Origin of the sequence: Priestia sp. FSL W8-0524, from assembly GCF_038005965.1 — a bacterium.
GTDB lineage: Bacteria > Bacillota > Bacilli > Bacillales > Bacillaceae_H > Priestia > Priestia zanthoxyli.
On record NZ_JBBOUG010000001.1, the window covers coordinates 4565001 to 4621035 of the forward strand.

General features: G+C 38.2%; 66 protein-coding genes, 1 rRNA gene and 1 riboswitch (2 of these 68 only partly in view). Of the genes, 28 read left to right on the forward strand and 39 right to left on the reverse strand.

Going from position 1 to position 56035, the window contains the following annotated elements; genetic code table 11:
* Positions 1-615 (reverse strand): 16S ribosomal RNA (locus NST66_RS23880); it reaches 937 nt to the left of the window's first position.
* A gap of 353 nt (positions 616-968) precedes the next feature.
* Here NST66_RS23880 and NST66_RS23885 point away from each other — a divergent pair.
* The 3 genes from NST66_RS23885 to NST66_RS23895 all read left to right on the forward strand — a co-directional run bounded on the left by NST66_RS23885 (position 969) and on the right by NST66_RS23895 (position 3790).
* Positions 969-1163: a hypothetical protein gene (locus NST66_RS23885; RefSeq protein ID WP_033580480.1), complete on the forward strand. Its 195-nt coding sequence runs from the start codon at positions 969-971 to the stop codon at positions 1161-1163.
* A 243-nt stretch (positions 1164-1406) separates the two neighbouring features.
* Complete coding sequence (locus NST66_RS23890; RefSeq protein ID WP_033580479.1) at positions 1407-2993, forward strand: AMP-binding protein; 1587 nt, start codon at positions 1407-1409, stop codon at positions 2991-2993.
* Positions 2994-3112: 119 nt separating this feature from the next.
* Positions 3113-3790 (forward strand): MgtC/SapB family protein, encoded by a 678-nt coding sequence (locus tag NST66_RS23895; RefSeq protein WP_013059577.1) that lies wholly within the window; start codon positions 3113-3115, stop codon positions 3788-3790.
* Positions 3791-3817: 27 nt separating this feature from the next.
* Here the strand turns inward: NST66_RS23895 and NST66_RS23900 are convergent, their stop codons facing one another.
* The 7 genes from NST66_RS23900 to NST66_RS23930 form a co-directional block, all read right to left on the reverse strand.
* Positions 3818-4426 (reverse strand): NAD(P)-binding protein, encoded by a 609-nt coding sequence (locus NST66_RS23900; protein ID WP_028412598.1) that lies wholly within the window; start codon positions 4424-4426, stop codon positions 3818-3820.
* Complete coding sequence (locus tag NST66_RS23905) at positions 4407-5174, reverse strand: sirohydrochlorin chelatase (protein ID WP_033580478.1); 768 nt, start codon at positions 5172-5174, stop codon at positions 4407-4409. The genes NST66_RS23900 and NST66_RS23905 overlap by 20 nt, the downstream gene beginning before the upstream one ends.
* 13 nt (positions 5175-5187) lie before the next feature.
* Positions 5188-5967, reverse strand: a complete 780-nt coding sequence (gene cobA / locus NST66_RS23910) for a uroporphyrinogen-III C-methyltransferase (protein ID WP_033580477.1) — start codon at positions 5965-5967, stop codon at positions 5188-5190.
* Positions 5968-6058: 91 nt separating this feature from the next.
* Entirely contained in the window at positions 6059-6658 is a 600-nt protein-coding gene (cysC, locus tag NST66_RS23915) for an adenylyl-sulfate kinase (protein ID WP_028412601.1), read from the reverse strand.
* A 12-nt stretch (positions 6659-6670) separates the two neighbouring features.
* Positions 6671-7822, reverse strand: coding sequence for a sulfate adenylyltransferase (sat, locus tag NST66_RS23920; RefSeq protein WP_014457931.1), 1152 nt, complete (start codon positions 7820-7822; stop codon positions 6671-6673).
* Positions 7823-7874: 52 nt separating this feature from the next.
* A complete protein-coding gene (locus tag NST66_RS23925; protein WP_080754495.1) occupies positions 7875-8954 on the reverse strand; it encodes an inorganic phosphate transporter in 1080 nt (359 codons plus the stop codon).
* Between the two features lie 19 nt (positions 8955-8973).
* Entirely contained in the window at positions 8974-9687 is a 714-nt protein-coding gene (locus NST66_RS23930; protein ID WP_028412604.1) for a phosphoadenylyl-sulfate reductase, read from the reverse strand.
* Positions 9688-9941: 254 nt separating this feature from the next.
* Positions 9942-10044, reverse strand: a riboswitch (SAM riboswitch).
* Between the two features lie 312 nt (positions 10045-10356).
* Between NST66_RS23930 and cdaS the strand changes: the two genes are divergently transcribed.
* From cdaS to NST66_RS23945, 3 genes are all read left to right on the forward strand, one after another.
* Entirely contained in the window at positions 10357-10983 is a 627-nt protein-coding gene (gene cdaS, locus NST66_RS23935; protein WP_028412605.1) for a sporulation-specific diadenylate cyclase CdaS, read from the forward strand.
* A gap of 97 nt (positions 10984-11080) precedes the next feature.
* Positions 11081-11464 (forward strand): VOC family protein, encoded by a 384-nt coding sequence (locus NST66_RS23940; protein ID WP_033580475.1) that lies wholly within the window; start codon positions 11081-11083, stop codon positions 11462-11464.
* 67 nt (positions 11465-11531) lie between these two features.
* Positions 11532-12320 carry a potassium channel family protein gene (locus NST66_RS23945; protein WP_033580474.1) on the forward strand — a complete coding sequence of 263 codons (789 nt, stop codon included), beginning with the start codon at positions 11532-11534 and terminating at the stop codon, positions 12318-12320.
* Positions 12321-12329: 9 nt separating this feature from the next.
* Here NST66_RS23945 and NST66_RS23950 read toward each other — a convergent pair whose 3' ends face one another.
* Together NST66_RS23950 and NST66_RS23955 are read right to left on the reverse strand one after the other, a co-directional pair.
* Positions 12330-12734 (reverse strand): YugN-like family protein, encoded by a 405-nt coding sequence (locus tag NST66_RS23950; protein WP_340843715.1) that lies wholly within the window; start codon positions 12732-12734, stop codon positions 12330-12332.
* A 100-nt stretch (positions 12735-12834) separates the two neighbouring features.
* Positions 12835-14184 (reverse strand): glucose-6-phosphate isomerase, encoded by a 1350-nt coding sequence (locus NST66_RS23955; protein ID WP_013059589.1) that lies wholly within the window; start codon positions 14182-14184, stop codon positions 12835-12837.
* A 708-nt stretch (positions 14185-14892) separates the two neighbouring features.
* Between NST66_RS23955 and NST66_RS23960 the strand changes: the two genes are divergently transcribed.
* From NST66_RS23960 to mnhG, 7 genes are read left to right on the forward strand one after another with little or no spacing between them, the layout of a single operon-like run.
* Positions 14893-17298, forward strand: coding sequence for a Na+/H+ antiporter subunit A (locus NST66_RS23960; protein WP_251440644.1), 2406 nt, complete (start codon positions 14893-14895; stop codon positions 17296-17298).
* A complete protein-coding gene (locus NST66_RS23965) occupies positions 17295-17717 on the forward strand; it encodes a Na(+)/H(+) antiporter subunit B (protein WP_013085301.1) in 423 nt (140 codons plus the stop codon). Before NST66_RS23960 ends, NST66_RS23965 begins: the two co-directional genes overlap by 4 nt.
* Positions 17717-18058 (forward strand): Na(+)/H(+) antiporter subunit C, encoded by a 342-nt coding sequence (locus NST66_RS23970; protein WP_033580470.1) that lies wholly within the window; start codon positions 17717-17719, stop codon positions 18056-18058. The genes NST66_RS23965 and NST66_RS23970 overlap by 1 nt, the downstream gene beginning before the upstream one ends.
* Entirely contained in the window at positions 18048-19532 is a 1485-nt protein-coding gene (locus NST66_RS23975; protein ID WP_034264157.1) for a Na+/H+ antiporter subunit D, read from the forward strand. Before NST66_RS23970 ends, NST66_RS23975 begins: the two co-directional genes overlap by 11 nt.
* Positions 19533-19538: 6 nt before the next feature.
* The gene (locus tag NST66_RS23980) at positions 19539-20015 is read left to right on the forward strand and encodes a Na+/H+ antiporter subunit E (RefSeq protein WP_013059594.1); all 477 of its coding nucleotides are present in this window, start codon (positions 19539-19541) and stop codon (positions 20013-20015) included.
* The gene (locus NST66_RS23985; protein WP_013059595.1) at positions 20016-20300 is read left to right on the forward strand and encodes a Na(+)/H(+) antiporter subunit F1; all 285 of its coding nucleotides are present in this window, start codon (positions 20016-20018) and stop codon (positions 20298-20300) included. It begins immediately after the preceding gene.
* Positions 20284-20646 carry a monovalent cation/H(+) antiporter subunit G gene (mnhG, locus tag NST66_RS23990; RefSeq protein ID WP_013085304.1) on the forward strand — a complete coding sequence of 121 codons (363 nt, stop codon included), beginning with the start codon at positions 20284-20286 and terminating at the stop codon, positions 20644-20646. Before NST66_RS23985 ends, mnhG begins: the two co-directional genes overlap by 17 nt.
* Positions 20647-20690: 44 nt before the next feature.
* Here mnhG and NST66_RS23995 read toward each other — a convergent pair whose 3' ends face one another.
* Positions 20691-21854 (reverse strand): iron-containing alcohol dehydrogenase, encoded by a 1164-nt coding sequence (locus tag NST66_RS23995; protein ID WP_013085305.1) that lies wholly within the window; start codon positions 21852-21854, stop codon positions 20691-20693.
* 220 nt (positions 21855-22074) lie between these two features.
* Here NST66_RS23995 and NST66_RS24000 point away from each other — a divergent pair, with 220 nt between their 5' ends.
* Complete coding sequence (locus NST66_RS24000) at positions 22075-22305, forward strand: DUF378 domain-containing protein (protein WP_013059598.1); 231 nt, start codon at positions 22075-22077, stop codon at positions 22303-22305.
* A gap of 43 nt (positions 22306-22348) precedes the next feature.
* Here NST66_RS24000 and yugI read toward each other — a convergent pair whose 3' ends face one another.
* The 3 genes from yugI to NST66_RS24015 form a co-directional block, all read right to left on the reverse strand.
* Entirely contained in the window at positions 22349-22750 is a 402-nt protein-coding gene (yugI, locus tag NST66_RS24005; RefSeq protein WP_013059599.1) for a S1 domain-containing post-transcriptional regulator GSP13, read from the reverse strand.
* Positions 22751-22957: 207 nt separating this feature from the next.
* A complete protein-coding gene (locus NST66_RS24010) occupies positions 22958-24118 on the reverse strand; it encodes an aminotransferase (protein WP_013059600.1) in 1161 nt (386 codons plus the stop codon).
* The gene (locus NST66_RS24015) at positions 24118-24618 is read right to left on the reverse strand and encodes an Lrp/AsnC family transcriptional regulator (RefSeq protein WP_013059601.1); all 501 of its coding nucleotides are present in this window, start codon (positions 24616-24618) and stop codon (positions 24118-24120) included. Before NST66_RS24015 ends, NST66_RS24010 begins: the two co-directional genes overlap by 1 nt.
* A gap of 158 nt (positions 24619-24776) precedes the next feature.
* Here NST66_RS24015 and NST66_RS24020 point away from each other — a divergent pair, with 158 nt between their 5' ends.
* Both NST66_RS24020 and NST66_RS24025 read left to right on the forward strand, forming a co-directional pair.
* A complete protein-coding gene (locus NST66_RS24020) occupies positions 24777-25625 on the forward strand; it encodes an alpha/beta fold hydrolase (RefSeq protein WP_049166269.1) in 849 nt (282 codons plus the stop codon).
* A gap of 169 nt (positions 25626-25794) precedes the next feature.
* Entirely contained in the window at positions 25795-26967 is a 1173-nt protein-coding gene (locus NST66_RS24025) for a MalY/PatB family protein (RefSeq protein WP_033580467.1), read from the forward strand.
* 35 nt (positions 26968-27002) lie between these two features.
* On the opposite strand, the gene NST66_RS24030 is transcribed toward NST66_RS24025, so the two are convergent.
* Complete coding sequence (locus tag NST66_RS24030; RefSeq protein ID WP_033580466.1) at positions 27003-27527, reverse strand: superoxide dismutase family protein; 525 nt, start codon at positions 27525-27527, stop codon at positions 27003-27005.
* Between the two features lie 103 nt (positions 27528-27630).
* Positions 27631-27828 (reverse strand): hypothetical protein, encoded by a 198-nt coding sequence (locus NST66_RS24035; protein WP_033580465.1) that lies wholly within the window; start codon positions 27826-27828, stop codon positions 27631-27633.
* 85 nt (positions 27829-27913) lie between these two features.
* Here NST66_RS24035 and NST66_RS24040 point away from each other — a divergent pair, with 85 nt between their 5' ends.
* A complete protein-coding gene (locus NST66_RS24040; protein WP_033580464.1) occupies positions 27914-28294 on the forward strand; it encodes a kinase-associated lipoprotein B in 381 nt (126 codons plus the stop codon).
* Positions 28295-28330: 36 nt separating this feature from the next.
* Here the strand turns inward: NST66_RS24040 and kapD are convergent, their stop codons facing one another.
* Positions 28331-28945: a 3'-5' exonuclease KapD gene (kapD, locus tag NST66_RS24045; RefSeq protein WP_013085312.1), complete on the reverse strand. Its 615-nt coding sequence runs from the start codon at positions 28943-28945 to the stop codon at positions 28331-28333.
* Positions 28946-29290: 345 nt separating this feature from the next.
* Positions 29291-29674 carry a hotdog fold thioesterase gene (locus NST66_RS24050; RefSeq protein WP_033580463.1) on the reverse strand — a complete coding sequence of 128 codons (384 nt, stop codon included), beginning with the start codon at positions 29672-29674 and terminating at the stop codon, positions 29291-29293.
* A 106-nt stretch (positions 29675-29780) separates the two neighbouring features.
* Here NST66_RS24050 and NST66_RS24055 point away from each other — a divergent pair, with 106 nt between their 5' ends.
* The 3 genes from NST66_RS24055 (at position 29781) to NST66_RS24065 (ending at position 31170) form a co-directional block, all read left to right on the forward strand.
* Complete coding sequence (locus tag NST66_RS24055; RefSeq protein WP_033580462.1) at positions 29781-30149, forward strand: hypothetical protein; 369 nt, start codon at positions 29781-29783, stop codon at positions 30147-30149.
* A gap of 176 nt (positions 30150-30325) precedes the next feature.
* Complete coding sequence (locus tag NST66_RS24060) at positions 30326-30862, forward strand: HD domain-containing protein (protein WP_013059610.1); 537 nt, start codon at positions 30326-30328, stop codon at positions 30860-30862.
* A gap of 116 nt (positions 30863-30978) precedes the next feature.
* Positions 30979-31170: a hypothetical protein gene (locus NST66_RS24065; RefSeq protein ID WP_033580461.1), complete on the forward strand. Its 192-nt coding sequence runs from the start codon at positions 30979-30981 to the stop codon at positions 31168-31170.
* Between the two features lie 54 nt (positions 31171-31224).
* Here NST66_RS24065 and NST66_RS24070 read toward each other — a convergent pair whose 3' ends face one another.
* Both NST66_RS24070 and NST66_RS24075 read right to left on the reverse strand, forming a co-directional pair.
* Positions 31225-32544, reverse strand: a complete 1320-nt coding sequence (locus tag NST66_RS24070) for a Na+/H+ antiporter family protein (RefSeq protein ID WP_033580460.1) — start codon at positions 32542-32544, stop codon at positions 31225-31227.
* A 268-nt stretch (positions 32545-32812) separates the two neighbouring features.
* Positions 32813-34306: a leucyl aminopeptidase gene (locus tag NST66_RS24075; RefSeq protein WP_033580459.1), complete on the reverse strand. Its 1494-nt coding sequence runs from the start codon at positions 34304-34306 to the stop codon at positions 32813-32815.
* Between the two features lie 245 nt (positions 34307-34551).
* On the opposite strand from NST66_RS24075, the gene NST66_RS24080 reads away from it, so the two are divergent.
* Positions 34552-35028 (forward strand): divergent PAP2 family protein, encoded by a 477-nt coding sequence (locus tag NST66_RS24080; protein WP_013085319.1) that lies wholly within the window; start codon positions 34552-34554, stop codon positions 35026-35028.
* Positions 35029-35070: 42 nt separating this feature from the next.
* Here NST66_RS24080 and NST66_RS24085 read toward each other — a convergent pair whose 3' ends face one another.
* The 3 genes from NST66_RS24085 to NST66_RS24095 all read right to left on the reverse strand — a co-directional run bounded on the left by NST66_RS24085 (position 35071) and on the right by NST66_RS24095 (position 37461).
* Positions 35071-35718, reverse strand: a complete 648-nt coding sequence (locus NST66_RS24085) for a 3D domain-containing protein (RefSeq protein WP_033580458.1) — start codon at positions 35716-35718, stop codon at positions 35071-35073.
* A gap of 81 nt (positions 35719-35799) precedes the next feature.
* On the reverse strand, positions 35800-36123 hold the full coding sequence (locus NST66_RS24090) for a YuiB family protein (protein ID WP_033580457.1): 324 nt from the start codon (positions 36121-36123) through the stop codon (positions 35800-35802).
* Positions 36124-36246: 123 nt separating this feature from the next.
* Positions 36247-37461, reverse strand: coding sequence for an NAD(P)/FAD-dependent oxidoreductase (locus NST66_RS24095; protein WP_033580456.1), 1215 nt, complete (start codon positions 37459-37461; stop codon positions 36247-36249).
* A 493-nt stretch (positions 37462-37954) separates the two neighbouring features.
* Between NST66_RS24095 and NST66_RS24100 the strand changes: the two genes are divergently transcribed.
* Positions 37955-38947: an NAD(P)/FAD-dependent oxidoreductase gene (locus NST66_RS24100; RefSeq protein ID WP_013059618.1), complete on the forward strand. Its 993-nt coding sequence runs from the start codon at positions 37955-37957 to the stop codon at positions 38945-38947.
* 27 nt (positions 38948-38974) lie between these two features.
* Here NST66_RS24100 and NST66_RS24105 read toward each other — a convergent pair whose 3' ends face one another.
* The 4 genes from NST66_RS24105 to NST66_RS24120 all read right to left on the reverse strand — a co-directional run bounded on the left by NST66_RS24105 (position 38975) and on the right by NST66_RS24120 (position 41479).
* A complete protein-coding gene (locus NST66_RS24105) occupies positions 38975-39493 on the reverse strand; it encodes a hypothetical protein (protein ID WP_033580455.1) in 519 nt (172 codons plus the stop codon).
* Positions 39494-39642: 149 nt separating this feature from the next.
* Positions 39643-40008, reverse strand: a complete 366-nt coding sequence (locus tag NST66_RS24110; RefSeq protein ID WP_025752687.1) for a HesB/IscA family protein — start codon at positions 40006-40008, stop codon at positions 39643-39645.
* Positions 40009-40082: 74 nt separating this feature from the next.
* Positions 40083-40937 carry a diaminopimelate epimerase gene (gene dapF / locus NST66_RS24115; RefSeq protein WP_033580483.1) on the reverse strand — a complete coding sequence of 285 codons (855 nt, stop codon included), beginning with the start codon at positions 40935-40937 and terminating at the stop codon, positions 40083-40085.
* A 302-nt stretch (positions 40938-41239) separates the two neighbouring features.
* Complete coding sequence (locus tag NST66_RS24120) at positions 41240-41479, reverse strand: YuzB family protein (RefSeq protein ID WP_033580454.1); 240 nt, start codon at positions 41477-41479, stop codon at positions 41240-41242.
* Between the two features lie 381 nt (positions 41480-41860).
* On the opposite strand from NST66_RS24120, the gene NST66_RS24125 reads away from it, so the two are divergent.
* Positions 41861-42925 carry an NAD(P)/FAD-dependent oxidoreductase gene (locus NST66_RS24125; protein ID WP_028412619.1) on the forward strand — a complete coding sequence of 355 codons (1065 nt, stop codon included), beginning with the start codon at positions 41861-41863 and terminating at the stop codon, positions 42923-42925.
* A gap of 43 nt (positions 42926-42968) precedes the next feature.
* On the opposite strand, the gene NST66_RS24130 is transcribed toward NST66_RS24125, so the two are convergent.
* Positions 42969-43295, reverse strand: coding sequence for a YuzD family protein (locus NST66_RS24130; RefSeq protein ID WP_033580453.1), 327 nt, complete (start codon positions 43293-43295; stop codon positions 42969-42971).
* 193 nt (positions 43296-43488) lie between these two features.
* On the opposite strand from NST66_RS24130, the gene NST66_RS24135 reads away from it, so the two are divergent.
* Positions 43489-43719 (forward strand): NifU family protein, encoded by a 231-nt coding sequence (locus tag NST66_RS24135; RefSeq protein ID WP_013059625.1) that lies wholly within the window; start codon positions 43489-43491, stop codon positions 43717-43719.
* Between the two features lie 89 nt (positions 43720-43808).
* On the opposite strand, the gene thrB is transcribed toward NST66_RS24135, so the two are convergent.
* The 5 genes from thrB to yutH all read right to left on the reverse strand — a co-directional run bounded on the left by thrB (position 43809) and on the right by yutH (position 49429).
* Positions 43809-44723, reverse strand: a complete 915-nt coding sequence (gene thrB / locus NST66_RS24140; protein ID WP_033580452.1) for a homoserine kinase — start codon at positions 44721-44723, stop codon at positions 43809-43811.
* Positions 44717-45778: a threonine synthase gene (gene thrC, locus NST66_RS24145; protein ID WP_025752680.1), complete on the reverse strand. Its 1062-nt coding sequence runs from the start codon at positions 45776-45778 to the stop codon at positions 44717-44719. Before thrC ends, thrB begins: the two co-directional genes overlap by 7 nt.
* A complete protein-coding gene (locus NST66_RS24150) occupies positions 45778-47079 on the reverse strand; it encodes a homoserine dehydrogenase (protein WP_013059628.1) in 1302 nt (433 codons plus the stop codon). The genes thrC and NST66_RS24150 overlap by 1 nt, the downstream gene beginning before the upstream one ends.
* Before the next feature lie 241 nt (positions 47080-47320).
* Positions 47321-48310 carry a 2-hydroxyacid dehydrogenase gene (locus tag NST66_RS24155; RefSeq protein ID WP_033580451.1) on the reverse strand — a complete coding sequence of 330 codons (990 nt, stop codon included), beginning with the start codon at positions 48308-48310 and terminating at the stop codon, positions 47321-47323.
* Between the two features lie 117 nt (positions 48311-48427).
* The gene (gene yutH / locus NST66_RS24160) at positions 48428-49429 is read right to left on the reverse strand and encodes a spore coat putative kinase YutH (RefSeq protein ID WP_340843716.1); all 1002 of its coding nucleotides are present in this window, start codon (positions 49427-49429) and stop codon (positions 48428-48430) included.
* A gap of 176 nt (positions 49430-49605) precedes the next feature.
* Here yutH and NST66_RS24165 point away from each other — a divergent pair, with 176 nt between their 5' ends.
* Positions 49606-50106, forward strand: a complete 501-nt coding sequence (locus NST66_RS24165) for a phosphatidylglycerophosphatase A family protein (protein WP_013059631.1) — start codon at positions 49606-49608, stop codon at positions 50104-50106.
* A 37-nt stretch (positions 50107-50143) separates the two neighbouring features.
* Here the strand turns inward: NST66_RS24165 and NST66_RS24170 are convergent, their stop codons facing one another.
* Positions 50144-50914 carry a TIGR01457 family HAD-type hydrolase gene (locus NST66_RS24170; protein WP_013059632.1) on the reverse strand — a complete coding sequence of 257 codons (771 nt, stop codon included), beginning with the start codon at positions 50912-50914 and terminating at the stop codon, positions 50144-50146.
* A gap of 74 nt (positions 50915-50988) precedes the next feature.
* Positions 50989-51426: a DUF86 domain-containing protein gene (locus tag NST66_RS24175; protein ID WP_013085332.1), complete on the reverse strand. Its 438-nt coding sequence runs from the start codon at positions 51424-51426 to the stop codon at positions 50989-50991.
* A 162-nt stretch (positions 51427-51588) separates the two neighbouring features.
* On the opposite strand from NST66_RS24175, the gene NST66_RS24180 reads away from it, so the two are divergent.
* Complete coding sequence (locus NST66_RS24180; protein WP_033580450.1) at positions 51589-51855, forward strand: DUF3055 domain-containing protein; 267 nt, start codon at positions 51589-51591, stop codon at positions 51853-51855.
* A 48-nt stretch (positions 51856-51903) separates the two neighbouring features.
* On the opposite strand, the gene NST66_RS24185 is transcribed toward NST66_RS24180, so the two are convergent.
* Positions 51904-52179: a YutD family protein gene (locus NST66_RS24185; RefSeq protein WP_013059635.1), complete on the reverse strand. Its 276-nt coding sequence runs from the start codon at positions 52177-52179 to the stop codon at positions 51904-51906.
* Between the two features lie 196 nt (positions 52180-52375).
* Here NST66_RS24185 and NST66_RS24190 point away from each other — a divergent pair, with 196 nt between their 5' ends.
* The gene (locus NST66_RS24190) at positions 52376-53017 is read left to right on the forward strand and encodes a YhcN/YlaJ family sporulation lipoprotein (RefSeq protein ID WP_033580449.1); all 642 of its coding nucleotides are present in this window, start codon (positions 52376-52378) and stop codon (positions 53015-53017) included.
* 120 nt (positions 53018-53137) lie between these two features.
* Here the strand turns inward: NST66_RS24190 and lipA are convergent, their stop codons facing one another.
* Complete coding sequence (lipA, locus tag NST66_RS24195) at positions 53138-54037, reverse strand: lipoyl synthase (RefSeq protein WP_013059637.1); 900 nt, start codon at positions 54035-54037, stop codon at positions 53138-53140.
* A gap of 316 nt (positions 54038-54353) precedes the next feature.
* On the opposite strand from lipA, the gene NST66_RS24200 reads away from it, so the two are divergent.
* Positions 54354-55355, forward strand: coding sequence for a M23 family metallopeptidase (locus NST66_RS24200; protein ID WP_028412626.1), 1002 nt, complete (start codon positions 54354-54356; stop codon positions 55353-55355).
* A gap of 30 nt (positions 55356-55385) precedes the next feature.
* On the opposite strand, the gene NST66_RS24205 is transcribed toward NST66_RS24200, so the two are convergent.
* Both NST66_RS24205 and NST66_RS24210 read right to left on the reverse strand, forming a co-directional pair.
* The gene (locus NST66_RS24205; protein WP_141483520.1) at positions 55386-55502 is read right to left on the reverse strand and encodes a methionine/alanine import family NSS transporter small subunit; all 117 of its coding nucleotides are present in this window, start codon (positions 55500-55502) and stop codon (positions 55386-55388) included.
* On the reverse strand, positions 55502-56035 hold the 3' portion of the coding sequence (locus tag NST66_RS24210) for a sodium-dependent transporter (RefSeq protein WP_028412627.1). Its footprint extends 981 nt past the window's final position; only the last 534 of its 1515 coding nucleotides appear in the window; the start codon falls outside the window, past its right edge; it ends in the stop codon at positions 55502-55504. Before NST66_RS24210 ends, NST66_RS24205 begins: the two co-directional genes overlap by 1 nt.

The window sequence follows — 56035 nt, forward strand, 5'->3', positions numbered from 1 at the left end:
TCACATCAGACTTAAGAAACCGCCTGCGCGCGCTTTACGCCCAATAATTCCGGATAACGCTTGCCACCTACGTATTACCGCGGCTGCTGGCACGTAGTTAGCCGTGGCTTTCTGGTTAGGTACCGTCAAGGTACAAGCAGTTACTCTTGTACTTGTTCTTCCCTAACAACAGAGTTTTACGACCCGAAAGCCTTCATCACTCACGCGGCGTTGCTCCGTCAGACTTTCGTCCATTGCGGAAGATTCCCTACTGCTGCCTCCCGTAGGAGTCTGGGCCGTGTCTCAGTCCCAGTGTGGCCGATCACCCTCTCAGGTCGGCTATGCATCGTTGCCTTGGTGAGCCGTTACCTCACCAACTAGCTAATGCACCGCGGGCCCATCTGTAAGTGATAGCCGAAACCATCTTTCAATCATCTCCCATGAAGGAGAAGATCCTATCCGGTATTAGCTTCGGTTTCCCGAAGTTATCCCAGTCTTACAGGCAGGTTGCCCACGTGTTACTCACCCGTCCGCCGCTAACGTCATAGAAGCAAGCTTCTAATCAGTTCGCTCGACTTGCATGTATTAGGCACGCCGCCAGCGTTCATCCTGAGCCAGGATCAAACTCTCCGAAGAAATGTTTGACTTGCTCATTTTAAAAAATAAAAATTAACGTTGACGTTTGTCGCTTTGTTCAGTTTTCAAAGTTCAACCGCCGCTCTTAAGCGACTTTACCATCATAACAAGTTGCAATCTAGTTGTCAACAAGTTTTTTATTTGTTTATCACTTCGATGTTTGCTTTAGCAGTTCATCTTAGCGACATTTAATAATATACCATGCCTTCTTTTATTGTGCAATAGTTTTTCGATATATTTTTAAAAACTATTTTCTTGTACACGAAACGTTAGCCAATTAATAGATACTAGCATATCTAGACCTAAGCTAGCATAATGTCTATTAAATCATTATCCGCCAAGGAGGCGTTCACTTGGATACCTTAATTGCAGCTGCACTCTATTTGTCCTTTTGTATGTCTATTCTCTTAATTTCACTTGCTTATTGGGAATCAATTCAAATGTCTAATAAAGAAGGCAAAGTCAACGGCCTTTCATTTATTTCACTTTCAACATTCAGCATAATTTTTTGTTTGTTTACTTCATATTTTTATACCATTCTTTATTAACATGATGTTACGTTGTCTTCTTATAATAAGGAGACATTTCTTTATTTTATTACAATATTCGCATTCGGTATACTTACTTATTGAAATCAATACGATAAACTCAGCTCCCCCCTTCTTCATACGTGCGATGGACAGTGAAGGAATTTGTCGAATGATTTTTTGGAACACTTTCTTTAAATTTGATAAACTACTTTTAGAAAACGCTTTCATATATACTTTAACATTATTCAAGGAGGAAACCAAATGAAACCATTGCTTGAAGTAACGGTTGGAGAACTTTTAAAAGAAAGTACAAAAAAGTTTGGGCATCAAGAAGCGGTTATCTACTCTGAACAAAATATTCGCTATACGTACGCAGAGTTTTATCAAGAAACCTCTCGAGTTGCAAAGGCACTTCTAGCCACCGGTCTCAAAAAAGGCGATCATATCGCTATCTGGGCTACAAATGTGCCGGAATGGTTACTTCTGCAATTCGCAGCAGCTAGAATAGGCGCTGTTTTGGTTACCCTTAATACAAGCTACCAATCCTCTGAATTAGAGTATGTATTGAGGCATTCTGATACAGCAGCGCTATTTTTCATTGATGAATTTAAAAGCACTTCTTATACGTCTATTATCACCGGTATTGAACATAATCTTCCCAATCTAAAACATCTTATAAACTTAAGTGAATCAAGCGAACATACTTCTTGGAACGAGTTCTTAATGAGTAGCTCAATGGTATCGGATGAGGTGCTCGATAAGTATGAGCAATCCCTACATATCCATGAAGTTATCAATATGCAATATACTTCCGGAACAACGGGTTTTCCAAAAGGAGTTATGCTAAGTCACCATAATATAGTAAATAACGGCTTTTTAGTTGCTCAGTCTATGAAACTGACTAACGAAGACCGCTTATGCATCCCAGTTCCTTTCTTTCATTGTTTTGGATGTGTACTGGGCGTTCTAGCATGCGTATCCGTAGGTGCTACTATGCTACCGATTATTGAATTTCAGCCTTCCTCTGTTTTACGCACCGTAGAGAAAGAAAAATGTACAGCGCTTCACGGTGTACCAACTATGTTTATTGCGGAATTAAATGCACTTGAGTTTAATCAATATGACTTATCTACTCTTCGCACAGGAATCATGGCTGGTTCTAATTGTCCAGCAGAAGTAATGAAACGAGTCATAAATGACATGGGTATCAGCGAAATTACCATCGCCTATGGTCAAACCGAAACATCTCCTGTAATCACCCAAACAACCCCAACTGATTCTATCGAGCGGCGAGTACAAACGGTTGGCAAAGTACATGATCATGTACAGATTCAAATTATTAATCCAATTACAGGTAAACAAGCTTCTTTTGGAGAACAAGGAGAACTTTGTGCAAAAGGATATTTAACAATGAAAGGATATTACAAAATGCCGGAAGAAACAGAAAAAACAATTGTAGAGGGCTGGCTACATACAGGAGATTTAGCTACCATCGATAAAGATGGCTATGTAAAAATTACAGGACGTCTAAAAGATATGATTATTAGAGGTGGAGAAAACATTTACCCAAGAGAAATTGAAGAGTTTTTATATAGATTACCCGAGGTAGAAGATGTGCAAATTGTCGGTATTCCTGATCCAAAGTATGGAGAACGAGTTGCTGCATGCATTAAACTCAAGCAAGATTCTTTTCTTACCGCTCAAGAAATCAAAGACTTTTGCAAAGGTAAGCTTGCTCATTTCAAAATTCCCGAACATATTTATTTTATAGACGACTTTCCCATGACGGCATCCGGCAAGATTCAAAAATATAAATTAAAAGAAACGATCGTAGCGCTTTATAAATAATCAGATTTTTTCGAATTTCACCTGTCATTATGAAGAAAAGTTTACTATACTGATACATATCTGTTTTTCTTCTTTCATACAGATATAAACAACAATGTCTATTGAAATAGGTGAAAATAATGGAAAATGAAATGTTGCTCAAATTAGGTATTTCTGCTGTACTTGGTCTTATTATTGGAATTGAAAGGGAACTAAAACGAAAGCCTGTTGGTTTAAAAACATCTCTCGTAATTTCCATTATTAGCTGTTTACTCACGATTGTTTCGATTGAGTCTTCTCAAATTTTTAATAAAGGTGATCATATCACAATGGACCCGCTTCGTCTGGCTGCTCAAATTGTTTCTGGAATTGGTTTTTTAGGAGCGGGTGTTATTTTACGAAAAGAAAATGACAGCATCTCTGGGCTTACAACAGCCGCTATTATCTGGGGGGCAGCAGGTATAGGTATTGCTGTAGGTGCAGGGTTTTATCCCGAAGCTATTACCGGAGTTGTACTGCTCATCATCAGCGTTGAACTTCTCCCTTTCCTTATTACTATTCTAGGGCCTAGGCAACTGCGCGAGAAAGAGCTTATTCTTCAACTTAAGCTGGCTGATAAGCACAATATTTTTGATACAACTAACAGCATTAGAGAAAAGAATATTACAATAAAAAATATTCGAATCAAAGATTTAGACACCAATGAATTATATATACGTATGAAAGTGTCAGTTAATAATCAGCGTCCTACTACAGAAGTGTATTACGAGATTCAAAAAATCAGCGGTATTCGTAGCATTGAAGTTGAAAATGTATAAATGAAAAACGGCCAATTGGCCGTTTTTTTATTTATATTTTTCAATCTGTTGTAAAAATTCCCTCTGTTTTACTAGAGACAGCCGGTATTGATCATCGATAATTTCTGTTAACAACTCATGTTTACGGCTCTTTGACACATTCAATCTGTGGATAAGAACTCTGCATTCGTACAAAAACTGTGTATACTGTGTGTAACTCTCATCATAATTCGAAGATAATTCTTCTTTTATTCGTTTTGTCAACAAAGGACTAGCGCCATCTGTGGATATTGCTAGCGATAATCTCCCTCTAGAAAACTGTGCAGGAATTTGAATATTTCCATCGGAAAAACTGCTGGCCATATTAACCAACTGATCATTTTTAATATGCTGCTTAACGAACTTATTCACAGCTTTATCATTTGTAGCTACAACAATAAAAAAAACATTAAGTAAGTCTTCTTCTCCTACTTTTTTTCTTTTTACACACAGCTGATTCTTAGCTTCCCACTCATTTATTTCAGCTGAAACAGTTGGAGCAACCACTGTAATGGCTGCTCCTTCTTGTAAAAAACCTTTAATTCTACGAGTTGCGATTGTTCCGCCTCCAACTACTAAGACCGAACGATCCTTTAAATCAAGCATAACGGTATACATCGTATTGATTTCCTCTACTCGATAATAACGTTTTTACTTGATGACTTAAAATGTGTGCAAGTCCATCATGATAACCTAGGTAGTTTGCTAAGATAAACTGCTGGTCATCTGTTGATAACTGCTCCAACTCTTCCTTAATTTCGTTCATTAAAATACCGGTAAACAAAAGGTACGGGAGAACGAATACTTGCTTATACGAAGTTTGTTTAGCAAGGTGCAGGCCTTCTTTTAAATTAGGGGCAGCGGCAGCTAAATAGCATGTGCTCACTTCTTTAAAAGCTCCTTTACCTTTTAGCAGTTGAGCTATTTCGTTAAAATCTTTTTTTACAGCAGGATCACTGCTTCCTCTGCCGACCAGCAATACCATCGAATCTTCATGCTTATCCACATTGGTTTCATTGATTCTCTCTACTAAGATATCAACAATTCGTTCGTCTACGCCGAACGGTTCTCCGTACAGTACTTCTACTTGTGGATAGCGTTCATATACTTTGTGTATTTCTTCAGGTATATCATGTTTTGCATGGGCAGCTGTTAATAACAGCAGCGGCACAATGGCAATACGAGTAGCACCTTGTTCAATACACGCTTCAAATCCTTGTTCAATAGTAGGGTAAGCTAGCTCTAGGAAACAAACTTCTTGAATCGGTACATCTAGATTTTTTTTACATCTTTCAATAAAAGCAACTGCCTGATCAGCGCCTTCTTTTACGCGGCTGCCATGGCAAACATATAAAACTGCATCCATATAATCAACCTCTTTAGTAAGCTTCTTGTGCATACGAATAGTAATGCTGTCCAGTCTTCTCAAACCAATTCAATCGGTCATGAAAATTTACAACTTCACCAACGATAATCATACTGGGATTTTCAATTTGTTCTTCTTTAACAATATCAACAATTGTACCAAGAGTTCCAGTTACAGTGCGCTGGTCCGCACATGTGCCCCAGTGAATCAATGCAATTGGCGTAGCTGAGGTTTTTCCATGTTCCATTAACTGTTGGCAAATGTACGGTAAGTTCCTCACTCCCATATAAATGGCAAGAGTATCTACACCTTTGGCTAGGCTATCCCATTTGATTGCATCATGCTCGCTGTCTTTACGGTGTCCTGCTACAAAAGCAAAGCTTGCGCTGTATTCCCGGTGAGTGACAGGGATTCCTGCATAAGCAGCAGCTGCGATACCTGATGTAATTCCTGGAACAATTTCAAATGAAATGCCCTGTTGCACGAGAGCTTCTGCTTCTTCCCCTCCGCGTCCGAAAACAAATGGATCTCCGCCTTTTAAGCGCGTTACAATTTTCCCCTTTTTAGCGAATTTCACTAAAAAGTTATTGATTGTTTCTTGCTTGAGGGTATGGTAGTTTGGAAGCTTTCCGCAGTAAATAATATCAGCATCACTTTTAGCATACTCCAGCAGGTCCTTATTCACTAAACGATCATATAAGATAACATCTGCTTGCTGAATTGCTTTCAACCCTTTTAATGTAATTAAATCTGGATCTCCTGGTCCTGCACCGACTAGATATACTTTCCCCATGAATGCCTTTCACCCTTCCATCATTTCCACGTCTCCGCAGCGCTCCCAAATTTTAATTTGAATTAGAACAGCGGACAAAGTCCGCTGTCATTTAGATGAATTTTCGGTTAGATAAATATTCAATAACAGTTTGTACACATTCTTCTACAGACTGTGTGCTTGTATTAATTGTTACTTCAGGATTAGCAGGTGACTCATAGGGAGAATCAATTCCTGTAAAATCACGGATTTCTCCGCTTCTTGCTTTTTTGTAAAGGCCTTTTGGATCTCTTTTTTCACATTCTTCTAACGGACACTCTACGTATACTTCCAAAAATTCATTCCCCTCTAAGATCTCACGCACTTGAGCGCGATCTTCTTGGAATGGAGAGATAAATGCTGTTAGTACCACTTGACCGCTGTCTACGAACAGCTTAGAAACCTCACCGATACGGCGAATATTTTCTGTACGATCTTCAGCAGAAAACCCTAAATTCTTGTTTAAGCCAAAACGAACATTGTCACCATCTAATACATAATTGCGAATATTTTTATCAAAAAGCGCTTTTGCCACTGCGTTTGCTACGGTAGATTTACCTGAACCCGAAAGGCCCGTAAACCATAATACAAAACTGTGATGATTATTTTGCTCGCGTCTTTCCTGTTTTGTAATTCCAGCATCATGCCACGTAATGTTTGTTGATTTACTCACTTCAACCGCTCCTTATTTTGAAGATACTTTTTGTTTTGCTAATCCCTTAATTAACACTTCAATTACTTCTTTACGGCTGAATGTGCTTGGTGGCACTTCTCCGTTACGAAGCATTTCACGTACCTTGGTACCAGATAGAATCATATGATCTTCCTTGCTGTGAGGGCATGTTTTCGTTGATGCCATCGCTTCACACTTCTTGCAGTAGAAGCTGTGTTCAAAAAATAAAGGTGTAATTCCTAATTCATCTGCCGTAAAGTTACTGAAGATTTTTTGTGCATCATATGTTCCGTAGTAGTCACCAACACCAGCGTGGTCACGGCCTACAATGAAATGCGTGCATCCAAAGTTTTTTCGAACCATTGCATGGAAAATAGCTTCTCTAGGTCCAGCATAGCGCATTGCAGCAGGGAAAACTGCCAAAGCTACACGATCGCTAGGATAATAGTTCTCTAAAAGTACTTCATAACTTTCCATACGGATATCTGCTGGGATATCATCTGACTTTGTTTCTCCTACAAGTGGATTTAAAAACAGGCCGTCTACAATTTCTAATGCTGTTTTTTGAATATACTCATGCGCACGGTGAACAGGGTTACGAGTTTGGAATCCAACAACCGTTTTCCAACCGCGCTCTTCAAATGCTGCTCTTGTTTCAGTTGGATCTAGGTAATACTTTTCAAAACGCGTTTTAGGTGTACGTTCTACAAGTACGATTGGACCTGCTACATATACATTTGGGCGTTCCATCATTTTCTTCACACCAGGGTGGGCAAGTTCTGCTGTGCGGTACACATTTTCCGCTTCTTTTTCTTTATTTGGCGTATATACTTCAGAAACTTCTAAAACACCATATGTCACACCGCTTTGAACTAGTTTTACTTTGTCGCCAATGTTTAATTCTTTAGCCTGCTCTTCTGTTACGGGAAGAGTAATAGGAATACTCCATACAGTTCCATCTGCTAGACGCATATTTTCAACAACTGATTGATAATCTTTTTCTCCTAAAAACCCCGTAATTGGGCTATAAGCACCAATTCCAATTAGTTCTAAATCGCTTAGAGCCATGTTGTCTACTTCAATTTCTTTTGTTAGTGACGTGTAGTCATATGTTGGTTGATATAAATTAATTAATTCTCCACCGTGTGCTTGAATTGTTGTCATTTTGTAAAATCCTCCTTAAGTAATTAACACAATATAATAAAAAGCACTTGAATCACGCAGTCATTTTTTCTTTTTCCGACTGCAGGCTTGCTCTTTTTCTTCTAGTCGTTCTAGCTAAGCTTAGAATACCTCCTGTAGCAATACATCCACTAGCTAGCACCACAAATGAATATAAGTCGCTTTCAAGTACTAATTTCACAAGAACATATGAGATTACGAGTGAAAATACAGGGGATACCACCCAAACCTTTAACATTTGAATGACCACTTCTCGCTGTTCTTTCGTAAATCCCGTTTTCGCTGCGCCTATTCCAATAATAGAAGACGTAGTGACCTGTGTAAGCGGTACTGGCAAACCAAACAGTGAAGCGACTGTAACAAGAGAAGCACCAGTACCCGAGATAATACAGCCTTCTCCTACAGAATAGCGAGTAATTTTTTTTCCGTTTGTTTCAATAACTCGGCCTCCTAGTAAAAGAGCTCCGAGCGCCACCGCCAATCCTCCTGCTATGACACCCGTTGTAGCATCCATTAATCCAGCTCCTACTAGAGGACCGACAGCATTTGCCACATTGTTCATTCCAGCTGAGAAGGCTTCAAAGAATCCCGTTGCAATAACTAAAATCGTTAAAACTCTTTTCCACTTTCCCTCTGCTTCTTTTTTATGCGCTCTGCGCTTTATCACTTTCCCAATCAAAAAAGCAATAACAAATGAAACTAGCGGAACAATAATCCAAAAAGACATGACAATTAAAAGTTTTTCTACATACAGAGATTGATAAGCTACCCCTACTCCAACAACTGAGCCAACTGTTACTTCACTTGTTGATAAAGGGATACCAATCAAATTCGCGAAAAAGAGTGACAGCGTTGCAGCAGCCAGAATGATAATAACTAATTCTACTGACAGCAGTTTTTCAGGTATGATACCTGAACTGATGGTTTTTACCACCTCACCGCCTCCGGTAACAGCTCCGAGCACAATTCCTACAGCACAGATGAACAGGGCCACTCTTCGCTTTTTAATTGCACCGGAGCCGTATGAAACGCCCATAGCAGCTGCTGCACCGCTTGCCCCAATATTCATTGCAAAAAAAAGCGCAATGATAAAGGCAACATATAAAAGCATCATTTATTCAGCTCTTTCGTATTTAAGATTCGTGTAATCCGCACTCCACTTTTTGTGTACCTGCCCATCTTCCTGAACGTAAATCGTCTACATTATAGGCAGGTGCGGTACAGGGCTCACAGCCGATACTTGGGTAGCCTTGATCATGAAGTTTGTTGTATGGCAAATCATGCTTATACACATAACGCCAAATTTCTTTCCATGACCAATGAATTAACGGACAAACTTTCACCTTCTTGAATTTCTCATCTTTATTAAAATAATTCGTGTTGGCACGAGACTCAGACTGCTCACGTCTCAAACCGGAAATCCACGCATCATAAGGAGCAAGGGATTCTCTTAGCGGAATGATTTTTCGAATTTGACAGCATAGGTTAGGCTGACTCTTCCAAAGCTCATCTCCATGTTTTTCAGCTTGTTCTGCAAGAGTTAAATCCGGCTTTTTCATATGAATACGTAAATCAGGGAAGCGTTCTTTAATTGCATCAATCACTTCATATGTTTCTTTAAAATGAACCCCTGTATCTAAAAAGACAATTTCAGCATCTTTTTTCACTTTTGAAATTAAATCAATTAACACGATTCCTTCGATCCCAAAGCTTGACGCATAAATAATTGAATCTCCGTAGGTATCATACGCCCACTGCAATGCTGAAAGGGCTCCTTTTGTTTCATCTTTACTGTCGAACTCTGGAAATGTATCGCTCCAGTTTTCGTACGTATATAAGTCTGCCATTTTCTCCACTCCAATTCTTAGTTATCCGCGTTATCCAATAAAAAAAGACGGTTTTACCCACTAGAATTGGATAAAACCGCCTCTAGTGTGTCTAGTCAGCGAAACTATTTAATTCTTACTTTGCTTCGGCGTGTTCAAAGGTTTGTTTTAAGTCGGGGGTTTACAGTCATCGTTGTCCCTCCTCAAAATATCTCTTGCGCTATATCAAAATAAAAAGTCTTCCGTATTGAAAGACTGGGTAGGCAATAATTTTCACCTTATCTTTCAAAATGATACACACTTTGCTGGAATTAGCACCTTGCTAAGCAGGTTGCCGGGGTTCAGCGGGCCAGATCCCTCCACCACTCTTGATAAGCATTTTTTAAAAATTTTAGCATATTTAGAATATTTGTCAACATTAAAAATTATATATCCGATAAGAAAACTATACTTTAAATTCACAGAAATATCTATACTTTTATTTAAAACAACATATGTAAATTTAACCCAAATGTGAACATATCAGTTTATAAAACGCTTTCTTTTTTCCCGACTTTTTATGTTCTCTTGCTAAATAAAATGCAAAATCTCTCTATAAAATTAATAACGGATTTATGAGCTTTACGGATAATTCACCCACATTAGCACACATTACAGATAACACTGACTGACAGATAGGAGCTATATAAGATGGAGAGACAACCCTTTCAATTAGACGATACAATTAAAAATAATGTGCGAACATATTTACAGCAGATTTCAACTGAAGCCTCTAATTTAATTAAACATTTAGACACGAGTGATCATTGTATTTTATGTGATTTTGAGGAGATGAGAAGGTTATTTCAAGATGTTCAAGCTACGGCCGCCTCTTATTACTTGCGTCATTACTTATCGCCTTATACATTTGAATACGCTGCTCTGTCCCTAGCTATTCATAACCTCTCTGAGAAACGTCACGGCGCTTTAATTGTCATTGAAAGGGAACAAAATGTTGATCCTCTTATTCAAAAAGGAATGCCTATTCAAGCTCCTGTCAGCGCTACGCTAGTTGAGACACTGTTCTATCCAGGGACACCCTTACATGACGGAGCCGTCCTAATTAGAAATAATCAGCTTATTTCAGCTGCTAATGTTTTACCTCTCTCGTCTATTATTTCAACGAACAAAAAGTTGGGAACACGTCACCGTGCAGCAATTGGAATGTCGGAAAAATCGGATGCATTAATTTTAGTTGTATCTGAAGAAACAGGTAAAATTTCGTTTGCTCTTGATGGAAGCCTCTACCCTATTCACTCCAGCAAAAATATGATTTAAGAGCCCTTTCCTGATAAGCAGCCCTATCTTGACTTATCTATCCTTTCTCTTTAATATATTTCATAGTTTTTACATACTATAGATACGGGTGATGCATATGGCAATTTTAAAATTTGAACATGTAGGCGTTCAAGTAAAGGATATAGAAGAATCTATTGAGTTCTATACACAAAAAGTGGGATTGGAGCTCATCGAAACACTACCACATACCGATCCGTCTTTGAAGCTAGCTTTTCTAGGTTTAGAAGGCAATGTAATCGTAGAGTTAATTCAAGGGTATAACTCAAGCTTACCTAGTGAAGGTAAAGTTCACCATTTTGCGCTGGCAGTAGATGGAATTGAAGAGGAGTTTGAGCGTTTAAAATCAGCAGGCGTTTCATTTGTGGAAGAAAACATTGTAACTTTGCCAAATGGAGCAAGATACTTATTTTTCTACGGTCCAGACAAAGAATGGATTGAATATTACGAAGTAAAAAGATAAAGATATCTTATACCTTCAGTGAAAAATGGTCATACTGTGGCTATGACTAATCACTGGAGGTTTTTTTATGATGGAATGGCTATTATTCCGACTTTTTCGTCGTTCTATTTTAGTGCGGCTTCTTTTTATTATCGGCTGCCTTGTTTTACTTTTCGGCATGCTTATACATTTCCTAGAGCCGCAAACGTTTGGGAATGTGTTTGAAGGAATTTGGTGGGTTATTATTACAATCTCTACTATAGGATACGGTGATTTTGCTCCCACCACTACGATTGGAAGGTTAGCTGCAATTATTTTAGTCCTGGTTGGAACGGGATTTATTACTACTTATTTTGTCACGCTTTCTAAAATTGCTGTTTCCGCTGAGAGCGCTTATTTGGAAGGGAATTTAAAGTTTTATGGAAAAGATCACTTCATCGTTGTGGGGTGGAATGAGCGCGCCAAACTCGTGCTAGAGTCTTATCGCGACGCATTTCATAAAGAAGACATTGTTCTTATCGACGACTCTCTGACTAAAAACCCCATGATCTGTGATCGCGTTCATTTTATTAAAGGAAGTCCCTCTCACTATGAGGTATTAGAACTTGCCAATGCTCGGTGCGCAAAAAAAGTGCTGATTACTGCCGATCAGCATAAGACAGAAGAATATGCAGACATGAATACGATTGTTACGCTAGTCGCTCTGCAAGGATTGAACCCTTCTATTTACAGCATCGTTGAACTGTTAACAAAAAAGCATATTCAAAATGCGCAAAATTTGGGGGTAAATGAAATGATTAAAACAAACGAGTTGATTAGTCAGGTCATGTACGAACATATTTTTGTGAAAAAATTAGAGAGTTTAAGAAAAGAATAATCCTTTCAATTATTGAAGCAGCGCCTCTTCTGCCTCTCTAATTAGCTCTTCTCCTAAGCTGATATACTTTTTTGGAAATGAAGCGTCTGCGTCTTGGGGTTCTGCAAACTGGTTAAATGAAGCACCCACGTTTCCATTGTGAACATTGTCATCTAAGCCAATTTGATACTTATGTGAAAGTAAAAATGGCGTACCAATCTGTACGGTTGTTCCTTTAGAATCCAGTTCTCCATTCGTAGCTGTAAACGGGATACGTAAAAACTGATAGCCGACTTCATCATTCATCTTATAGTCGAATGAACCATGATCATAATCCCAATTTCCTCCAATGTTATACCCAAGCGGCTTAAGCGTTTTTTCTAATTCATAAAGCTTGAATAATGTGCCGTCTAATCTTGAAGATAATTCAATCATCTTATCCCTCCTCTGTTTTAACATGTCCTTTTTCCAGCTTTTTATCCTTTATCTCAAAAGCAAAAAAGTTCACCTTCTAACAAGAAGGTGAACTTTTTATTTATTTCAAACGCTTTTCTAATTCTGCTTTTTTCTCTTCAAAACCAGGTTTTCCAAGAAGAGCAAACATATTTACTTTGTATGCTTCTACTCCCGGCTGATCAAATGGGTTTACGCCTAATAAATAGCCGCTGATTGCGCATGCTTTTTCGAAGAAATATACAACATATCCAAATGTATACTCATCTAGCGCTGGAATGTTCACAACTAAGTTTGGAACGCCTCCGTCTGTGTGAGCAAGCATTGTACCTTGGAACGCTTTTTTATTTACAAAGTCAACTGTTTCACCAGCTAAGTAATTTAGTCCATCTAAGTCCGCTGCATCTTCTTCAATTGTTAGCTCATGACGAGAATCTTGAACTTGTACAATTGTTTCAAAAATATCGCGACGACCTTCTTGTACATATTGACCTAAAGAATGAAGATCCGTTGAGAAGTTAGCAGATGAAGGGTAAATACCTTTTTGGTCTTTTCCTTCACTTTCACCAAATAACTGTTTCCACCACTCAGCAAAGTACTGAAGAGCTGGCTCATAGTTAATCAGCATTTCAATTGTTTTTCCTTTATTATAAAGAACATTACGAGCTACAGCATATTGATAAGCTGGGTTCTCTTCTAGCTCTGATGATGAAAATGCTTCTTGAGCATCAGCTGCCCCTTTCATCATTTGTTCGATATCAAGACCTGCAGCGGCGATTGGTAATAAGCCAACCGCTGTTAATACAGAATAACGGCCGCCTACATCATCTGGAATAACAAATGTTTCATAGCCTTCTTCGTCCGCTAATGTTTTTAATGCGCCGCGCGCTTTATCTGTTGTTGCATAAATACGCTTGCGTGCTTCTTCTTTCCCGTATTTCTCTTCTAATAATTTACGGAAGATACGGAAAGCAATCGCCGGTTCTGTTGTTGTACCAGATTTTGAAATAACATTAATAGAGAAATCTTTATCTTGTAAAACATCCATTAGGTCTTTCATGTATGTTGAGCTGATGTTGTTACCAGCAAAAATAACTTGCGGAGTTTTACGCTGTTCTTTTGATAATGTGTTATAGAATGAATGCTGAAGCATTTCAATAGCAGCACGAGCACCTAAGTAAGATCCTCCAATACCAATAACAATCAATACATCTGAATCCGATTTAATTTTTTCTGCACTTTTTTGAATGCGTGCAAATTCTTCTTTGTCATACTCCGTAGGAAGGTCTACCCATCCTAAAAAGTCGTTCCCAGCACCTGTTTTTTCATGAATTGAATGGTGAGCTACTTTCACGGCATCACGTAAGTATGTAAGTTCATGTTCACCAAAAAATGATAACGCGTTTGAATAATCAAAACGAACATGTGTCATAATCTGTTCCTCCATTAAAATATCTTTATTTTCCACTTTATCGAAACTGTTAGCTGAATTCAAGGGAATCCACTTACAATTTGACACAATCATTATAGTTTGTTGAAACTGCAATCATTGTATGTACCCTTTTATTTAACGATAAATTCAGTTATGAAGTCAACTAATGTTCTTTGATTAAAAAACGTAATTCATGCACGATGACGCAAATAATAAGCAAATAAAAAACGACTAAAGAGTGGTCTTCAATCGTTTTTCATTTACTTACCGGATGGTGCAATATAGTTCATTTCACCTATCTTTACATATTGTCTCGGTTTATAAGAGGCTTTTAACAGGGAAGAGTCTATTGATATAGAATTTTCAGCTTCACTTTTAGAAGTGATTAGCATCCTGTTTTCTTCTTTCATTTCCAAGTGATTATTCAGTACAAATCCGCTCATACATAATGCGCTAAAAATGAGAAAACTGATGGTTATTTGTTTCCTATACATTTCCATCACCTCACTCTTAGAGTGACAATTTCACCTGATTTTTATACGTCTAAAAAAATTTTTTTATGTTTTTTTTATGGATTTTGTGACGAGTTTCTATTTATTTAATAAGGTTTGAAAAATCCGCTGATACTAAGAATTAGCATGGATGCATGCATAATTAAATTATTATATAATCGGTTACAGAATTGAATATCACAAGGAGGTTTGTCTTTTGTCGTGGTTGCACTTGGTGATTTTATCGCCTTTTTTATTAGCCTTTTTTGTCCCGCTTCTGTATAGGAAATTCCAGCGTATTCATACAGGGTGGTTCGTTTTACCTCTCCCACTTGTGTTGTTCATTTATTTCACACAATATATCAGTGGTGTTTCTAAAGGGGAAACCTACCTACATTCAATGAAATGGATACCTAGTCTGGGCATTAACTTTGATGCTTATGTGGATGGACTCGGTCTTCTATTTTCTCTGTTAATCACTGGAATTGGGACACTTGTTATTCTTTACTCCATTTATTATCTTTCTAAGACAAAAGAAGCGCTGCATTCGTTTTATGTCTATTTGCTTCTTTTTATGGGGTCTATGCTAGGAGTTGTATTATCAGACAACTTAATGAGTCTTTACAGCTTTTGGGAATTAACAAGCCTTTCATCTTTTTTATTGATTGGTTATTGGTACAAACGAGAGAAATCTCAATACGGAGCCTTAAAATCTATGCTCATTACCGTATTCGGAGGACTTTCCCTATTAGCAGGAATTGTACTTTTATATGTCATGACAGGTACTTTCAGCATACGCGAAATTATCTCAAACGTAGATGTGGTTACATCAAGTCATCTATTTATTCCAGCTCTAGTCCTCATTTTATTAGGGGCCTTTACAAAATCTGCTCAGTTTCCTTTTCATATTTGGCTGCCAGATGCAATGGAAGCTCCAACCCCAGTGAGTGCATACCTTCATTCAGCTACAATGGTAAAAGCGGGAATTTATCTTTTAGCAAGACTAAGCCCTGTTTTTGCTATAAGCGCCACTTGGTTTTTTGTTATTTCAATCATAGGACTAATTACACTGTTTTGGGGCTCGTTTTCAGCAGTAAAGCAACAAGACTTGAAAGGGATTTTAGCTTTTTCAACAATTAGTCAGCTTGGGATGATTATGTCACTTATAGGAGTAGGTAGCGCAGCTATTCACTATGATTTTTTAGACGATAATATCTACTTAGTGGCTCTTACTGCAGCAGTTTTCCATTTGATTAACCACGCTACCTTCAAAGGCAGCTTGTTTATGGTAGTAGGCATTGTCGATCATGAAACAGGCACGCGTGACATTAGAAAGTTAGGCGGGTTAATGAGCTTCATGCCTGTCACATTTACCATTGCTATCATTGGGGGATTTTCAATGGCAGGTCTCCCTCCCTTTAACGGATTTTTAAGTAAAGAGATGTTTTTTACAGGCATGGTAAACGTGACAAAAATGGATATGTATAGCATGCAGACGTGGGGAATTTTGCTGCCTATCATCGCTTGGGTGGGAAGTATTTTTACGTTCGTCTATAGTATGATTCTTGTCTTTAAAACCTTTACAGGCAAATACCAGCCCGAAAAGTTGGAGAAGAAGCCGCATGAAGCACCAATAGGCATGCTGATTTCACCGGTTATTTTAGCATCATTGGTTGTTATTTTTGGCTTTGCTCCTAATTTATTAGAATCAACTCTTATTGAGCCAACAATGGCCTCTATCGCACCTAGCCTGCTAGAGGCAGGTAAAGAATATCAAGTGCATATTAAATTTTGGCACGGTTTTACGCCAGAATTATTTATGACGCTAGGAGTCATCACATTTGGTATTTTGTTGTTTATGACGCTTCAAAAGTGGTCAAAAATTTATACACGATTCCCTTCTTCTTTAACGCTTAATAACGGATATAATTATGGCATTAAAGGGATGGAAAAAGGCTCAACGCGCATCATGAAAACATTAATGACAGGATTTATTAGAGACTATCTTTTAATCATTTTTACTTTCATAGGCATTTTACTTCTCGTAACCCTCTTTTCTCAGAATGCCTTTGCGATTGATTTAAAAGATACTGCTTCTATCGGCGTTTATGAAGCCATACTAGCAGTTGTAATGGTTGCGGCTACTATTACAACTTTATTGGCAAAATCACGCCTCACAGCCATTATTTCGCTGGGAGTTGTCGGGTATACGCTTTCTTTATTTTTCGTATTATTCCGTGCTCCTGACTTAGCTTTGACTCAATTAGTTATTGAAACTGTATCAGTATCACTGTTTTTACTATGTTTCTACTACTTGCCGGAGTTTCGGAAGCGAAAAGTAAGGGTGAAGTTTCAACTGCCAAACTTACTGGTTGCCCTTCTTGTAGGAACGACCGTTACATTGCTTGGCATATCAGCAAACAGTACAAAACTATTTGAATCGATTTCACATTACTTTATTGAAAACAGTTATGAAAAAGCAGGCGGCGAAAACATGGTGAACGTGATTCTTGTTGACTTCCGCGGATTTGATACATTATTTGAAATTACCGTACTTTGTATAGCAGCTCTTGCTATCTATGGCATGATTCGTCTTCGGTTAACAAAGGAGGAAGAAGAGTGAAAAAAAATGATTTGATACTACAAACAACAACGAAAGTAGTCACATTCATTATTATCATTTTTGCCATTCATCTTTTCTTTGCAGGTCATTATACACCTGGAGGAGGGTTTGTTGGGGGACTTACTACCTCAGCTGCCCTTGTATTACTACTGCTGGCTTTCGATATAAAAACCGTATCGAAAGTCATCCCATTTGATTATAAGAAGGTTGCGGCTTCCGGTCTGCTGCTAGCTATTTTAACCGGGCTGGGATCATTTATTTTCAAAGTTCCCTTTCTCACTCACACGTACAGCTACTTTAACCTTCCCCTTCTCGGGAAAACATCTTTAGCTACCGTTGTACTGTTTGATTTAGGCGTATATCTAGTAGTTGTTGGTGTTACGATGACCATTATTCAAACGATTGGAGAGAGTGAATAGTGGAAATATTAATGTCCGTAGTGGCAGGGATTCTATTCACTGCCGCTGTATATCTCATGTTATCCCGCAGTTTACTGCGAATTATTATTGGAACAGGCTTATTAAGCCACGGTGTTCACCTGTTGATTTTAACGATGGGCGGATTAAAAGGGGGGAGTGTTCCCCTTCTGGGAGAAAAGGCTTCTTCTTATACAGATCCTTTACCTCAAGCCCTCATTTTAACTGCCATTGTCATAAGCTTTGGCGTCACTTCTTTTTTCCTTGTACTAGCTTACAGGGCTTATCAAGAACTCGGAACAGACGATATGGACAAGTTAAGGGGAAATGAACATGACGAGTAATTTTGTAATCATCCCACTGCTTATCCCGTTTGTTGTAGGTGTTGTGCTCATTTTTTTCAAAGACAATATTAAACTTCAAAGGATAATCAGTGTTTTATCATTAATCACCACCACTGCTTTTGCTGCATATTTGGTACAGTTGGTTCAATCAAAAGGTGTTTTAACTCACGAGCTTGGGAACTGGAAACCTCCTTTTGGAATTATTCTAGTAGCGGACATGTTCGCTTCCCTTCTCGTACTTACTGCTAGTATCGTAACACTATGCTGCGTTCTTTTTGCTTTTCATACAATTGGCGAAAAACGTGAACGCTTTTACTTTTATTCGTTTGTACAGTTTTTATTAGTAGGCGTATTTGGCGCTTTCTTGACAGGTGATATCTTTAACTTATTTGTCTTTTTTGAAGTCATGCTTATGTCTTCGTACGCTCTCATTGTAATTGGCGGTACAAAAGCACAGCTTCGAGAGTCTCTTAAGTATATTTTAGTCAATGTCATTTCATCTGCTTTGTTTGTAATTGCTGTTGCTTATTTGTACGCCGTAACAGGAACTCTCAACATGGCAGACCTTTCGCAGCGAATTGCAGAGGCTAATCAGCCGGGAATTTTAACAACCATTGGCATGCTTTTATTTATTGTATTTGCATTAAAAGCAGCTTTATTCCCAATGTATTTTTGGCTTCCAGGTTCGTACAGTGCGCCTCCACCCGTTATCATCGGGTTGTTTGGTGCATTGCTCACAAAAGTAGGCGTTTATTCGATTTTCAGGACTTTCACTTTACTGTTTTACCATCATCCTGAATTCACTCATCAAATTATCGGCTACGTTGCGCTTTTGACTATCGTTGTTGGTGCAGTAGGCGCCATTGCTTATTCGGATGTGAATAAAATTTTAATTTATAATATTATTATTGCTGTCGGAGTCATTGTCTACGGTGTAACTTTAACAACAAAAGCAGGTTTTGAAGGAGCCATTTATTATTTAATTCACGACATGATTATTAAAGCAGCTCTCTTCCTTCTTGCTGGAAGCATCATTCGAATAACTGGAACAACAAAATTAAAGAAAATGGGTGGGTTAATTAAAGACTATCCGCTGCTTGGCTGGATGTTTTTTATCGCTACTATTTCGTTGGCAGGAATTCCTCCCCTAAGCGGCTTTATTGGAAAATTCCTTTTAGTTCAAGGCGGTTTAGAATCAGAGAGCTACACGTTTGTAGGAGTTTTACTCGTTTCAAGCCTGCTCGTTTTATATTCTGCCATTAAGATTTTCATGAGCTGCTTCTGGGGTGAACCTACGCTTTCTTCTGAGCATGAAAAAGTATCCCTTAAAGGTATTCTATACCCATCCGCTATCTTACTTGCTGTTTCTGTCTTTTTAGGACTAGGTGCAGAAGCTGTTATTCCTTATGTGTCGACAGCCGCTCAAACGCTTATGGATCCTTCAATTTATATCCAATCGGTGTTAAAGGAGTAGATCTGCATGTCATTTCAACTATTATTAAACGTAATCATTGCATTCACATGGATGTTTTTGAGAGGGATTTGGACACTACCTTCCTTTATTATAGGATTTTTCTGGGGAGCGGTACTGCTGTTTGTTTTCCGCCGTTTTTTTCACAGACGTTTTTACCTGCATAAAGTATATGCGATCATTAAGCTGCTGTTTATTTTCATACGAGAATTATTCAAAGCCAATATTGCAGTGACGAAAGACGTATTGCGCCCTAAATTAAATATTCAGCCAGCCATCTTTGCAATGCCAACCCGTCTGGAGAGTGAATGGGAAATTACCATTCTTTCTCTTTTAATTACGCTAACGCCAGGCACACTGGTAATGGATGTGTCAGATGACAATTCTACTATCTATATTCATGCAATCAATACCGACGATATTGATGACATTATTACAGATATTCAGCAAACATTCGAAAAAGCTATTATGGAGGTGAGTCGTTAAATGCTCGATATTTTTCTAAACGTTTCGCTCATTCTCATTTCTGCTTCAACTATTGGGTTTGTTTACCGAGTGGTAAAAGGTCCGTCAACTGCTGACCGAGCAATGGCCCTTGATGCTATTGGAATTAACATCATTGCTATCACGGCCATCATCTCGATTATTTTTCGAACTCAGGCTTTTTTCGAAGTCATTTTACTGCTAGGCATCATAGCCTTTGTAGGTACCGTTGCTTTTTCTAAGTTTTTAGAGAAAGGAGAAGTGATTGAATATGAACGTGATCAGTGAAATCATTGTAGGAGCTTTGGTACTAATAGGGTCTCTTCTGACAGTTGTGACCATGATTGGGCTTATTCGTTTGCCTGATACGTACACAAGAAGTCATGCTGCCTCCAAAAGTGCTACCTTAGGCGTCCTGTTTATATTAGTGGGCTGCTTACTCTACTTTTGGATTGACACTGGCCATATTAGTGCACGGTTAATTTTAGCGATTGTTTTTGTGTTTATCACCTCTCCTATTGCTGGGCATTTACTAGGAAGAGCAGCTTATTACAGCGGAGTTCCTCTTTCTGATAAAACCGTTCGGGATGATTTGAAAACCAAACAGCAGAAAAAGCTTACCCATCATGAATAAAAAAAAACGCCGTGCGGTTTGCACGGCGTTTTTTATCGAGAATCTTATAAAGAAGCGCGTAGGATTGCTAGTACATCTTCTTTGTTTAATTTTTTAAATTTACCAAATTCACCTTTGGCCATTGCACGATCAGCCATAAGATCTAATTTGTCTTCGCCAATATCATAATCAGCTAAGCGAGTTGGTGCACCTAGGCTTGACCAGAATTCACGAAGCTTATCTACACCTTCAAGTGCTACTTCTTTATCTGTCTTACCTTCCGTATCTACGTTAAATACGCGTACAGCTACTTGCTTGAAGCGATCTACGTTCTCATCCATTACGTGTTTCATCCAGTTCGGGAATAAAATTGCGAGTCCACCCGCATGTGGAATATCATATACAGCTGATACCGCATGCTCAATATTATGAGTAGCCCAATCGCCTTGGTGTCCCATTTGTAACATACCGTTTAATGCGATGGTACCATTGTATAAAATCGTTTCACGTAACTCGTAGTTTTCTAAGTCGTTTAATAATTTTGGTCCCGTTTCAATAACCGTTTGTAGCACACCTTCACACATACGATCTTGAAGCGGCGTATTTGTTGCAGCATGGAAATATTGTTCAAATACGTGGCTCATCATGTCAACCATACCATAAACTGTTTGATTTTTTGGTACAGTAAATGTATTAACCGGATCTAAAATAGAGAATTGAGGGAATGTTGCCGGACTGCCCCAGCCGTATTTTTCTTGTGTTTCCCAATTTGTAATAACAGAACCAGCATTCATTTCTGAACCTGTTGCTGCTAATGTTAGCACTGTTCCAAATGGAAGAGCTTCAGCTGCGAATACGTCGCGGTTAATGATGTCCCATACGTCGCCATCATATTTTGCGCCTGCTGCGATTGCTTTTGTACAATCGATTACGCTTCCTCCACCTACTGCAAGTAAAAATTCAATACCGTTTTCTTTACAAATATCGATTCCTTTGCGAACAGTTGTCAGACGAGGATTCGGTTCTACTCCCGCTAACTCATGTACTTCTGCATTCATGTCATTCAGTACATCCATTACTTGATCGTATAAACCGCTGCGTTTTACACTTCCTCCGCCGTATACTAATAATATCTTTTTACCAAAGCGACTTGCTTCTGTTTTTAATTGCTCTAATTGACCTTTACCAAAAATTAATTTTGTAGGATTATAAAATGTAAAATTGTTCACTATAAACTCCTCCTTACGAGCTTGATTACATGCATCATTATGAAGAACAACTTTTTGATTGTAAAGAAAATTGACTTCCTAAAGATTATTCCCTGTTGGCTAGATGCTCACCCCATCCAAATGAACGTTTATTTGTCTGTATCTTCCAAAAGCAAATATGCATATTTCCCTCTAAAAAAAGCAGGCTAATAAGTGAACTACAAAACAAGGAGGGTTCATCATGAGTGGTATTCAACGTATTGCGCTCGTATTAACGATTATTGGAGCAATTAACTGGGGACTTATTGGCTTTTTTCAATTTGATTTAGTAGCAGCAATCTTCGGCGGTCAAACATCTGCTTTCTCCCGCATTATTTATGGATTGGTTGGAATCGCAGGACTGATTAACCTAGGTCTATTATTTAAACCTTCTGCTGAAGTAGAGCGTACAGAACCTAGAACGGAACATTAAAAAAAGAAGGATAGCTAAGCTATCCTTCTTTTTTTCTTATTTCTTATTTCTTAATTAGATCTTCGCGGTTTGATTGCTCAATCCACTCTTCTAATTTTTCTTTTAATGTGTTGAATCCTTGAGTAGATTCAGTATGAACTGTTGCTTGACCTTGACGCTTTTTAGCAGGTTTTTTAGGTGCAGAAGCTTCAGTTTTTTCTGGAGCTGGCTCAGTTGCACGAATAGATAAACCAATTTTACCAGTTGACTCATCAACAGATAAAACTTTAACGTTTACTTCGTCTCCTACTGATAAATGTTCGTTAATATCTTTAACGAAGCCATGTTTTACTTCTGAGATATGAACTAATCCTTGAGTTTCTTCATTTAATGCAACGAATGCACCGTATGGTTGAATTCCTGTTACTTTACCTTTTGTAACAGTACCGATTTCAAATTTTGACATATAAACACTCCTAGATACCTTATTATTTTCACCATTATAGCCAATTTAAAATTATAGCACAGTTCATAGATTGAATCAAAAAGTAGTTATACTATATTTATTATTTACCAATTTCGTCACAAATATAAACTAACACTACATTTCATCATAGCAAAAAAGATATTATATCAAACCGTCTATACGATATGACATAATATCTTATTTTTATTATAACTTATTTTCAACAAAACGGCTAATCCGTTTTATGGATTCTTCTAATGATTCCATTGAAGAGGCGTATGAACAGCGAATATGTCCCTCTCCGCCTTTTCCAAATACATTGCCTGGCACGACGGCTACTCGTTCTTCAAGCAAAAGCTGCTCAGCGAATTCTTCCGATGACAATCCCGTTTTCTTGATAGACGGGAATACATAAAACGCTCCTCCGGGAGAATGGCATTCCAGACCAATTTGATTTAATGACTTCACCATATAGTTCCGTCTTCTGCGATAGCTTTTTCTCATCTCTTCTACGTCATGCTGCCCGTTTTGTAGTGCTTCAATTGCTCCATACTGGGCCATGGTAGGCGCGCACATCATTGTATACTGATGAATTTTCAACATTGCTTTAGCAATCTCAGTTGGTGCACATATGTACCCAAGACGCCATCCAGTCATAGCAAACCCTTTAGAAAAGCCTGAAATAATAATAGTTCGTTCTTTCATTCCTTCTAAAGAAGCAATAGATGTAAATTCTTCATCATATGTTAATTCTGCATATATTTCATCCGTGATAACAAGCAAGTCATGCTTGATTACAATATCCGCAATAGCCTGCAACTCTTCTTTAGATAGCGAACTTCCTGTTGGATTATTAGGAGAACATAAAAGAAGGGCTTTCGTGTTACTTGTAATGACTTCTTCAATCTGTCTAGGCTGTAGTTTAAACTCTGTTTCCGCCGTTGTTTCAATTGCCACAGGAACTCCTCCTGCTAGCGAAATTAACGGGCTGTAAGACACAAAGTTTGGCTCCACGACAATAATCTCATCTTCAGGGTTAATCAAAGCTCGCATTGTAATGTCTAAAGCCTGACTTCCTCCAACGGTCACAATAATATCATCTTTATAATCATACGAGACGTTAAAATTTCTTTTCATATACTTCATAATTTCAAAGCGGAGCTCTAAAAGCCCCGCATTTGCTGTATAAGAGGTATATCCTCTTTCCAACGATAAAATACTCGCTTCTCGAACAGCCCAAGATGTGACAAAATCAGGTTCACCTACTCCAAGAGAGATGACGTTATCCATACTTGCTGCTAAATCAAAAAAGCGGCGAATACCTGAAGGTTTCAGCTGTTGTACAGTTGTTGACAAGCGCTCTTTCATTACGGAGACACCACGATTCTGCGATCTTCATCGCCTTGGTCGTAGATGGTACCATCGTGCTTGTATTTTTTCATAATAAAGTGAGTCGTTGTAGATAAAACAGAGTCTAGCGTAGAAAGCTTTTCAGAAACGAAAAATGCTACTTCAGACATTGATTTTTCTTCAATAATAACAGACAAATCATATGCTCCTGACATTAGGTACACGGATTTTACTTCTTGAAAACGATAGATGCGCTCCGCAATCTCGTCAAAGCCTACTCCTCGCTTTGGTGCAACTTTTACATCTATCATAGCTGTGACGCCCTCATGTCCATCTACTCGTCTCCAGTTAATATCAGCTGAATATTGCACAATTACTTTTTCTCTCTCTAGCTTTTTAACAATATTAGAGGTTTCTTCAAACGTTAAATCCACCATTTTTGAAATACTATCTATTGAAATACGGCTATTTTTTTCTAGAATTTCTAAAATTTCTAACTCTTTTTCTTCTAAGAACACCGCGTTCCCCTCCTACACCGATTAAATTTTTTCACTTTTTCCATTATATCAAATTTAAACACATCTTTAATGTGAAATCTATACCGGTAATTGAGTTTCATTTTATAGATTGCTGGAAATTAGGACAGACTAGAAAGAAAAAGATGGAGTGAAACAAATTGACTGACTCTAAAATTACTTGCCACCAGCGTACTTTTAATGGCGTCAATGTTTACTACGAATGCCATAACTATCACCCTGATAAACCAGCTATTGTATTTATTCACGGCTTTTTATCATCCAGTTTTAGCTTTCGGCGTTTAATTCCTTTATTTGAAGATACGTTTTCTATCATTACGCTGGACCTTCCGCCATTTGGGCGAAGTGAAAAATCGTTAACCTTTCAATACTCGTATAAAAACTTAGCCAAAATTGTCATCGAGTTGATTGAATACTTAAAATTGAAAGATGTTGTACTATCGGGACACTCAATGGGAGGACAGGTTTGTTTAAACGTAGCAAAATTAAAGCCTTCTTGTGTATCAAAACTCGTTCTTCTGTGCAGCTCAGCTTATTTAGGCCCTTCACATTATGGGTTGGTCATGTCTTCTTATGTTCCCTTCTTTTATCTGTGGGTAAAAACGTGGCTGTCTCGCAAAGGTGTATTAGGTAACTTGCAAAATGTCGTATATGATCATCAGTTAATCGACGAAGAAATGATTGATGGCTATACTGAACCCTTTTTGGATGACCGTACGTTTATGGCTTTAACAAGAATGATTCGTGATCGAGAAGGAGACCTCTCCTCAAAGGATTTGCAGCACATAAAAAAACCAAGTTTACTCATTTGGGGAGAAGAAGACCGAGTTGTCCCTTTACATCTCGGACGTAAATTAAAAGATGATTTGACAGACTCTACCTTTATCTCGTTAAAGGAAATTGGACATCTTTTACCAGAAGAGTGTCCCGACATTGTGCAGTCTCATATGGTCGATTTCTTGTACAGTGAAAAAGCCCTGTCTCAATAATGACGGAGCGAGTTCATATATTTCACACGAGGCGCTAACTTTAATAAAAAATTTATTAGTGGTGCTTCAGCCAATTTTCCCACTTTCTTTATTGACTTCACAAGTTAACTTCGTTGACAAACGTATTAAAAATAAGCAAACTATTATATTAAAAAAGGGGGTACTTTTATTGTCTACTTTTTCTTTTGATCAATTAATTAATCGTACAGGTACGCAGTCCGTAAAGTGGGACAAAACGGATCTCGTTTTTGGAGCAAAAGATGTTCTGCCTTTTTGGGTAGCTGATATGGATTTCCAAGCGCCGCCTAATGTTCTTCAAACCATTAATGAGCGTGTCAAACACGGTATTTTCGGCTACACTTCCCCTACTGAATCTACGGCAAATGCTTTATCATCTTGGGTAAAAAACAAGCATCAGTGGACCATTGATCATGAATGGATTACATACAGTCCAGGAGTTGTATTTGCCCTGAGTATGGCTATTCAAGCATTTACGGAACCTGGAGATTCAATTTTAATTCAACCGCCAGTTTATACTCCGTTTTTCAACATGATAGAGGTAAATGATCGAGAAGTTGTTGAAAATCCGTTAAAACTTGCGGGCGATAAATACGAAATTGATTTTGCAGATTTAGAGAAAAAATTTGCAGAAGGCGTAAAATTAATGATTCTTTGCAGTCCTCATAATCCAGTAGGACGCGTGTGGACAAAAGAAGAACTGAAGAAGCTTGCCGATCTTTGTCAAAAATACAATGTATTAATTGTTTCAGATGAAATTCATTCTGATCTAATTTACCATCCTTATAAACACATTCCCATCAGCATGGTGAGTGAAGATGCAGCCAATCGAACCATTACGTGTATGGCCCCTAGCAAAACATTCAATATACCAGGACTTCAAGCTTCAGCTATTATTATTCCAAATGAGAAGCTGCGCACACAGTATGTTCAGCAGCAGCAAAAACAAGGTTTCTCTAATTTAAATACATTTGGAATCATTGGTTTAGAAGCAGCTTACAGCGAAGGTGGCGAATGGCTAGAAGCACTGCTTGTGTATCTGAAGAAAAATGTAGATCTCGTGACAGGGTTTATAAGTGAACACTTACCTGAACTGCGAGTCATTCAGCCGGAAGGAACTTATCTACTATGGATTGACTGCAACAAGCTGCACTTATCAGAAGAAGAATTACATGAACGTTTATTAGAAAAAGGCAAAATCGCCGTAGAAAAAGGCGAAAAATACAGTTCCACATATGGAAAAGGTTTTATTCGCTTGAACATTGGCTGTTCACATGAACAACTTCAAGAAGGATTAAATCGCTTAAAAATAGCTTTAACGTAAAAAACAGCGTTCTTTCTCACGAAAGAACGCTGTTTTTAATGTTTTTTTGAAATAACTCCGCACGCGATTCGCTTGCCAGAATTACCTGATGGCTCTGTCATTCCATCATCACCTTGTTCAGTAATGACAAGAGAGGAACCATCCATACGCTTAACGAGAGACGTCTTTCCTTCTTTTAACGTGACTTGAGGAACCATATCCGTTCCTTTATACGTCTGATCGTCTTCTACCACAATATTTTTCATATCGCCTAAATGTGGTCCTTTTGGATTTAACAGTCCGTGTTTCTTTTTATCAGGATCAAGGTGATTTCCTGCACTTTTAAAGTTAGGAGCTTTGCAAATCCCCATTTCATGAATATGTACGCCGTGTTCGCCAGGTGGAAGTCCGCTTAAATCGTACGTAAACTCAATTCCATCAGCCTGCTCTTTCAATTTGACTGTACCGATGCTATCTCCATCTGCGTTATAGACTTTGACTTCTTTATTGGATATTTCTTTTTCCATACACCCCGTTAACAAGAAAAAAGGCACGGTTCCAATGAGTAGTAGTTTTTTCATGTTGCCCTCCAATCGCATACGCACTAGCGAAAGTTTTAGATGTCTTTCCATAGATTGTCCAGCAACATATCATTTTAAACGCTTACATTTTATTTGCATTTCATTAGAGTGACTTCTTATTTTCTTGTTCTTTCAACTTTGCTTCTAATTCCTTCGTTTTTTCTTCTTCTTTTTTAGACACCTTGATGATGAACCGCCAGACTGCAACTGCTGCTAGTACAAAAATCGCCATTGTAGCAAAAGCAGGAATATATTCTGTTTTATCTTCCGGAAAATAAAGCAAAAACATTAAATACATCATGTACAACATCCTTTCATAGAAACGGTAGTAGGTTTTGATTTATACTGTTTATAACAAACACTTTACTTAAAGGAGATCTGGCAATATGACATTTACAATTGGTCAAACCGTTACAGCACTTTATAAAACCGGGAAATACATCGGTGAAATTACACAAGTTCGAGATCTGCATTATGTTGTACGAATTCAAGCTGTGTTGAAGCATCCAGAACAAGGTGACTTACATAATCCTGGACAAGTGGACGTACCTTTTTTTCACGAGCGAAAAGCACTTGCGTTTCGAGAGCAGGCCAACATTCCTCAAAAAATGGTTCATCTCTATGAAGACAGCGTTCCTGATTATAAGCATTCACTAAAAAAAGCCCTTGAATTAAAGATAGCTGAACAACAAGCCAAAGATAGCGCTTTTGCTCAAGCAAGTATTGACTGTTTAGAAGAGTTAAAAAAAGAGTACGGTATTCATTAAGCAAAAAGCCAAATTCACATAGAAGTGATTTGGCTTTTATAATGCAAATTTATTTAATACTTTTGAAAAATCGATTCGATCTCCTATGGTCGTTGGCTCCGGCTTTTGAAGGTACCGCTTATCTTTTTCTACAAGCTTAAAGATGTTGAGTGTCGTCATCGCATCATCAAGCGCGCAGTGGTGCTTTCCAGTTCCTTCTTTACCATACTCTTGCACAGCTTTCCAAAGGCCGGTTTGATTTTGATCTCCAAAAAAGCGCTTATACTCCATCGAAAGATCAATTTCTTTACCTGTAAAAGGAAACGGCACCTTATTTTTTTGACAGCACTGCCTTAATACTTTCATATCCATGTTTCCCCATGTAATAATCGTGCTGTTTTTATACATGCCCAGTCGCTGTACAAGCTGCTCTAGCGTAATTCCTTCATTTACTTGATTTTGTTCGATATGGAGAAATGATTTACAGCGCTCAGTTAATTTTGTAAAGTGTGTAGGCTGTACGTAAGAGGAGAAACGATCAATGATTTCTTGATTTTTAACAAACACCAAACCAACTTCAATGATTTCCGGAAAAAAGCCTTTTGGAAAACCTTTATACTCTGGCATTGTAAATTCAAAATCAATGAATAAATACTGAGAGTTCTTATCCAATATTATCACCCCTTTGTAAAATAAACCGCCCTACTATATTAATGCTATTATAGCACGATTGAACAATCGGAAGGTCTATTTTCTGTTCTTATTTTTAATATTATGAATATTCTAGTTGCTGAATAAAAAGAATACTTTACTACTACTATATTCTAGAGCATGTCTCTATGCGCAGGGTAACTGTCACGAATAGACATAATTTCGCTTCTTTTTTTTACCTATTTTTTCACTTTTTTATGTATCCGCTCTTCCAAATTCTCTTTAAGCTCTCACATCAGTGTGTGAGGTGCTCCTCCTGACTTCAAAAGCATACCTCACACCTTTTAGACTAAGCCTTTCTTATATTTAAGCTTTAGGCAGAATAGCAAGCGTGCACCGGGATATACAGATTAAATTCTCTTCTTCATCTTGAATTTTCACTTCCCAAACCGCTGTTTTTTTTCCTTTATGTAAAGGAACGCCTATAGCTGTAACTGTTCCATCTTTTTTCCCTTTGATATGATTAGCATTAATCTCTAAACCCACGCAGATTTCTTTTTCAATATCTACACTTTTAATAGCACCTAGACTAGCCACAGTTTCGGCTAACGCCACCGATGCTCCTCCGTGCAAAAGCCCGAATGGCTGACGCGTTCGCTCATCAACAGGCATCGTCGCTTCCACTCTTTGTTCACTTGCGCTAATAATCTCAATTCCTAATGCTTCTAACAGCGTATCTTTTGTTTTCATATACATACCTCCCTTTGTATCTAGTATACAATAACGGTTTTGCTACAACATATACGAACCCTCTACATATACATAATAAAAATCCGTTTTTTAGGAGGATTCTTATATGAAACCATTTGCTCCCTTGTCTTACTACTGGCCATCGTACTACATGCCTCACCCTTATACATACAGGGTACCTAGCTTACCTGAGGCGGACATAGCGACTTTCCAGCAATCTCTTAAAGTGATTCCCTCTACCATGCAAAGCGCTACCATATTTATTCAAAGAGCTAACGCTTCGCCAGCTTTAATAAAAAAAATAAAAGCTGCTGCTCAAGAATCTAAAATGAGTGAAGTAAAAAGACTCATTCTTTCAACAGGCGTTAAGGCCAAAATTGATGTTTTTTATACGCCAGACTATATTAAAATTACGTTTATTCATCCCGATAACCAATTTGACTGCTGTCACGTTTCGTTAAATATTAAATGGTAAAACACAAGGAAAAAAGTCTTATTTTCTTTTGAAAAAGATGTACATGTTGTTTTGTTTCGAATATTATAATATATGCCGTTTTTGGATGTAAAAACAAATTACACGATAATTGTATTTAGGAAATAAATATGATATTGTATTTGGAAATATATTTTTTCTTTAGGAGGGATGACATGATGAGACATGTTACGCTAGTAGAAATTTTCACGCATCCTATCGCTCAAAAATATTTAACACGATCTGGCGTTGCGCATGCTGTATCGGTCGCCTATCATGCGTTTCGTCTATCTGTACAGCATAATGTAAACCCTGATTTAGCTACAAAAGCAGCGCTGCTTCATGATATTGGCCACTACGAATGGTACACAAATGGTCAGTGGGATTATGAGAAGTATCGTCAAAATGATATTCACGCTATTAAAGGTGCTGAACGTGCACATAAATTACTCATTCGTTTAGGCGAGGAACCTCAGGCGGCAAAAGAAATTGCCTTAGCTATTTTACTACACACAGACTCCTATTTGCCTGAAGGAACCATTCAGCAACGCCCTCTTCAAAAAGTAGTCAAACTAGCTGATGAAGCTGATGAAGAGCCAGGCGGCAAACATCATTACCGTGAAATGGAATACAATTTGGCTGTAAAGAAAATTAAGGAGCTTGATAAGAAAGTGCTTGAACTTCTACATTCCAACCAATTTAAACAGTTAGGCTGACAGGATTAACTCCTTTCATAAGAGTTAATCCTTTTTATTATTTCTCCTCATAATTCCCTGCAAATTACTCATACTACTTATTGATTCTCATTTTTGGTTAGTTAGGAGGAAGAAGAATGTCTAAAAACGCTAGAGGTTACGTGCAGGATTCTTGTACGTCATTAAATCAGGCAAAAGCAAGCCTTGAACAAGCTCTTCAAACAGTAGAGAAAGATTCAAATCGCGAACATATTGAACAATCTCTTCAGGCTGTAGAGCAAGCATTAGGAGCTTGTGACAGCACTGCTTCTACTCTTTCTCAAGCATGAAAAAAAAGCAGCCGGTTTTGATCGGCTGCTTTTTTTTCATTAGAGACCCTCTATTTACAAGATAACTGAGGCAACCCACCCAAAAATAATGAGTGGAATGTTATAGTGAAGAAAAGTTGGTACACACGTATCCCAGATATGATCATGTTGACGATCGACTGCTAGTCCAGATGTTGGTCCAAGCGTACTGTCTGAAGCTGGTGAACCAGCGTCTCCAAGCGCTCCTGCTGTACCAACAATACAAATCGTTGCCATTGGACTCATACCAAGTTCTAAGCAAAGAGGAACAAAAATCGTCGCGATAATTGGAATGGTAGAGAAAGAAGAACCAATGCCCATTGTGACTAAAAGCCCGATGACAAGCATAAGAAATGCACCCAGCATTTGGTTTCCGCCAATAAGAGCAACAGAGCCTTTTACAAGTGCTTCTACATCTCCAGTTTCTTGAAGAACTTTTGCAAAACCAGAGGCTGACAGCATAACAAATCCGATGAAAGCCATCATTCTCATTCCGTTCGTTAATACTGGATCTGCTTCATTCCACTTCAAAGCCCCGCTGAAATAAACGACCACAATTCCTGCAAGCGCTCCGAAAATCATAGAATCTACTAAGAGCTGCACAGTTAAAGCCGCTACAATCGCAAGTAACGCTACTATAATCCCTCTTGTTGTGTAACCTGTACGCTCCTCTGCGCCTTGATCAATGTCAATGTCTTTATAACTGCGCGGCTTACGGTACGAAATAAACACAGCAAACAATAAGCCCGCTACCATTCCTAAAGCTGGAAGAGCCATCGCCGTGGTAATATCTCCTTTATCAATCGTTAATCCACTTTCTTTGATGTTAGTAAATAAAATGTCGTGATAAATCTTACCGAATCCTGCCGGCAAATACATATAAGGTGTAACCAATCCAAATGTAATAACTGTTGCGACTAATCGGCGATCTATTTTCAACTGATTAAATACTTTTAATAGCGGTGGAATTAAAAGCGGAATAAATGCAATGTGAACCGGAATAACATTTTGAGAAAAACACGAAATAATAAGGATGATCAATAAAATCAGTACTTTTGACAGTGACTTCTTTTTCGTTTCTCCTTCTTTTCCTACTATTTTCAACGCTAGCTGAACAACGGCATCAGGCAGCCCTGTCCGCGAAACAGCCATTGCAAATCCTCCAAGCAAAGCATAGCTTAATGCAACAGAAGCACTGTTTCCAAGACCATCTGTGTATATACTTACTGTATCTGTGAGGCTGATACCGCCAACAAGTCCTCCAATTAGCGCTCCGACCGCTAAAGAAAAGACAACGTTGATACGCAATAAGCTCAAAATCAGCATCACGAGCACAGCTATTAATACTGCATTCATTTTGAAACCTCCATTTTTCTTTTTACTTTATCTCATTAAAACATTAGAGAGATAAACAACATGTTCATTATATTAGGTATAGAAAAAAAGTCAATCATCTTACTAAATAAACGTTTGTTTAACTTCTCTACATCCTTAACAATATAAGGATTTTTTTAAACATTTTTTTCTTCCTAAAAAGAAAAAAATGTTATGTAAACATATTAAAAAAGAAGCATCTTCGATGCTTCTTTTTACGTTTCTTTCTATCACTGCTATGTTCTTTTTATTAATTGGCTTCAAATGAACAAACCATCGCAGCTAGTGTTCGCACCATCACGCCTGTTGCACCTGAAGGTCCTAACTCATGAGAAGCAGCGGATGTTGCAGTTCCAGCAATATCCAAGTGAACCCATGGTGTTTGCTCTGCAAACTCACCAATAAAGGTTCCTGCCATAATTGCGTGCCCCTCCCGTCCAGGAGAGTTATTTAAATCTGCTACCTTACTTCCCCGAACACGCTTTTTGTCTCGTTCTGTAATAGGCAGCTCCCAAATCGGTTCGCCTGTCTCAATGCTCGCTTTCGCTATTTGCTGCAATAAAGCAGAATCATTCGTCATTGCCCCAGTTGTGTGTGTACCAAGAGCTACAATTACACCACCCGTTAATGTCGCCACGTCTACTAAATAATTTGCTCCATGATGCTTGGCATATGAAATACCATCAGCTAGTGCTAAACGCCCTTCAGCATCTGTGTTCAGCACTTCTATTGTCTTTCCATTCATTGCTGTAATAACATCATCTGGTTTAAAGGCACGCGCGCTAATAACGTTGTCAGTTGATGGAATGACCGCTACTACGTTTTGATGAGGTTTTAATTCTCCAATCGCTTCCATTGCACCAAGAACAGATGCAGCTCCACCCATATCTGTTTTCATGCCTACAATCCCGTCTTTAGATTTGATAGAGTAACCACCTGTGTCAAAGGTAATCCCTTTTCCTACCAACCCAATAACGTCTTCCCATTTTTCTTTACCTTGATATTTCAGCACAATCATTTTAGGAGGCTCTGCGGAACCTTGATTGACTGCGAGCAACGCGCCCATTCCTAGCGTTTCCATCTCTTCTTTTTCTAAAATTTCATATTCAAAACCATATGTATGTGCCATTTCTACTGCATAATTAGCTAAATCTGTAGCCGTTAGCATATTGCTTGGTAAGTTAACGAGGGTGCGGGCTGAGTTTGTTGCTTTCCCGTACGTATATCCAACCAACGCAGATTGTAAAACGTCTTTATAACAAGAAAACAGTTCAATTTTCTCAAGCTGCTTGTCAGGCTCATTTGATTTCTTTTTGTAGTTTTCAAACTCATACATAGCAAGCTGTTGAGCTTCTCCTAGTAAAGCTGCAGTTTCTTGCTCTGACCACTCTCCTGTATCAAATGTAGGAAGGACGACCGATGCGTTTGAAATTTTTGCTTCTTTTAACTTTTTAAATAAAAGGCCAAAGCTTTCTTTGAGCCCATTTTTAGTTAACGCTTGCTTTCGTCCGAGCCCTACAAAATAAAGACGTTTTGCTCCTAATTTTCCTAGTGTATGAATCGTTGATATCCGCTTTTCCTGTACGCGAATATCTCCTTCCTTAATCAAATGAATGAGCTGTCCACCTAAAGCATCATCAATTTCTTTTAGAAAGCCTTCAAACTGTTGATTTTGATTAAATAACCCGATTACGAGCGCTTCTGTTTGATGATCAACACCATATGTTTCTACGTGCGAAAACATAAAATTCCTCCCTTTTACGTATAGATATTTTATTTTTATTTATCATCTGCTTTGTTTAATCTATTCAGCAAGTGGAATATATATCATATTCACCACTGTTTTCATCTATATACATATGATAGCAGAAATACAATTTTTAATCACAGTTCAAAAACCTTAGTTTCACACATATACTTTCATCTACCACTGTTTTCATCATACGGATTTATCTTTTTAGACATTTTAAGTTGAGGGAGGACATCTCAATGGAGTTATTCTCAAATTTTCCACTTTGGAGTTCATTAATCGCTATTTTCTTTGCTCAATTTATTAAGATTCCCCTTTCTTTTGTAGCTACTAAAAAAATAGACGGCAGCTTATTTTTTAGTACGGGGGGCATGCCAAGCTCTCACTCCGCAGCCGTAACTTCCTTAGCAACTGCCATTGGGCTAGCAGAAGGTCTTAAATCCCCTATTTTTGCTCTATCCGCTATTTTTGCCATCATTGTCATGTTTGATGCTAAAGGAGTAAGAAGACACGCAGGAGAGCAAGCAACAGTTTTAAATCGTTTGGTTGAAGACTTTCAGCGCGCAGTAAAAGAGGCAAAGCTGTGGACGACCAATGAAGAGGACGAAAAACAAGTGAAGCTAAAAGAACTGCTTGGGCATAAGCCTATTGAAGTTTTCTTTGGAGCCTTAACAGGAATAGCAGTTGCTTTTGTAACGTATTATGTATGGCCATAAAACATAAGAAAACACATGAAGAATGCTTCATGTGTTTCTCGTTTATTTCACCTGCTGACGAAAAACTTGCATCGATTTCTTTTCATTCAGCATTGTTAACTCTTCTTCAGTTAAACGGCCGTCTCCTGATTTGACTACATAGACGTTTAATTCTTTCTTACCCCATATGTTATACACATCAGAAACAGTTTCAAAGTATAAATCAAGATGATTGCCTTTAATAGCCCCACCTTTATCTGCTACCACTCCGTACCCATAGCCCGGAATGAACAAGATCGTGCCGATTGGAAATATGGTTAAATCAGCAGCGATGGTTGAATACAAGTCACGTTTTACTTTAACGCCCGAATATGTAATACCATACCCTGGATGATTGGGATTTTTCCCAGTTGATTCGTAACCAGCTGTGTAACCCGTAGCCAATACATTCTTAGTTGGATAACGCGACCAATCAAATGCTTCTTCAATTGTCAGACGCTCTCTGTCATTGCTAGCTGCTTCAACTCTTAGTGGTTTTAGAAATGATGGTAAGAGCCTTTCATTCATTAGAGGATGCCCTGTACTGTTTATAAAAGGCATATATTTGATGACCGTGTTTATTGGGACGCCAGTAATTGCTTCATATGTTGTAAACAGCGCTCCGACCAGTAGTAGGCACATAATGAATCGCTTTGCTATTTTTCCAATCATTGTGATTTCCACAACTCCTCTCACGAATCTATTTGTTTCCAACATAAAAACAAATTATTCGTTCGCGAGAAGAATTTACATTCAAAACATTTGGTACCCTCTTGTTCGTAAAGATTTAATGGTAATACCTGAAGCTAGTGCACCTATAAAACCAGCCATTAAAATCGCAATGTCAGCTGTGGCTAAAGATAGCACTTTTGTACCTAGCTGCTGAAAGGAGTGAGCGGGATGTTGAATGTAATCAACCGCTCTTACATCATCAATAATAAGAATAAAAATTACGGGATAAATAATGGCCATAATCCAAGACATGCGAAGCAGCATATTCAACAAGAAACCGATTCCAAAAAACAACACAAAAAACAACAAGATGGAGATAATTAGGACAGGCACACTCATTTCCATTGCTTTTCGCCTCCGTTACTCTTTATACTCTCAGTTTACTTAAGAGTAATCAAGGCGTCAATCACAGAAAAGTAAGTTAATACCAAAAAAAGCAAAAGGTTTGAAGACCTTTTGCTTTTTGTTTTAAAAGAAATTAAATTTTCCCTTTTTCAATACAAGACCTGCTCCGCCTTGAAGGAAAAGCGAGCGATTATCAACAACTTTTTTCATAAAAGATGCGCTTGAACCAAATAGTTTTCGACCGTATACAACGCCAATTGCGTCATCATGCCCTAACGAACATACCGTTCCTTTAATATCTGGTTTGAACTCGCTTAATTCTTTTTGCCCTTTCATCAAACGGCTAATATTTTCAGCGCAGGTACCGCCTTGTTGCATAGCGATTTGAGCTGTTGGCGGATAAGGACGTTCTGTTTCTGGGTTAATCATTAGTGAACAATCTCCAATAACAAACACATCTTCATGCCCTGGTGCCAGCAAGCTATTGCTTACTTTTACACGTCCGCGCATGTTCTCAAATCCAGCTTTTTCAATTAAATGACTGCCTCGAACACCTGCAGCCCATACAACTGTTGCTGATTTGATTTCTTCCACTTGGTCATCTTTTGATACAATAATTCCTTCTTCTGTACACTCTTTAATCGCTGTTCCAATCTTGAACTCGATTCCTTTTCGTTCTAGCTGTGTTACCGCATATTCTACAAGTTCCGGATCAAAACCTGGCAAGGCCGTAGGCGCTGCTTCTACACAAATAACGCGTACTTTTTCACGCGGGATATCAAACTCTTTGCAAAGCTGAGGGACTCGATTTGCTAATTCTCCCACAAATTCAATGCCGGTAAAGCCAGCACCTCCAACAATGATTGTCAGAAGTTCGTCTCTTTTTTCCACTTCATTGTTGTACGTCGCAAACACATAATCAATATGCTCACGAATTTGACGTGCTGCATTAATGCTCGTAATGGTAAATGCATGTTCTTTTAAACCTTTAATTCCGAAAGTTTCTGCTTCATACCCTAAAGCAACAACTAAATAATCGTACGTTAGCTCACTGTTTTCAAGAAGAACACGCTTTTCATCTAACTTAATATCTACGACCGTGTCTTTAATAAATGTAACCTTATTCGTGTTAATTAAATTTTTAACAGGAACACGAGAGCGATCTTGATGAATTGTACCTGCCGATACTTCATGAAGCCATGTCGTTTCGTAATGGTAATCGTTTTTATTTACCAAAACAATTTCCGCATCACTAGCACCCAGTTTCTTTTGTAAATTAACAATTGTCATAATGCCGCCATACCCGGCACCCAAAATGACGATTTTAGGCTTTTTCATAGGAATGTCATCCACCTTTTTTAGTTATAGTCACAAGTATGTCTTACAAATATAATGATAAGAGCAATTTTATTTGGTTTGCTTTTTTATGTTAGTTTGAGCAAGAACGATCATCGCTATCCATTTATTATTCATATAAGAAAAATAATGTGAATCACTTCACGTTCTTTTTTAAAAAAATACATTTTTTCTTTTTCAAAAAAATGTAAGCATAAGTCCTAGCTTGATTTACACAAACATCTTATGCTTTTTTCATCGGTTTTTCAACCCTTCACTTTGTATTTACAAGCTTTTAAATTTTCAATTACTTTCCTGTATACCCAGTTTTATATTTGACCAAAACGTGTGGTTATGTTAATGATTGCAAATACTGATCTTTAAGCTGAGAAAGTTTCTCAAACATTCCAGCGTGTTTTAATGATATTTTATAATTTACTATGCTATCATAAAGTAGAATATGCATTGGCACAGAACAATCTAGAGGTGATTATAAATGAAAGAAGATAAACAAGTATACGATATTACCATCATCGGAGGCGGCCCTACAGGCTTATTTACAGCATTTTATGGCGGTATGCGTCAGGCGAGCGTAAAAATTATTGAAAGCTTACCACAGCTCGGTGGACAGCTTTCTGCTTTATATCCTGAAAAATATATTTATGACGTAGCTGGGTTTCCAAAAGTACGTGCTCAAGAATTAGTCAATAACCTAAAAGAGCAAATGGATCAATTTAAACCTGCAGTTGCACTAGAGCAAGCAGTAGAAAAGGTAGAAAAACAAGCGGACGGTGTATTCCGATTAACTACTAATTCTGAAGTCCACTATTCAAAAACAATTATTATTACGGCTGGAAACGGTGCATTTAAGCCCCGTAAAATTGAGCTAGAAAACGCAGAACAGTTCGAGCAAACGAACCTTCACTATTTTGTGGATGATATGAATAAATTCAAAGGCCGCAAAGTATTAGTATGCGGGGGTGGGGATTCTGCTGTAGACTGGTCTCTTATGTTAGAGCCGATCGCAGAAAAAGTAACGTTAACGCATCGCCGAGACAAGTTCCGCGCTCATGAACATAGCGTAGAAAACTTGCATAATTCATCAGTTGATATTAAAACACCATATGTACCGGTTGAATTTATTGGAGATGACCGTATTACACAAGTTGTGTTAGAAAATACAAAAGGTGAAGAAAAGACAGTAGTAGACGTAGATGATGTTATTGTAAACTTTGGATTTGTTTCTTCTCTAGGTCCAATTAAAGAATGGGACTTAGATTTAGAGAAAAATGCAATTGTTGTTAATTCAAAGCAAGAAACAAATATTCCTGGCATCTATGCAGCAGGTGATGTCTGCACATATGATGGAAAAGTAAAACTCATCGTGGCAGGATTTGGCGAAGGTCCGACTGCCGTTAATAACGCTAAAGCATACATTGACCCAAAGGCTCGCTTACAGCCTATGCACAGTACGTCAATGTTCTCATAAAAAAAGCAGGCTCTCGCCTGCTTTTTTTCATTGCTGGATTGGTGTAACCATTCGATGAATGATTTCACTCATCATTTCTGCATCACTGCTTATTAAACAGATTTCATAAAAGGAATGGTTTCCTTCTTGACTAGTTACGCTCATTCTGTAGGCCTTCAAGCCTTCGAGCTTGCTTAAATATTTTACTACCTCTGATTGACCGACAATACGTTCAATCAGCAGAATATGCTCTCCTTCCACTGCTCCATAGCTTTCGGCCAGAGATGCATTAGCATTTTCATAATAGCGAATGTAAGGTTCAGAATGGTTAAGAGGCGCAGAGGACGAGTTTTGATGACAGACTTCACCTGAGGAAAAAGGCAAATGTTGAACAAATAAATGCGATTCACTGAAGTGAATACTTTTTGCATCCTTAGACTCCATTTTCCTATTTTCAAGTTTTAACCAGTTTATAAACCCCTTCCATAGAATAGGCAGGGTATTTTTTTTACGAAAACTGCCATAACCTCCTACTTGTTCTGCGTCGTAACGAGTCGCATCTATCAAATCCGTTCATCTCCTCTTTTTTATTGAGTATAAAAAAGACTGATTATTCGGTCAATAAGTTTGGTAGATGATGTAACATACAAAAATTTCTCACTAAAAAAGCTTTCTTCACCAGATGAGGTGAAGAAAGCTTTTTTATAAAAATATACTTAGCACTCTTCAGGAGCACCTGCGTTGCTTGCTGTACGGAAAGAAGAGCCGCAGCCGCATGCTGCAATGGCGTTCGGGTTATCAATTGTAAACCCTCCGCCTAGCATAGATTGCTTGTAATCAATTTTTACATCTTTTAAAATTGGAGCACTTTCGCTATCTACAAGAATCTTAATGCCATGTTGTTCAAACAGCGTATCGTTTTCATTTACTTCGTGTGCAAAACCCATGCCGTAAGAAAGACCTGAGCAGCCTCCTCCATTTACAGTAACACGTAAATAAGCATTTTCTTCTTCATGTTCTTTCATCATATCTTTTATTTGAAAGCTTGCAGCTTCTGTAATTGTTAGGATATCTTGACTCATTTTTAAACAGACCTCCTTTTTTGTTTAGTATACGACGAAATGTCTGTGACGACAAATCGTCTGCTTCTTCATTTTTAATAATAATACGTGCCGTCGCAAATCACGTTGGCTGGACCTGTCATTAACACATTGCCTTTATTTTGCCAAACAATCGTTAAATCTCCTCCAGCGAGGTGTACAACAGTAGGCACATCTTTTTTCGTCTTCTCATTTAACACAGAAGAAACAACAGCAGCGCATGCTCCTGTCCCGCATGCTTGAGTGATACCCGAACCTCTTTCCCATACGCGAAAGTTCAGCTCTCTTTCGTTCACTACCTCGACAAATTCAACGTTCACTCCTTCTGGAAAACGCGCATCTTTTTCAACTACCGGACCTAGTGTAGTAAGAGGCGCTTGTTCAATATCATTTACATAAAAGACGACGTGAGGATTTCCCATTGATACAGCCGTCCCTTTTAACCGTTCTTTTCCAAATTCCATCTCTTCATCAACAACTTGGTATTGGCTTGTTCCCGTCATTGGAATTTGTTCTCTAGCTAAAATAGGCTCTCCCATATCGATTGTTACTTCTGGAACTTCATTTCCCTGCGGATGTACCGTTGCTTCTACAACTCCAGAAAGCGTTTCGATAAAAAACCTTTCGCTTGTTACTAAATTATGTTCGTATGCATATTTAGCTACACATCTTAAACCGTTTCCGCAGTTTTTTGCTTCCGAGCCGTCATTATTAAATACGCGCATTTTCACATCTGCGCGTTCAGATGGACAAATAAGAATCATTCCATCCGATCCGATTCCCGTATAAACATTTGAGACTTTTACAGCAAGCGGTGCTAACTCTTGCTCTTCTATATGTTCTTCAAACATATTTACGTAGATATAGTTGTTGCCAAGTGCATGCATTTTTGTAAACTGAAATTTTTTCATATTATCACCCATTATTTTTTTATGTAGCTCTAGTATAAAGTGATTCTCTTTTGTACACAATAATATCATCCCCCGTTTTTTTAGCTCCTTAATCATAAAGATTAAGGAGTTTTTTATTTTGTCCTCCTTTAGAGTATTAAAAATCAAAAGAAGCTTTATGATTACAAAGAGGATGGTTAAAGCGCATATATTTGCGCAAAAACGCATAAAAAAGCACGGCAAGACTAGCCGTGCTTACATCATCTATTCTATTAGCCTCATGTCCCTCTCCTGCTAAAAAGAGATACGACAGCGGGGATAGTTTAAAACATTGGGTTTTCTTCTAAATGAATGTAGATATTATCTACTAACTGTTCAGGTGTTTCCGCCGTAACAATCTCTCCATTTACCAAGGCAAATAAAGATTGTGAACATTTCCCGCAATAACCTAAACATCCGTATTCAATAATATCTAGATTTGGATCTTTTTCAAGCTTTTCTAAAGCTGCTTGAGAACCGCTGGCTAAATTGCTAACGCAAAATTCAATAATTGGCTGTATCACGTTTTTTCACCTCTCTACTATTAGTTTATCCTATCTCCTTTCATTTTCAACGTCAACTTTAGAAATTCACGTTCATTTCGCGCGCGCTTTTTAGATTTATAGACTTTTTTCAAAAACGCATAAATAAGCTTTATTACGTGGATAGCTTGAAATTATGTTGAAACATATTGTGGTTTTTTATTAATTTAGTTATACTTTTATGTATAGAAAACCAAACGAGGTTATATTAAATTATTATTTAAGTAAAATATGTTATCTTATATAGCCTTTCATATCTTTTTGGCAACCATCCTTATTAACGGTAATTTGTACCCTCCTATTCTTAAAAGCAAGAATAATAGAGAGAAAACAAAAATGCATGAAGCTAAAGGGGAAATTCACATGAAGAACCTTGTCATACTGGGCGGCGGATACGGTGGTATGCGCATTTTGCAGCGCCTTTTTCCGAATCAATTGCCTAACGATGTAGAAGTAACGCTTATTGACAAAGCACCTTATCACTCACTAAAAACTGAATTCTATGCACTTGCAGCTGGAACAATCTCTGATCAACATGTCCGTGTTGCTTTTCCTGAACACCCTCGCTTAAAAATCCGCTACGGCTGTGTAAAACGAATAGACCTGAAAGAGAAATGCGTCTATGTGGATGATCAAATGATCGCTTACGATGACCTGATTGTAGGACTCGGATGCGAAGATAAATATCATGGAGTTCCCGGAGCTCTTGAGCATACATACAGCATTCAATCCATTGATGCTTCACGAGCAACTTATCAGACATTAAACAACTTACCGGCCCACGCTACTGTTTCAATTGTCGGAGCTGGATTAAGCGGAGTAGAACTGGCAAGTGAGCTAAGAGAAAGCCGCCCGGATTTAAAAATCATCTTATTTGACCGCGGTAAATTAATTTTATCTGCTTTCCCAGAACGTTTAAGCAATTACGTTCAAACTTGGTTTACTTCAAACGGTGTCGAAATTGTAAATAGTGCTAATATTACAAAAGTAGAACCGAACATTCTTTATAATCATGATGAGCCCGTTCAAAGCGATGCAATCGTGTGGACAGCAGGCATTCAGCCAAATAAAGTGGTACGCGATTTAGACGTGGAAAAAGATCCTCAAGGACGCGTCGTATTGACAAAATACCATAACTTGCCTGACGATGAAAATGTCTACATTTTGGGTGACTGTGCAAGCCTACCGCACGCCCCAAGTGCTCAGCTTGCAGAAGGTCAGGCTGAACAAATTGTGCAAGTGCTTCTTCACCGCTGGAAAGGCGAAGCGCTTCCTGATGAATTGCCAACTATTAAATTAAAAGGCATACTTGGTTCATTAGGCAAAAAGCATGGGTTTGGCTTAGTTGCCGAACGTCCGATTACAGGACGCGTAGCTCGATTATTGAAATCAGGTATTCTTTGGATGTATAAACACCACAGTGGATAAAACAAAAGCCGTTAGATGACTGACAATCTAACGGCTTTTTTCGTTATGATGCGCGGAAACCATACTTCTCCATTTCCTCAAATACGCGCTTTAATTTCGGATTGCCTTCCCCAACAACCTCTCCATTAATGACCACTACAGGATAGAATAAATCTTCTTCAATCACACGCTTGGCAAAAGCTGCTTTTTCCGGATCCGTATGCGGCTCGTTTATATCTACATACGTGATAGCAAACGGTTGGTTCGGATATTTACGAGAAATAGCTGCCTCTAGCCAATCATAGGTGTCTTTTGAAGACGGCAGGTTAACACAGCTTGCACAAACAATTTCAGCTCCATAAATACACACTTCTACCTCAGTTGACTGCATAGCACATCCCCCTTGAATCTTTACATATAAACTGTACGATTATTCACACTTTTACTTCATTATGAATACTATTTTACACAAAACTGATTCATTGCACATCTTTTTCTTTTAAGGTAACATTACGATGTATACTCCAATAGATTTTTCATGAAAGACCGTTTATAATAAGAGTAGAAGAAAGGAGTCGATAGTTATGTCAGAAATGCACGAGCAAGTTCAAGAAGTATTAGAAAAACTTCGTCCGTTTTTACTTCGCGACGGTGGAGACTGTGAGCTAGTAGACGTAGAGGATGGTATTGTAAAATTACGTCTTTTAGGCGCTTGCGGAAGCTGCCCAAGTTCAACAATTACGCTAAAAGCTGGTATCGAACGTGCCCTTTTAGAAGAAGTACCTGGTGTAGTTGAAGTAGAACAAGTATTCTAATCTCTTTGATTTTATTATAAAAGCAACCTCCCATTTTATTGGGGCTTGCAAATGAAAAATCCTCATTCAAATGAATGAGGATTTTTTTATTAGCTCGTTGTGACTTCAGCTTCTACAAATACACCTTTGCGGTCAATTTGTAAAACATCTATTTCACAGTTCGGCAGTAAAGCATACATATGTTCAGCAATCGCTTTTCCTTTTCCTTTTGGTGCTAAACATAATACACTCGGACCGGCTCCGCTTAGTGACACACCGTATGCGCCGAGAGCTTTTGCTTCTTTTCGCACAAGAGAAAGTTCTGGCACGAGTCTCATGCGATATGGTTCGTGATATAAATCTTTCTCCATAAATTCGCCTACCAGAGGCAAATCTTTATTTAACAAGGCTGCTACTAGCATGTTGCCTATTGCTCCAGCTTCTACTGCATGGCGATAATTAATATCGGAAGGCAGCACATCACGGGCATCCGTTGTTTTTAATTCATATTCTGGAATAGCCATCACAATATCGACATCAAATTCAGGTATTTGAGCAATATATGTTTCCTTTTCATGATGGTAACCAACAACGATGCCGCCGTAAATAGACGGGCTGACGTTATCGGGATGTCCTTCCATTAAGCTGCTGATGCGAAGCTTTTCTCTTTTTGATAAACGCAAGTCACACAGTACATTGGCCAGCTCGATTCCAGCTACGATAGCCGATGCACTGCTTCCAAGTCCCCTTGCTAATGGAATGTTGCTCCAAACATTGACCTTCGCACTTGGAAGATCAATGTTAAATTGACGAGCCACGTCTTGTGCCACTTCATACATTAAGTTATCTGTACCTGTAGGAATACTTTGCACTTCTTTCGTTTCAGGGATAAAAACCCATTCGTCATGACGCTCTACTGTTAATCTTAAGTAGCGGGATAAAGCCACTCCAATGGAATCAAATCCTGGCCCTAAATTAGCAGAGCTAGCTGGGACCGTAATGACAAAACGCTCATTTTCTAGCATGAAGCAACGACACCTTGGATATACTCAAATACCTTTTCTTCATCATTTGGTAAAACCACTGGCTTTACGTTATGAGCATCGATTGCTACATTTGGATCTTTTAATCCATTACCTGTTAGTACAGCTACAACCGTTGAACCTTTTGCAATTTTACCAGAAGCTACATCTTTAAACACACCAGCAATTGAAGCGCAAGAACCTGGCTCTGCAAATACGCCTTCTTTGCGTGCAATTGTACGATATGCTTCTAAGATTTGTTCATCTGTCACTTCATCAATTTTTCCGTTTGATTCTTTTGCTGCGTTTACAGCATAATCCCAGCTTGCTGGATTTCCGATTCGAATAGCCGTTGCAATTGTTTCTGGATTTTCGATAACTTGATTACGCACGATCGCCGCTGCACCCTCTGCTTCAAAACCATGCATGTGAGGAAGAGACGTTTGGTGACGCTCACTGTATTCTTTGAATCCTTTCCAGTAAGCTGTAATATTCCCTGCATTCCCCACTGGGATAGCTAAAACGTCCGGCGCTTTTCCAAGCTGTTCACAAATCTCGAAAGAAGCTGTTTTTTGCCCTTCAATACGGTATGGGTTCACAGAGTTTACAAGTGCAACCGGTGATGTTTCACTTAGCTTACGAACCATAGAAAGCGCTTGGTCAAAGTTTCCTTCAATTGCTACAATTTCTGCACCATACATAACAGCTTGAGCTAATTTCCCCATCGCAATTTTCCCATTTGGAATAACAACGATACAGCGCATGCCAGCGCGTGATGCATAAGCTGCGGCAGCTGCGGATGTGTTACCTGTAGATGCACAAATAACCGTATTGCTTCCTTCTTCTTTTGCTTTTGCTACAGCCATTACCATTCCGCGGTCTTTAAATGACCCCGTTGGATTTAACCCTTCTACTTTCACATGTAAATCAATGCCTAGCTCTTTTGATAAATGAGCAAGATGAATTAAAGGCGTATTTCCTTCATGTAGCGTAAGCATAGGTGTTTTCTCTGTTACAGGTAAAAATTCTTTATATTCAGCTAATAGACCTTTCCACATCATACTGTGCCAACTCCCTCTACGCGGTAACTGCTTTTTACATTTTCTACAATTGGTAAATCCCGAAGCTGCTGAAGGATTTCCTCATAATCTTTTTGAGACGTTTTGTGTGTAACAACAACAATCTCAGCTAATTCGCTTCCTTTCACAGGAAGTTGGATAATTTTTTCGAAGCTCACGCCACGCTCTGAAAACAGTGTTGTTAATTTTGCAAATGCGCCAACTTGATCTTTAACGTGAATACGTAAGAAATGTTTTGAAAACATTTCATCTTCTGCTTTTAACTGTTTTGGATACTGAGGTGTTACCGCACTTTTACCATTTACACCTAAACGCATGTTTTTCATAACGCCTACTAAATCGGATACGACAGCAGTGGCAGTTGGCAGGCTTCCTGCCCCCGGTCCATAAAACATCGTCTCTCCGACAGCTTCTCCGTATACATACACAGCATTGTACTCATCGCTTACTGAAGCAAGAGGATGTGTATCTGCTAAAAGAGTTGGCTGAACACTCACTTCTACATTGTCACCGTCACGATGTGCATATCCAATCAGTTTCATCGTATAACCTAGTTGTTTACTATATTGCAAGTCTTCTTCCGTTACTTCTGTAATACCTTGAACACGAACATCATCCAAATCAATTTTCATTGAAAACCCTAGTGTAGCCAAGATTGCCATTTTACGAGCAGCATCTAAACCACCTACGTCAGAAGTTGGATCCGCTTCAGCATATCCTAAATCCTGCGCTTCTTTTAACACTTCATCATAGGCGCTTCCTTCTTTTGTCATTTTCGTTAAAATGAAGTTTGTTGTTCCATTGACAATTCCCATCATCTTCGTAATACGATCAGATGCTAACCCATCTGCTAATCCGCGAAGGATTGGAATACCGCCAGCTACACTTGCTTCATAAAATAAATCACAATTATTTTCAGAAGCTACTGTTAACAATTCTGAGCCGTAAACCGCCATTAAATCTTTGTTTGCCGTTACCACATGCTTTTTATTACGAAGGGCTGTTAAGATATAGTCTCTTGTTTCTTCAACGCCACCCATTACTTCAATGACAACGTCAATCTCCGCGTTATGTAAAACGTCTTCAACATTCGTTGTTAATTTATCTTCACTGATCTCCACGTCACGTTTCTTATCAATATCTTTAACTACTACTTTTTTAACTTCTACAGGACATCCGACTTGATGACTTAATTTATCCTGATGATTTTCAATAATTTTGACTACTCCGCTTCCTACCGTTCCTAACCCTAATAATCCTACTGAAATACTTTTTGTCATATTCCTCACCTCTGTGTTCTTTCTACGTATACATTTGTTCTCTTATAGAGGACATTATAGACCTTATTTTTCTTTTTTACAAGGTTTACTGGCCATCTTTTCTCGTAAACTTGTTAAAAAAATTGGTATATAAAGATAAATGTAAATTTTTAAAATATTTCATTTTATTATCATAACATGGCTACCACTGTTTTTTAATAAAAAAAAGACAATTTCACTGAAATGAAATTGCCTTTTTCCATTATGATTTTTTCGCAAACGCTTCTTTATTTACAATTGTAATAGGAGACTCGTTTGTGAGCACTGCTTTAATGTTTTTTACGCATAAAGAAATCATTTCCGTGCGCGTTTCGATACTCGCACTGCCGATGTGAGGAAGCGCTACAACATTAGGCAATTGAAGAAGAGGGTGAGAAGCAGAAATAGGCTCTTGATCGAATACATCCAAGCCAGCTCCGGCAATTTCACCTGATTGAATTGCATGTAACAGTGCTTGCTCATCAACCACTGCTCCTCTTGAAGCATTAATAAAAATCGCTGTTGTTTTCATCTGTTTAAATGCTTCAGCATTAAATAAATGTTTGGTTTCGTCCGTTAACGGTGTCAAACAAACAATAAAATCAGATCGCTCAAGCAGCTCATTTAACTCACAGTAAACTGCATCGAGCTTTTGTTCTGCTTGGAGGTTGCGGCTCCGATTGTGATACAAGATTTCCATATCAAAACCTGTAGCACGTTTCGCAAGCGTCTCTCCAATTTTCCCCATTCCAACAATACCTAATGTTTTATGATGAACATCTCTACCCGCTAACAAAAATGGGCTCCAGCTTTTCCACTGATTTTCTTTCACGTATTCAGCAGCTTCTACTAAACGTCTAGCTACACTCATTAACAAACCAAACGTTAAATCCGCTGTTGTATCAGATAAAACATCGGGTGTATTAGAAACGATAACTCCGCGTTCAGTTGCCGCTTCTATGTCAATATTATCGAATCCGACCGCTAAGTTAGCTACAAGCTTTAAATGAGGAGCTTGCGTAAGCAATTCACTGTCAATACGGTCTGAAAGCATTGTTAATAGAGCATGTGCGTGCTTAGCTTTTTCACAAAGCAGCTCATGAGGAACTGCCTCATCTTCTTTATCCCACATTTCCACATTCGCTACTGCCTTTAAAGGTTCAATTAATTCATTCGGTATTTTTCTCGTAATAAATACAAACGGCTTGTCCATATGTACGCCACCTCTTTATCCTTTTTAAACTGCATGCACAAAAACAAAATAGAAAAACGGGTTTGGATTATCCAACACCTATTTTTCTATTTTATCATATTCTATAGTAATCGCTTTTTAATGAATCCATGTTAATTCAGGAATGTGATAACGAGACGTTGAAATGCCTACCGACTGGTAAAAGCGCTTCAGAAAAGCTTCGTAGTGAGAAGAATGAGCTAATACTCCTTCAAGCTTCTCATAATACTTTTGTTTTTCCCGCTCATCTTGTACACTGTAGTATCCTTCAATGACCTCAAAATAATGAACGGGAAAAAGAAGTCTAGCATATAACAGTCTCCATGAAAAAGAAGAAAGTGGATTTACCTTTTCGTATTCACTTAAAAACTGATGCATGTGCCTTTCATCGACAGCGTATGTTAATAAATATTGTTCCCTTATATATTCAGCTATATCTCTGCTAGGGTGATCGAAAACCCAGTCTGCCGGGAGCTTGTAAACGTGGTCTTCCCCCCATGTTTTTTGGCCGAACCGATGATGACAAATCGTCGCAGCGTCAACTGACCGGGGCAAATCGTCAATTTCCGTGTCTACTAGGTATTGAATAGCATTTTCCGTTAATCCTAGGTAATAAGGAAAAGTTTCTAAAAAACGTTTTTCCATCTCTTGATTAGGTAAAGCACGTAATCTTCCATACCAAAATTGCTCCATCTGGTCGAGACGCTTCTCCCACATGGACTTCCATTGCCCTAGCCGGTTTGCTTTTTCCACTTCATAAGGAAACAGCCTCCCTTTTTGATGAAAAACAGCTAGCTCGTGCCCAGGTGAAAAATTGGGGTTTTTCTCTTCCGCAAGACATCGGCAAATGATAAATTTTTCAGTTTCAGTTTCTGTAATCATTTCTCCATTTAAATTAGGCATAAATGTTGCCACATGGCGATCACCTTGGCCCATCAGAAATTGACTCATTTGATATAGTTCATTTAACTCGTCTTGTTCCATTTGCTTTACACTAATGATTGTATATAAAATATCTCGATACTGAAAACCTTCAAATTTACCAACGGGCATAAATTCATTTGGACGTAATCCGTAATGCTCATAAATGGTTTGTATCATTTTAATCCCTCTCTTCATTCATTCAAGAAATTATATGATGGAAAACAACATTACTTGTCATAATATTTACGGAGGAATGAATAGATTAGAAATACACCATTTATAGTTATTTACTCCGGGTTAGTAGTATGAAACAACTTTAGACTTAAAAATATATAGAAAACAGGTGATGATACTTGGAGAAAAAACATACACAAAGTGAATTAGAAAAAAAAGCAAGAGAATGGTTAATAGAACGCGGCGTGGCTCTTACAGACATTGCTGAACTGGTCTATTACTTGCAAAAAAAGTATCACCCAAACTTAACAATCGAAGACTGTCTATATAACGTTGAGCGCGTCATTTCTAAACGAGAAGTTCAAAATGCTATTTTAACGGGTATTCAACTAGATGTCCTCACGGAAAAAAAAGTGATTGAGCCGCCTCTGTTGGATATTCTTGAGAAAGATGAAGGTTTATACGGTATCGACGAAATTTTAGCATTATCGATTGTAAATGTGTACGGATCAATCGGCTTTACCAATTACGGGTATATTGATAAACAAAAGCCGGGTATTTTAGAAAGATTAAACGATAAATCTACTGGAGAGTGCCACACTTTCTTAGATGATTTAGTAGGCGCAATTGCTGCCGCTGCTTCTAGCCGGTTAGCGCATCGGGCTGCCAGTCAAGAATAGGTTTTAAAAACAAAAAAAGCTGTCAATTGACAGCTTTTTAAATTCGCTCCATCCACTCTTTTAGTGAATCTACCGTATAAGTTGGCTTTTTCTCATATCCTTCTAGTAACTCTCTTGTTGTTACCCCTGTATGGACTAATAATGTATCTAAGCCTGCATTCATCCCTGCTAAAATATCTGTATCATAGTAATCACCAATCATGATTGTTTCTTCTTTTGGCGTACCGATGACTTCAAGGGCTTGCTCCATAATAATACTTTCTGGTTTACCAATAAATACTGGATTTGTTTGAGTAGAAACCGTAATAACGGACGTGATAGATCCATTACCAGGCAGTAAGCCTCTTTCAGTAGGAATCGCAATATCTCCGTTCGTCGAAACAAAAAAGGCCCCGTTTCGAACGTTTAAACATGCTTTTGCTAATTTTTCATATGTAATTTCCTGATCCAAACCAACAACTACGAAATCCGTATCTTCCTCTTCAATAGTAAATCCTTTTTCAAGCAACGCATGTCGGATTCCTTCTCCACCAATTACATAAGCTGAAGCGTTTGCTTTGCGTTCATGCAAATAATTAGCTGTTGCCTGGCTAGTTGTAAAAACTTGCTCTTCTGTTGCAGGAATGCCAAATGCCTCTAGCTTTTCAGCTACTTTATCGGGCGTTTTTGTTGAGTTGTTTGTTACAAATAAATAAGGAATTCCTTTTTCCTTTAATTTAATAACAAAATCACGCGCCTCGGCAATTAGCTCTGTTCCTTTGTACATGGTTCCATCTAAATCAATCAAATATCCTTTATATTCCTTCATGTTGTGTGATCTCCTTTCAAGTCTCATACTTGAAATCATAGCTTATTTTTTATACAACTACAAATTGCTTGCCTTTAGTTACGAAAAGCAGACACAGGTCCTAACTCTGTCTCTAGATATGTCCTTACGCGCTCTGAAAATGCCGCCAGTACGTCTTTATGCTGCATCACTTTTTGATAAATATCCTGATGATTAACATCCACATATTCTTGAACAAGGCTTTTACGCAATTGAACAATCTCTTTTAATGGTGTTTCTTCCTCTTTTTTAACCACTTTCTCATCAACTAAAATGTCAATGATATCATCGTAACTGCCTGGGTCTCTCATAATAAAACCATCAATCATTGCATTTCCTACATCTAAAACGTTTTCAATTAAAAGATGTACAATTCTCTCTAATGCCTTTTTCTCTATTTCTGTGTTCCAGCTCGAATGCTCAGCAAACAAACGAACGTGTTCATCAAAAAAAACAAGCGTGGCTTCTATTTTTTCACGATCTACAAAGTACATATTATTTCCTCCCTAGTTGTCAGCTCTGTATAAATCTTCTTTCATAAACAAACGGGGTTCCTGTTCTATTTTATCATGACCCATTATCCATTTGATAAATTCATTTTTGTTTTTGACCTTATTTGATATGATACAAATACAACCTATGAAAGGAGTATACCTATGAGCGAACGCTTTTATCTATATGACGATGTCGTCTCTACAAAGACCCGGTTTGTCAGCTTTATGGGCGAAAATCAACGATTTGATTTAGCCATTATCCAAACCGACCGTTATTATGGCAAACAAGTTGTTCTTGATATTCAAGGAGGACGCTTTGCCATTATTGGACAAGACGACCTTGAAGAACCCCACTATCTTGAAGAAGTATTTAAACTAAACAGCGAAGATGGTCAGGAACTTCGCGAATTTTTATATGAAATCATCTAAAAAAAAAGGCAGCGTGAAGGACAATTAGTGTCTTCGGCTTGCCTTTTTTTACTTATGGACTTTTTTTAAGACAAAATACGCACAGCCAAAATTACAATATTCATGTAAATAATCTTGAAGCGTACTAATCTTCGTATCATACGTTGCCTTCTGGTTACGATCATCAAAAAAGCCTCGCAGTCGAAGCTGATTGTATCCCCAATCTCCCACAATATAGTCATAGCGGCTCAGCACGTCGATAAAGCGACCTCTAAACGCCTCTTCATTAAATGCCTCGCGCTCATCTTTTAATACTTCATAACAAATATTATTGATACAGACCATTGCTCACACCTCTTCTCTTAAAATTTACCATACCATAATTATGATGATGAAACCATCAATTAACATGAAATTTTTCACGTATAAGCAGCACTCTAATCCTGTAGGAGTTTTATCGGTATACCTACTGATCTTTTATGCTCCACATGAAGGTTCGCCGGTTTACCTGGCGTACGATATTTAACTACAGGAGGTGGAAATGGTGAAGAAATCTATTCTTGGAATCGCTTTAATAACAAGTATTTTAACCATTGGCTGTCAAAATAAAAACACAGCTGAAAATGAAAATTTATCACCAAACAACCCAGATGCCATTAATGTAAACGAGCCTAATCATTATTATAATCCAAATAATAATAGCGGCACAAATTATGGATATGTCCGATACACTAAAAACACAAATGAACAAAGTTCCAATATGAACCAAGTAGGAACATTTAACCGAGAGGAAGCAGCCGACAATATTAGTAAACTGAGCACCGCTATCCCAAATATTAAACAAGCCGCTACGCTAGTAACGGATAAAGATGTGCTTGTTGCTTATAAAACAGATGCTAAAAACAGGAATAACGCAGCCGATCAGGTAAAACGTACAGCTATGTCTGTAGTCCCTCGTTATTATCATGTATACGTCTCAGATAATCCGAAACAGATGGACCAAATCGAAAATATCAGTGAAATGAATACACAAACAAATGATGCTAGAAAACGAATCGATGCTGTTATTCAACAAATGCTAAAATCTCCCCAAGGGCGTAAAATGAACGGCGGAGAAGATGCAAATGGAAGAGAGAAAAACGAATTGAATGAACCGATGACTGACAAAGATATGGTGGAATAAACAACACAGATAAATTTTACGTTAACCGTAACAAAAAAAACGAACCACTAATCAAACAATTTGATTAATGGTTCGTTTTTCACTTCGGCTAAACTACTTTCGTCCCAGCCTCTTTTTAACTTATTTGCTTTCTTGTGCTTTATTTTTGGCAGCAGCGTTAACTTGCTCATCTGCATGGTAAGAAGAACGTACAAGAGGACCTGCTTCGACATGGCTGAATCCTTTTGATAATGCAATTTCTTTTAGCTCTTCAAACTCATTTGGATGGTAATATTTTTGAACTTTTATGTGCTTTTTAGTTGGCTGTAGATATTGGCCTAGCGTCATAATATCTACATTGTTCGCACGCAAATCATCCATCGTTTCAATAATTTCTTCTTTTGTTTCTCCTAGACCAAGCATGATACTTGATTTTGTAGGGATATCCGGCTGCATTTCTTTTGCACGGCGAAGGAACTCAAGAGAACGCTCATATTTAGCACGAGCACGAACACGAGGCGTAAGGCTGCGTACTGTTTCAATATTATGGTTTAAAATATCAGGACGTGCGTCCATTACAATACGTAAGTTCTCTTCCACACCGCCCATATCAGAAGGCAATACTTCAATTGTTGTGAATGGATTTTTACGACGAATCGCACGAATTGTTTCAGCTAATACGCTTGCTCCTCCGTCTTTTAAATCATCGCGAGCTACTACTGTGATAACCGCATGTTTTAAGTTCATTAGCTGAACAGAATCTGCTACGCGTTCTGGCTCTTCTAAATCTAATTCTGTTGGTAAACCTGTCTTAACCGCGCAAAAACGACAGGCACGTGTACATACTTCTCCTAAAATCATAAAAGTTGCCGTACGACGAACAGCCCAACACTCATGAATATTCGGACATCTTGCTTCTTCACAAACTGTATGAAGGTTTTTCTCACGCATCATTTTCTTTAAGCCTGTGTAATTTTCGTTTGTGTTTAGCTTAATCTTCAGCCACTCGGGTTTGCGGACATGCTCTTCTTTTGTTGCCATATTATCAACTCCACCAATCTAGAAAATGTCTATAACCTATATGCTTAATTTTAACTACATATTAAAAACATAACTATATGTCACTTTATCATAAAAAAGTGAGATTCGACAAGTTGTCTGCTCTTTATTTTCCTCAGTTTTCTTCTATTTTCCATCCAAATGTGTGCGTTTTCATCCTCCGTATAATTTCCATTTATCTTCTGAATAAAATTCTTTTAAAAAGTTTTGAAGCGATTTCCATTAATTAATATTTATGAAATCTTTTTTCTCGCTGCAAACTAGTGTTACACACTATTTTTAGAAAGGGGGAAACACGATGCGCAAAACGATTATCTTACTTTTTATGTTCATGTCTATATTCACAGGATGGCACCACGTAACAGCTGAATCTTCAGCAGATCAAGAAAAAATGCTTATTCAAAAGAGGTTAGAGCTGTATAACCAAATGGAAGCCGCTACTACAATTCCTTGGTATTACTTTGCTGGGATTGACCAGTATGAACGAAATATTCGACGCTCTCATAAAGATATTCCAAGAGAAAAAGGTGCGATCGCCATTTATTATCCTCCAGAAAAATGGTCAGGTTCTTTAAATCCAAATTTGGAAGATACAAACCCACTTACTATTTCTCTTCTCGGGGGAATGGGTAAAGATGGGAACGGAGACAAAAAAGCAGACCAATTTAATGATGAAGATATGCTTTTTACCATGGCAGATTATATTCGGACGTTCGGGGTGTCCGAAGACTATATTAAAATTGCGCTTTGGAACTATTATCACCGGGCTAAAGCGGTTGATATTATTTTAGGGAATGCTAAAATTTTTCGCCATTACGGTCGCATTGATTTAAAAGGTTCTTCATTTCCTGTCCCTCTCCGTGCGAACTACAGTTATCGCAGTACATGGGGAGATGCGCGCGGCTGGGGTGGAAAACGAATCCATGAAGGAACAGACATTTTTGCAGATTATGGAGTTCCAGTAAAATCCCCTTGCTATGGCATTATTGAGCTTAAAGGATGGAATAAATATGGAGGCTGGCGAATCGGTATTCGTGACCTTCATAATAACTATCACTATTTAGCTCATTTAAGCGGATTTGCAAAAAATTTAAAAGTAGGACAAATTGTAGAACCAGGAACACTTATTGGCGGAGTAGGAAGTTCAGGTTATGGACCTCCTGGAACTTCTGGGAAATTCCCTCCTCACTTGCATTACGGAATGTATAAAGATAACGGCAAAAATGAGTGGTCGTTTGACCCATATCCTCAGTTAAGAACGTGGGAAAGAAATGATCGTTTAGAACTAAAGAAAAAATAAAAAAACAGGAAGCTAATGCTTCCTGTTTTTTTATCCTGATGGTTTACTTTCTTTTGCTTTTTTCACAGCATGAGCAATACTCGCGGCCAAGCCGCCCCATATGATGACCATCCCTACAACCATCATTGTAATTGAACTTCCATCCATTATTTAGAAACCCCCTTCTCTTTAACTGACAAACGAGTCGCCCCATCTTTCCATCGTGCAAAAGAAAAAGCAATTCCTAAAATAACAGCCAGAGCTGCCACGCCCCAACCAAAAGGACCTACAAAAGTCGTTGCATACTGCTCGTAATTTTCTGAAATATTTTTTCGGAAGTTATCAAACATCATATACCCAAGTACAAGCGGTGTAACTACTCCTAAACATATCTTCCACCATGAACCGATTCGAATATCAGAAACTTCGTTTGCATGCTGCTGAAGGCTGCTCAGCTTTTTAAATACCCAAGCAACTAATACAACTTCTACTAAGCCTGCTAAAGCAACTCCGAAGTTATTAATGAAATAATCGACCACATCTAAGAAATAAAGTCCGCCCTGTGTTGCAAATAATAGGGAGCAAATTGAAGCGATTCCTCCGCCTATTAATACGGATTTTGTACGTGAGATAGTAAATTTATCTTGAATGCCTGCTACAAATGTTTCAATAATTGAAATAAGCGACGTTAACCCTGCTAA

What these genes read in the sequence shown, in the direction of transcription:
- NST66_RS23890 (WP_033580479.1), top strand. Translation starts at nt 1,407, where the DNA reads ATGAAACCATTGCTTGAAGTAACGGTTGGAGAACTTTTAAAAGAAAGT.
- NST66_RS23895 (WP_013059577.1), top strand. Translation starts at nt 3,113, where the DNA reads ATGGAAAATGAAATGTTGCTCAAATTAGGTATTTCTGCTGTACTTGGT.
- NST66_RS23900 (WP_028412598.1), bottom strand. Translation starts at nt 4,426, where the DNA reads ATGTATACCGTTATGCTTGATTTAAAGGATCGTTCGGTCTTAGTAGTT.
- NST66_RS23905 (WP_033580478.1), bottom strand. Translation starts at nt 5,174, where the DNA reads ATGGATGCAGTTTTATATGTTTGCCATGGCAGCCGCGTAAAAGAAGGC.
- cobA (WP_033580477.1), bottom strand. Translation starts at nt 5,967, where the DNA reads ATGGGGAAAGTATATCTAGTCGGTGCAGGACCAGGAGATCCAGATTTA.
- sat (WP_014457931.1), bottom strand. Translation starts at nt 7,822, where the DNA reads ATGACAACAATTCAAGCACACGGTGGAGAATTAATTAATTTATATCAA.
- NST66_RS23925 (WP_080754495.1), bottom strand. Translation starts at nt 8,954, where the DNA reads ATGATGCTTTTATATGTTGCCTTTATCATTGCGCTTTTTTTTGCAATG.
- NST66_RS23930 (WP_028412604.1), bottom strand. Translation starts at nt 9,687, where the DNA reads ATGGCAGACTTATATACGTACGAAAACTGGAGCGATACATTTCCAGAG.
- cdaS (WP_028412605.1), top strand. Translation starts at nt 10,357, where the DNA reads ATGGAGAGACAACCCTTTCAATTAGACGATACAATTAAAAATAATGTG.
- NST66_RS23940 (WP_033580475.1), top strand. Translation starts at nt 11,081, where the DNA reads ATGGCAATTTTAAAATTTGAACATGTAGGCGTTCAAGTAAAGGATATA.
- NST66_RS23945 (WP_033580474.1), top strand. Translation starts at nt 11,532, where the DNA reads ATGATGGAATGGCTATTATTCCGACTTTTTCGTCGTTCTATTTTAGTG.
- NST66_RS23950 (WP_340843715.1), bottom strand. Translation starts at nt 12,734, where the DNA reads ATGATTGAATTATCTTCAAGATTAGACGGCACATTATTCAAGCTTTAT.
- NST66_RS23955 (WP_013059589.1), bottom strand. Translation starts at nt 14,184, where the DNA reads ATGACACATGTTCGTTTTGATTATTCAAACGCGTTATCATTTTTTGGT.
- NST66_RS23975 (WP_034264157.1), top strand. Translation starts at nt 18,048, where the DNA reads ATGACGAGTAATTTTGTAATCATCCCACTGCTTATCCCGTTTGTTGTA.
- NST66_RS23980 (WP_013059594.1), top strand. Translation starts at nt 19,539, where the DNA reads ATGTCATTTCAACTATTATTAAACGTAATCATTGCATTCACATGGATG.
- NST66_RS23985 (WP_013059595.1), top strand. Translation starts at nt 20,016, where the DNA reads ATGCTCGATATTTTTCTAAACGTTTCGCTCATTCTCATTTCTGCTTCA.
- mnhG (WP_013085304.1), top strand. Translation starts at nt 20,284, where the DNA reads ATGAACGTGATCAGTGAAATCATTGTAGGAGCTTTGGTACTAATAGGG.
- NST66_RS24000 (WP_013059598.1), top strand. Translation starts at nt 22,075, where the DNA reads ATGAGTGGTATTCAACGTATTGCGCTCGTATTAACGATTATTGGAGCA.
- yugI (WP_013059599.1), bottom strand. Translation starts at nt 22,750, where the DNA reads ATGTCAAAATTTGAAATCGGTACTGTTACAAAAGGTAAAGTAACAGGA.
- NST66_RS24010 (WP_013059600.1), bottom strand. Translation starts at nt 24,118, where the DNA reads ATGAAAGAGCGCTTGTCAACAACTGTACAACAGCTGAAACCTTCAGGT.
- NST66_RS24030 (WP_033580466.1), bottom strand. Translation starts at nt 27,527, where the DNA reads ATGAAAAAACTACTACTCATTGGAACCGTGCCTTTTTTCTTGTTAACG.
- NST66_RS24035 (WP_033580465.1), bottom strand. Translation starts at nt 27,828, where the DNA reads ATGATGTATTTAATGTTTTTGCTTTATTTTCCGGAAGATAAAACAGAA.
- NST66_RS24040 (WP_033580464.1), top strand. Translation starts at nt 27,914, where the DNA reads ATGACATTTACAATTGGTCAAACCGTTACAGCACTTTATAAAACCGGG.
- NST66_RS24050 (WP_033580463.1), bottom strand. Translation starts at nt 29,674, where the DNA reads ATGAAAACAAAAGATACGCTGTTAGAAGCATTAGGAATTGAGATTATT.
- NST66_RS24055 (WP_033580462.1), top strand. Translation starts at nt 29,781, where the DNA reads ATGAAACCATTTGCTCCCTTGTCTTACTACTGGCCATCGTACTACATG.
- NST66_RS24060 (WP_013059610.1), top strand. Translation starts at nt 30,326, where the DNA reads ATGAGACATGTTACGCTAGTAGAAATTTTCACGCATCCTATCGCTCAA.
- NST66_RS24065 (WP_033580461.1), top strand. Translation starts at nt 30,979, where the DNA reads ATGTCTAAAAACGCTAGAGGTTACGTGCAGGATTCTTGTACGTCATTA.
- NST66_RS24070 (WP_033580460.1), bottom strand. Translation starts at nt 32,544, where the DNA reads ATGAATGCAGTATTAATAGCTGTGCTCGTGATGCTGATTTTGAGCTTA.
- NST66_RS24075 (WP_033580459.1), bottom strand. Translation starts at nt 34,306, where the DNA reads ATGTTTTCGCACGTAGAAACATATGGTGTTGATCATCAAACAGAAGCG.
- NST66_RS24080 (WP_013085319.1), top strand. Translation starts at nt 34,552, where the DNA reads ATGGAGTTATTCTCAAATTTTCCACTTTGGAGTTCATTAATCGCTATT.
- NST66_RS24085 (WP_033580458.1), bottom strand. Translation starts at nt 35,718, where the DNA reads ATGATTGGAAAAATAGCAAAGCGATTCATTATGTGCCTACTACTGGTC.
- NST66_RS24090 (WP_033580457.1), bottom strand. Translation starts at nt 36,123, where the DNA reads ATGGAAATGAGTGTGCCTGTCCTAATTATCTCCATCTTGTTGTTTTTT.
- NST66_RS24095 (WP_033580456.1), bottom strand. Translation starts at nt 37,461, where the DNA reads ATGAAAAAGCCTAAAATCGTCATTTTGGGTGCCGGGTATGGCGGCATT.
- NST66_RS24100 (WP_013059618.1), top strand. Translation starts at nt 37,955, where the DNA reads ATGAAAGAAGATAAACAAGTATACGATATTACCATCATCGGAGGCGGC.
- NST66_RS24110 (WP_025752687.1), bottom strand. Translation starts at nt 40,008, where the DNA reads ATGAGTCAAGATATCCTAACAATTACAGAAGCTGCAAGCTTTCAAATA.
- dapF (WP_033580483.1), bottom strand. Translation starts at nt 40,937, where the DNA reads ATGAAAAAATTTCAGTTTACAAAAATGCATGCACTTGGCAACAACTAT.
- NST66_RS24125 (WP_028412619.1), top strand. Translation starts at nt 41,861, where the DNA reads ATGAAGAACCTTGTCATACTGGGCGGCGGATACGGTGGTATGCGCATT.
- NST66_RS24130 (WP_033580453.1), bottom strand. Translation starts at nt 43,295, where the DNA reads ATGCAGTCAACTGAGGTAGAAGTGTGTATTTATGGAGCTGAAATTGTT.
- NST66_RS24135 (WP_013059625.1), top strand. Translation starts at nt 43,489, where the DNA reads ATGTCAGAAATGCACGAGCAAGTTCAAGAAGTATTAGAAAAACTTCGT.
- thrB (WP_033580452.1), bottom strand. Translation starts at nt 44,723, where the DNA reads ATGCTAGAAAATGAGCGTTTTGTCATTACGGTCCCAGCTAGCTCTGCT.
- thrC (WP_025752680.1), bottom strand. Translation starts at nt 45,778, where the DNA reads ATGTGGAAAGGTCTATTAGCTGAATATAAAGAATTTTTACCTGTAACA.
- NST66_RS24150 (WP_013059628.1), bottom strand. Translation starts at nt 47,079, where the DNA reads ATGACAAAAAGTATTTCAGTAGGATTATTAGGGTTAGGAACGGTAGGA.
- NST66_RS24155 (WP_033580451.1), bottom strand. Translation starts at nt 48,310, where the DNA reads ATGGACAAGCCGTTTGTATTTATTACGAGAAAAATACCGAATGAATTA.
- yutH (WP_340843716.1), bottom strand. Translation starts at nt 49,429, where the DNA reads ATGATACAAACCATTTATGAGCATTACGGATTACGTCCAAATGAATTT.
- NST66_RS24170 (WP_013059632.1), bottom strand. Translation starts at nt 50,914, where the DNA reads ATGAAGGAATATAAAGGATATTTGATTGATTTAGATGGAACCATGTAC.
- NST66_RS24175 (WP_013085332.1), bottom strand. Translation starts at nt 51,426, where the DNA reads ATGTACTTTGTAGATCGTGAAAAAATAGAAGCCACGCTTGTTTTTTTT.
- NST66_RS24180 (WP_033580450.1), top strand. Translation starts at nt 51,589, where the DNA reads ATGAGCGAACGCTTTTATCTATATGACGATGTCGTCTCTACAAAGACC.
- NST66_RS24185 (WP_013059635.1), bottom strand. Translation starts at nt 52,179, where the DNA reads ATGGTCTGTATCAATAATATTTGTTATGAAGTATTAAAAGATGAGCGC.
- NST66_RS24190 (WP_033580449.1), top strand. Translation starts at nt 52,376, where the DNA reads ATGGTGAAGAAATCTATTCTTGGAATCGCTTTAATAACAAGTATTTTA.
- lipA (WP_013059637.1), bottom strand. Translation starts at nt 54,037, where the DNA reads ATGGCAACAAAAGAAGAGCATGTCCGCAAACCCGAGTGGCTGAAGATT.
- NST66_RS24200 (WP_028412626.1), top strand. Translation starts at nt 54,354, where the DNA reads ATGCGCAAAACGATTATCTTACTTTTTATGTTCATGTCTATATTCACA.
- NST66_RS24205 (WP_141483520.1), bottom strand. Translation starts at nt 55,502, where the DNA reads ATGGATGGAAGTTCAATTACAATGATGGTTGTAGGGATGGTCATCATA.